Genomic DNA, 57,671 nt, shown 5'->3' with positions numbered 1-57,671 from the left:
AACAGTCATGAAGCCACAACTCCCCCTCCCCTCCCCTGACGCACAAGCCTCTTCAGCACACCTGACTAAGCTCATCAAAAACGAAATTGAACAACATCAAAACTGGATACCTTTCTCCCAATTTATGGAGCTTGCCCTTTACACACCCCAATACGGCTATTACAGCGGAGGCAGCCATAAAATCGGCACGGATGGCGACTTCATTACTGCCCCTACCCTCTCCCCCCTATTCGGACAAACCCTTGCCAAACAACTTGCCGAATTACTGCCGCAAACAGCAGGCAATATCTACGAATTTGGCGCAGGCACAGGTCATCTCGCTGCCACACTCTTACAAAATCTTTCAGACGGCCTGAATCATTACTACATTATCGAGCTGTCAGCAGAGCTTGCAGAAAGACAACGTCAACATATTCTTGAGCACACATCTCCCGAAGCAGCCGCAAAAGTCATCCACCTCACCGCATTACCCGAACACTTTGACGGCATCATCATCGGCAACGAAGTATTGGATGCCATGCCGGTGGAACGCTTGATTTATCAAGATGAAGGGTTTCAACAAATCGGCGTCAGCTTAGAGAATGACAAGCTAATCGAAGCCATCAAACCATTGGCCCAAGCCGAACTAATACAAACAGCCGCCTTGTATTTCCCTCCCCTCCCTTCATACACAAGCGAGCTGCATCCAGCACAATATGCCTTTATCCAAACCCTGGCTGCCAAATTGCAACGCGGTGGCATGATATTTATCGATTACGGCTTCGATGCCGCCCAGTATTACCATCCGCAACGCAAAGAAGGCACATTTATCGGCCACTATCGCCACCACACCATCCACGACCCATTTTTCAACATCGGCCTGACCGATCTGACTGCACATGTCAATTTCACCGATATTGCACGCGCCGGCACGGAATCAGGTTTGGATTTAATCGGCTACCTGCCCCAATCTTATTTCCTGCTCAATCTCGGCATCACCGATCTGCTAGCACAAATCGGCAGCCCGGATTCGGTTGAATATATCCAAGCCGCCGCCGCAGTACAAAAACTGATACATCAGCACGAAATGGGCGAACTTTTTAAAGTCATCGCTTTTGGCAAAGACATTGATATCGATTGGACAGGCTTCAGCCACGGCGATATTTGCCATAAGCTGTAGCCTGACAACTTACTTTTTATTTTTTAAAAACAATAAGAAATAAAAAAAAGCAAAATTAGCGCTTGCCAAATATTTAAAAAAAACTATAATAGCGACTTCACGAAACGGCGAATTAGCTCAGTCGGTTAGAGCAGAGGAATCATAATCCTTGTGTCCGGGGTTCGAGTCCCTGATTCGCCACCAAATTTCGGGGGTATAGCTCAGTTGGTAGAGCGCTTGCATGGCATGCAAGAGGTCAGCGGTTCGATCCCGCTTACCTCCACCACTAAACAAAAAAGCTCTTGTTGAACGCAAGAGCTTTTTTGTTTGGCTTGATAATAACTGATTGCTCATTAATTTTTCCATTTCAATACCTAATTAATAAAGGCCGTCTGAAACATTTCAGACGGCCTTTTATCTTTTAATTACTTCACAAGCTTCAATACTTTTTTCGGTTTTTCTTCCGCAGATTCAGCTTTTTTATCTTCAGCTACCGCAACCTCGGCAGAAGCAGGCTGATATGGTTCCACCTCAAACCCCATACCCTCTCCACTTTCGCGGCCAAATATACTGACAATATGACCGACCGGAATCCAAATCTCGTGCGCTACGCCGGAAAAACGTGCAGAGAAATTGACCCATTCGTTGTCGATATTCAAGTTATGGCTGGCGGTAGGACCAATATTTAAAACAATTTCATTGTCACGCACATACTGCATCGGCACACGGGTATGTTCATTTACCCAAGCCACGATGTGCGGTGTTTGGTTATTATCCAAGCACCATTCATACAAAGCACGCAACAAATACGGTTTGGTTGAAGTTGCCATAGTTACGCCCCTTAACGACGCATGGCTTTTTCAGCCGGCGTTAATGCTTCAATAAAGGCTTCGCGTTGGAAAATACGCTCGGCGTACTTCAGCAAAGGCGCAGCAGATTTACCCAGTTTGATGTCGTAATAGTCCAAACGCCACAACAGCGGAGACAAGGCAACATCAATCATGGAGAAGTCATCGCCCAAGATGTATTTGTTTTTAGTAAAAGACGGTGCCAACAGTGTCAAACCATTGCCAATGGCTTCACGCGCTTTAGCTTGTTCTTTATTGGTAGATTCAGGGTTTTCCAGCACTTGCACCAAGCTGAACAATTCTTTTTCCATACGGTACAGTACCAAACGGCCGCGACCGCGCATAACAGGATCACCCGGCATCAACTGAGGATGAGGGAAACGCTCGTCAATGTACTCGTTGATAATGTTTGATTCGTGCAAAATCAAATCACGCTCAACCAGAACCGGTACTTGGTTATACGGATTCATCAAAGCCAAGTCTTCAGGTTTATTGAACACGTCCACATCTTTGATTTCAAAATCCATGCCTTTTTCGTACAGCACAAAACGGCAACGTTGGCTGAATGGACAGGTAATACCTGAATACAATGTCATCATAATCTTTTACTCCTGATCAATCTTTTCAGATGGCCTTAAACCTTATAAAAATTCAGACAGAATTATACATAATTTCAAACACTTAATCCAGAAATTTCACATATCACATTGTTTATATTAAGTAATTTTAAAATTTACATTATTTCTGCATAAACCAATTTCACAAATAAAAAAGGCAAACCCGAAACAGGTTTGCCTTTTTTATTCAAAAGAATTAGTGAACGTCTTTCCAGAATTCTTTTTTCAGGAAGTAAGCCAATGGCAGCATTACCGCAAACAGGAATGCCAGAACCATGTAGCCGATGCGGTGGCGTTGCAACTGAGCAGGCTCACCCATGTACACCAAGTAGTTCACCAAGTCGCGTACATAAGTATCGTACTCTTTTTGGATCACTTTACCGTTAGGCAAGCGACGGCTGTGTAAACCGGTAGATTCCCAATACAGCTTAGGAATCAGGTTGCCATGCTCGTCTTTAATCATAACAGGCTGACCTTTAGCATCCAACTCAACGGCTTGAACACCTTGTTGCTCCCACAATGGGTGAGGCATACTCGCGCCGGCCAAAACGGTATTATTCCAACCGGTCGGACGAGTTGGGTCTTTATAGAAGCCGCGCATATAAGCGTACAGGTAGTCTGCACCTTTAGAACGAGCAATCAGGGTCAAATCCGGAGGAGGCGCACCCAACCATTTGGAGGCATCTTTCGGATCCATTGCCGCTACCATTACGTCACCAACGTTGTCTGTTGTGAACATCAGGTTTTTCTTGATTTCATCTTCAGTCAAACCGATGTCTTTCAGACGGTTGAAGCGCATACCGCTTGCAGAGTGGCAAGACAAACAGTAGTTTGTAAAGATTTGCGCACCGTGCTGCAGGCTGACTTGGTCACGCAGGTCGATATCGACTTTTTCGTAGTGTCCGCCGCCGCTGGCGACGGCTGCACTCATAGGTACTGCCAGCAATAAGGCAGCAAACCAGTTTTTCAGAGTTTGTTTCATTTTCGCTGCCCTCATCAGATATTGGTTGCAAACAAGTAAGCACCGACAACGGTAATACCGATGTAAACAAAGAACATAATTTTTTGTTTAGTAGTGCTCATGGTTACGCGTTCAGGCGTAGCTTTTTCGCTATTAAACGCATTCAGGAATGGAATAGCTGCAAAGAAAACAGTGTAAGCCAAAACGAACGCCTTAACGATGTAATTTGGCAAGACTGCAACTAAATACAGGTTATAAATAATTAAAGCTGCATAAACAAACAGACTAATTAAATATTTAATACCACCAGCTTTTTCAGCCAACCATTTAGGATTTGTATGCAAAGGCATACCGATGAAGAACAAGAAATAGAATGAACTGAATGCACGAGCAAAAGCTGTACGAGTATCATCTGCTACCAATGCACCCAAAATTCCCAAGCCGATAAAAGATACAACAAACAACGCCAACATTACTTTGAAAGAGTTGTTGCGGTAACGAACAGATTTTACAGGTGACTTATCCAGCCAAGGCAACAAGGCAATCAACACAACTGCTGCACCCATGCCGATTACACCCCATACCTGAGTACCTGCCATCGAAGGAATCGCACGCAAAATTGCGTAGAACGGAGTGAAGTACCATACCGGCGCAATGTGCGGAGGTGTTTTCAACGCATTTGCTGCATCGAAGTTTGGCGCTTCCAAGAAGTAGCCGCCGCCTTCAGGTGCAAAGAACAACACAGAACAGAAGACAATCAGGAATACAACAACGCCCAAGATGTCTTTAACGGTATAGTAAGGATGGAATGGGATACCATCGCGTGGAATACCGTTTTCGTCTTTGTTTTTCTTGATTTCAACGCCATCAGGGTTGTTAGAACCCACTTCGTGCAGGGCGATGATGTGAGCCACAACCAAGCCGAGCAATACCAAAGGTACAGCGATAACGTGCAGGGCGAAGAAGCGGTTCAAAGTAACGTCGGAAACGTTGAAGTCACCGCGGATCCAGGTGGACAAATCAGGACCGATAACAGGGATGGCGGAGAACAGGTTAATAATTACCTGCGCACCCCAGAAGGACATTTGACCCCAAGGCAACAGGTAACCCATAAAGGCTTCTGCCATCAATGCCAAGAAAATCAGGGAACCGAAAATCCACACCAATTCACGAGGTTTTTTGTATGAACCGTAAATCAGACCACGGAACATGTGCAGATAAACGACAATGAAGAAGAAAGATGCGCCGGTGGAGTGCATGTAGCGGATAATCCAGCCGCCGGACACGTCGCGCATGATGTACTCTACTGCGGTAAAGGCAGCAGGCAGATGGTAGGCGTTAAGGTTGCCGTCCGGTTTGTAGTTCATGGTCAGGAAAATACCGCTGACGATTTGAATTACCAGGACAAGCAGAGCCAAAGAGCCGAAGTAATACCAGAAGTTGAAGTTCTTCGGCGCATAGTATTGAGCCAAATGCTCATTCCACATTTTAGACAGAGGGAAGCGATCGTCCATCCAGCCTAACAATGCTTTTGCTTTGCTATTGGTTTGGTTTGCCATAATTATCGTTCCTTATTTTTAGTCTTCGCCCACCAAAACAGTCGTATCGCTCAGATATTTGTAAGGCGGTACAACCAAGTTGGTCGGTGCAGGAACACCTTTGTATACTCGGCCTGCAATGTCAAATTTCGAACCGTGGCAAGGGCAGAAGAAACCGCCTTTCCAGTCTGCACCCAAGTCGGCGGGAGCAATATCGGGACGGTAAGTCGGAGAGCAACCCAGGTGGGTACAGATACCGATAGCGACGAGGAGGTTCGGCTTGATCGAACGGGTCTCGTTTTTAGCATATTCCGGTTGCTGATCCACTTCGGAATTGGGATCGACAACTGCACCATCCAAACTTTTCAAGTCTTTGAGCTGTTGATCTGTGCGGTTGACCAGCCAAATCGGTTTGCCCTGCCATTCGGCAGTCAGCATTTGGCCTGCTTCGATTTTGCTGACATCTACTTCGACAGCAGCACCGGCAGCCTTAGCTTTCTCCGATGGGAAGAAGCTGGCCACGAAAGGCGTAGCTACGCCCAGAGCCGCCACACCGCCTGCACCGCATGTAGCCAGTGTCAGAAAACGGCGGCGACCGTTGTTGATTTCTTGATTATCCATTATTCAGTCGTCCTAAAATTTTGGGAATACCGAGCCATTAAACAGCGTAATTCTACCTAGTTTGTTGTAATACTCAAAGCATTATTTAAAATAAGGTAAAGTTTTATGATATTGCTCAATACTCAAGCAGGATTGTTTTCATCAAAGTGAACCACTTCGATACCGAATTTTTCTGCCACGGCATCGCCTAAGGCGCGTACGCCGTAACGTTCTGTCGCATGGTGGCCGGCACTGATAAATGCCACACCCGTTTCATTGGCAAGATGATATTGCGCTTCGGAAATTTCACCGGTCAGATACGCATCGACACCTTCGTCTGCGGCCGTCTGAAAAAATCCCTGCGCACCGCCGCTACACCAGGCAATGCGTTTGATTTCGCGTTCAAGATCGCCGATAACGGTCGGCTTGCGGTCAAATACCGCCTCGATGCGTTCAGACAACTGCGCCAATGTTTGCGTGGTTTTCAGACGGCCTGTATTCAACAGGTTTTGCTCGCCGAATTGTTTTTCGAGTACCCAATCGAGTTTCTCGGCCAACTGTGCGTTATTGCCCAGTTGCGGGTGCGCATCCAGTGGCAGGTGGTAGCCCGCCATATTGATTTGGTGTTGCAGCAAGGTTTCAATGCGTGCTTTCTTCCAACCGGTAATCGTGACAGGCTCGCTTTTCCAAAACATGCCGTGGTGGACCAAAAGCATATCTGCCCCCTGCCCTACGGCAAAATCGATTGCTGCTTTGCTGGCGGTAACCGAAGTGGTGATTTTGGCAATTTCTTCTTTGCCTTCGACCTGCAAACCGTTGGGCGCATAGTCCTTAAACAGCCCGATCTGTAAAGTCTCATCACACCAAGCCAGAATTTCGCGGCGTAAAGCCATATTCCGCTCCTTATATCTATCTTCAAAAACAGCTTCGCATTCTAACCGCAAAATCTGTTTATGCCTCAAATTCTTACATTCCGATTTCAGCAATCATTCCCAACATTAATCATTTGCACATCATCATGAATTATTTTAATATACCCCACCTTACCCACAGGCCGTCTGAAAACACATGGACTCTATTATCGAATTGCGTCATCTCAAAACCTTGCTGGCTTTAGAAGAAACCGGCAGCGTTTCCCTTGCCGCCAAACGGGTTTTCCTGACCCAATCCGCCCTATCGCACCAAATCCGCGCCTTGGAAAATTATTACGAAACGCCGTTGTTTGAACGTAAATCCACACCTTTGCGCTTCACACCGGCCGGTATGCGCCTATTGCAACTGGCGCGCGAACTGTTGCCGCAGGTTGCCGCTGCCGAGCGCGAACTAGTGAGGATTATCGAAGGCGAAGCCGGCGAACTCAGGCTTGCCGTCGAATGCCACACCTGCTTCGACTGGCTGATGCCTGCCATGGGCGAGTTCCGCCCGTTATGGCCGCAAGTTGAATTGGACATCGTTTCCGGTTTCCAAGCCGATCCGGTCGGGTTGCTGCTGCAACACCGCGCCGACCTTGCCATCGTTTCCGAAGCCGAGCCGCTCAACGGCATCAGCTACCGCCCCCTGTTTGCCTATGAAATGGTCGGTATCTGCGCAGAAGACCACCCGCTTGCCGACAAAGACGTTTGGGAAGCGGAAGATTTTATCGACGAAACCTTGATTACTTATCCCGTCCCCGACGAAATGCTGGATTTGCCCAAAAAAGTGCTGCTGCCCAAAGGCATTAATCCGCCGCGCCGCCACAGCGAGCTGACCATTGCCATTATTCAATTGGTTGCCAGCAAACGCGGCATCGCCGCCCTGCCCTATTGGACAGTCATGCCGTATTTAGAAAAAGGCTACGTCGTCCACCGCAAAATCACTTCAGACGGCCTACAAAGCAAACTTTATGCCGCCATTCGTACGGAAGATGCCAACAAAGGCTATCTGGACAACTTCTGCCAAATCACGCATGACCGCTGTTTTGCCGACTTGCCGGGCTTGAGCGAATTGGAAATGTAAACTTGAAACAATCAAAAGGCCGTCTGAACAATTTTCAGACGGCCTTTTGAATACACAAAAATTTCACTGTTTCTCTTCGGATTCATCCGAACCCAAACACACCGACAAATCGATTTCAGACGGCCATGTTTTATCGGGAGCAACCCGAATATCGAAATGCTCGCCGCGATAGTCGAAAACCAAACGCCAAGCGTGCAGAAACAGATGTTCCGCCTCATCGCCGCCATACAGCGTATCGCCCAAAATCGGACTGCCTATGCTTTTCATGGCCACGCGCAGCTGATGGGTTTTGCCGGTAAACGGTTGCAACACAAACAGGCGCAAACCGGGCTTCAGGCTTTGGCTGCTGAAACGGGTAACGGCAAAATTATCCTCATCACGCGTCAGCTTCCATGTACCGCGCCGCGAACGCGCCATACCGCCTTTCACCCAGCCCTGCTTTTTCGCCGGCTTGTGCGTACCGAGTACCAAATAAGTTTTACGCATGGTTTTCTCAGCAAACTGCGCCGATAAAGCCGTCGCGCTGTCGCGGTTAAGCGCAAACAGCAACAGGCCGCTGGTGGCTTTGTCCAATCGGTGAACCAGCCACACGCGTTCAACACTGAGCTGCTGCGCCAGCGATGCGGTCAGACAAACATCCCCTTCCGATTCGCTGTGCACCGATACGCCGCAAGGCTTATTGATGACCACAAAGTCTTTGTGTTCAAAAACAATGTCCCACATTTCAGACGGCCTTCAACACGATACCGTCGCCAAGCAGGGTCAAAATACCCAACAGGCAGAACAAGATACACGCGGCAATGCGCACTGCTTTGGCCGGAATTTTGCGCATCAGCATTTCGCCCAAATACACGGCAGGCACAGAAGCAATCATCAAACCGGCAATACTGCCGACCACAACCAGCAGGATAGATTGGTATTTTGCTGCCAAAAGAACCGTCGCAATTTGCGTTTTATCGCCGATTTCTGCCAAGAAAAATAGGACGACCGTCGCCGTAAATGCGCCGTATTTCAGCCATTTGCTGTCAGGATCTTCGTCTTTGTCCGGCAACAGCAGCCATAAGCCGACCGCAATAAAGCTGCCGCCGACCACCCATTTCATGACTTCGGGCGAAATAGCGGATGCCAGCCAGACACCGAGTGCAGCTGAAACAAGATGGTTCAACAGGGTTGCAACAAAGATACCGGCAACAATCGCGTTTTTGTGGGCAAAACGTGCTGCCAAAAAGAGCGCGAGCAATTGCGTTTTATCGCCGATTTCGGCAATGGCAACGCCCAGCGTCGAAGAGAAAAAAGCTTCCATGATTTAAGATACTCAACCGAAAAGCGGGCAAACAAAAAGCGCTGTGCATACCGCCCGCAAGGGTATGGACAACGCTTACGTCTTGCCTGTCTTCCGATAAAGCAGAGAAGATACCGCTGCCACGGCCGCACAAGCCGATTATGTTGACAACGGTTTCGGCATTGCGCCGAATGGCTACTCCCGTAAGAGTGAAGCGCGCATTGTAAGGCAAACCATGGCTTGAAGCAACAAAAAGAAAAACAAAAGGCCGTCTGAAACCTCATTCAATCAGGTTTCAGACGGCCTTTTTCACAGCGATTAATTATCGGAGAACAAATCGCCTACTTTTTCGCCTACTTTTTCCCAAAACGATTTCTTGCGCGGGGTTTGGCTGAGATTGAGACCGGAGGAGATTTTTTCAAATTCTTCCAGCAACTCTTTCTGACGGTCGGTCAGGTTAACCGGAGTTTCAACCAAAATGTGGCAGTACAAATCGCCGGTCGAGCTGGAACGCAGGGACTTAATGCCTTTGCCTTTCACGCGCATGCGGCGGCCGGTTTGCGTTTCTTTCGGAATGTGCAGTTTGACTTTGCCGTCCAAAGTTGGCACTTCGACTTCGCCACCCAATGCGGCAATGGCAAAGCTGATCGGCAGTTCGCAATGCAAGTCCAAGCCGTTGCGCTCAAAAATTTTGTGCTGTCTCACGCGGACATTGACGTACAAATCGCCTGCCGGCGCGCCGTGTTGACCCGGCTCGCCCTCGCCGCTCAAGCGGATGCGTTGACCGTCGTCGATGCCTGCCGGAATGTTGACTTCAACCGTTTTGCTGGTTTTGGTGCGGCCTTCGCCACGGCATTTGACGCAAGGATCTTTGATTTCTTTGCCTGTACCGTGACAAGTCGGACAAGTCTGCTGCATTTGGAAAATGGCTTGGCGGACGTGTACCGTGCCCGAGCCGTGACAGGTCGAACAAGTCGATGCGGATGTACCCGGTTTGGCACCTGAGCCGTGGCAGACATCACATTCTTCGTAAGTCGGAATATTGATGCGTTTTTTCACGCCTTTGGCGGCTTCTTCAAGCGAAATCTCTATGCCGACCTGCAAGTCCGCGCCGCTGTAATCCGGCTGGCGGCCGCCGGCACCGCCGCCGAACATTTGACTGAAAATATCGGAAAAATCGAAGCCTTGCGCACCGCCGAACCCGCCAAAACCGCCGAATCCGCCCGCGCCGCCGCCCATGCCCTGCTCAAACGCGGCATGGCCGTATTGGTCGTACATGGTACGTTTTTCCTTGTCTGACAAGGTATCGTAAGCTTTTTGGACTTCTTTAAATTTTTCTTCCGCTTCTTTGTTGTCAGGGTTGCGGTCGGGATGGTATTTCATTGCCAGCTTGCGGTAGGCTTTTTTGATTTCATCGTCGCTAGCGCTGCGGGCAACACCAAGGGTTTCGTAATAATCTTTATTGCTCATAATTTTGATAGTGTTAAGAATGAATTCAAACTGGGTGGGATATGTGGGCGAGTATCAAAAACTCAAGTCAGTATTTTCAAGGCCGTCTGAAATTGTGCTTTTCCGACATCCAAACATTCAGACGGCCTTTGTCAAACCGACAGGCCCGACAACCTGCTATAATCCCATCTTTATTTTTTCCAACGTTTTCAAGCGAAAAACAGAATGACCATGCAAGAACATTACCAACCCGCCGCCATCGAGCCTGCGGCGCAGAAAAAATGGGACGACGAGCGTATTTTCAACGTCTCCGAAGACGCTTCCAAACCCAAATACTACTGCCTCTCCATGTTCCCCTACCCCAGCGGCAAGCTGCACATGGGGCATGTGCGCAACTACACTATCGGCGACGTATTGAGCCGCTTCAAACTCTTAAACGGCTTCAACGTCATGCAGCCTATGGGTTGGGACGCGTTTGGTATGCCTGCGGAAAATGCGGCGATGAAAAACAACGTCGCCCCCGCCGCTTGGACGTACGACAACATCGAATACATGAAAACCCAGCTCAAAAGCCTAGGTTTTGCGATTGACTGGGAGCGCGAAGTCGCTACCTGCAAACCCGAATACTACCGCTGGGAACAATGGCTGTTTACCAAGCTGTTTGAAAAAGGCATCGTCTATCGTAAAAACGGCACGGTAAACTGGGATCCGGTCGACCAAACCGTCCTTGCCAACGAGCAAGTCATCGACGGACGCGGCTGGCGTTCCGGCGCGTTGATCGAAAAACGCGAAATCCCGATGTATTACTTCAAAATCACGGATTACGCCGAAGAGCTGCTCAACGATTTGGACAAGCTGGAACACTGGCCGGAACAGGTCAAAACCATGCAGCGCAACTGGATCGGCAAATCTCGCGGCATGACCGTGCGCTTCGCCGTTTCAGACGACAGCAAACAAGGCTTGGAAGGCGATTACGCGAAGTTCCTGCAAGTTTATACCACCCGTCCTGACACGCTGATGGGCGCGACTTATGTTGCCGTTGCCGCCGAGCATCCGCTGGCAACCGCCGCAGCCGCCGACAAACCCGAATTGCAGGCATTTATCGCCGAATGTAAAGCCGGCTCGGTTGCCGAAGCCGATATGGCGACGATGGAGAAAAAAGGCGTGCCGACCGGCCGCTACGTCGTCAATCCACTCAACGGCGACAAGCTGGAAGTGTGGATTGCCAACTATGTATTGTGGGGCTACGGCGACGGCGCAGTGATGGCTGTTCCGGCGCATGACGAACGCGATTTTGAGTTCGCTACCAAATACAATCTGCCGAAAAAACAAGTCATTGCCGTCGGCGACAACACATTCGACGCAAACCAATGGCAAGAATGGTACGGCGACAAAGAAAACGGCGTATTGGTCAACAGCGGCGACTTGGACGGCATGAATTTTCAGACGGCCTTCGACGCCATCTCCGCCAAGCTGCAAAGTCAAGACGCAGGTGAACCGAAAACCCAATACCGCCTGCGCGACTGGGGCATTTCGCGCCAACGCTACTGGGGCTGCCCGATTCCCATCGTCCATTGCGAAAAATGCGGCGACGTACCCGTCCCTGCCGACCAACTGCCGGTCGTCCTGCCTGAAAACGTCGTACCCGACGGCATGGGTTCGCCGCTGGCAAAAATGCCCGAGTTTTACGAAACCACCTGCCCATGCTGCGGCGGCGTGGCGAAACGCGAAACCGACACCATGGACACCTTCATGGAGTCAAGCTGGTATTTCTTCCGCTATATGTCGCCCAAGTTCGCAGAAGGCATGGTATCGACTAAAGCCGCAAAATACTGGGGCGCGGTCGACCAATACATCGGCGGCATCGAACACGCGATTCTGCACCTCTTGTACGCGCGTTTCTTCACCAAACTGATGCGCGACGAAGGCTTGGTCAATGTTGACGAACCGTTTGAACGCCTGCTGACGCAAGGCATGGTCGTTTGCGAAACCTACTACCGCGAAAACGACAAAGGCGGCAAAGACTGGATCAACCCTGCCGATGTCGAGCTGACTTTTGACGACAAAGGCCGCCCTGTTTCCGCCGTTCTGAAAGCAGACGGACTGCCAGTCGTCATCAGCGGCACGGAAAAAATGTCCAAGTCCAAAAACAACGGCGTCGATCCGCAAGAACTGATTAACGCCTACGGCGCAGACACCGCCCGCCTGTTCATGATGTTCGCCGCACCGCCCGAACAGTCCCTCGAATGGAGCGACAGCGGCGTCGAAGGCGCACACCGCTTCCTGCGCCGTCTGTGGCGTACCGTTTACGAATACTTGAAGCAAGGCGAAACAGTCAAAGCGTTCGCAGGCAACCAAGATGGTTTGTCTAAAGAACTCAAAGACCTGCGCCACAAACTGCATTCCACTATCACCAAAGTCAGCGACGACTACGGCCGCCGTCAGCAGTTCAACACCGCCATCGCCGCCGTAATGGAACTGCTCAACCAATACGATAAAACCGACACCGGCAGCGAACAAGGCCGCGCCGTCGCTCAAGAAGTATTGGAAGCCGCCGTACGCTTGCTGTGGCCGATTGTGCCACACATCTGCGAAACCCTGTGGAGCGAATTGAACAGCGCGAAACTGTGGGAAGCAGGCTGGCCGACAGTCGATGAAGCCGCTTTGGTCAAATCCGAAATCGAAGTGATGGTTCAAGTCAACGGTAAACTGCGCGGCAAAATCACCGTCGCCGCCGACGCATCCAAAGCCGACCTCGAAGCCGCCGCCCTTGCCAACGAAGGCGCAGTGAAATTCATGGAAGGCAAGCCTGCGAAGAAAATCATCGTCGTTCCGGGCAGACTGGTGAACATCGTGGTGTAAAGCTGATTCGACATTAATTGCTGTAATTAGGAAAGGTCGTCTGAAAACTTGGAAACAGGGTTTTCAGACGACCTTTTTAAGGTAGATTGAGCTGTCTACATTACAGACCTCAAATAACTTAAATCTCAAAATCCTAAAAAAGTTCCCTTAGCCTGCACAACAAGATAATTTCGAAATATCTTTATCGAACGTAAGTGCAACTAATTTTAGCCCTTCAGCCATTGTTAAATATGGTGCTAGGGTTTCTGTTAAATCTTCTATCGTTAAGCCAAATTTAACAGCTAATGATGCTGCATAGATGACATCTCCTGCATTTTCAGATACAATATGAACCCCTAATACTTTTAGTGTTTCTGCATCTGCTACTAGTTTAAATACACCGGTTGTTTCACGGTTTACAATTGCTCTTGGAACAGCATCTAAAGGTAATACAGATGTCTTCACATCATACCCTTTCTCTTTTGCTTGTTCTTCTGTTAAACCAACCGTTGCAACCGTCGGATTCGTAAACGTAACAGCAGGAACTACCGATAAATCTATTTTTTTGTTTAATCCACCAATAGCATTATCAGTAATAATTCCACCTTCATAGGCTGCTACATATACAAATTGTGGTCCTAAAGTCACATCTCCTGCTGCATAAATCTTTTCATTACTTGTTTGACCAAAATCATTGATCAGGATTTCATTATTTTTTCCAGTTTCAACACCTGCTGCACTTAAATTTAAAGAATCCGTATTTGGTTTTCTTCCAGTGGCAACAAGTAACTGATCTGATTCAATGACTTCTCTACTGCCATTTACTGTTACGTAAACCCTTTTTATCTCTCCACTTTGTTCAACACGCTCAAAAGTTGCCCCTTTGACAAGGTTTATACCCTGTTCAATTAACGCTTTTTCAACTGACTCTGAAATCTCAGGATCATACTCCTTTAAAAGTCGCTCACTTCTTTGCATAAGCGTTATTTCTGAACCTAAATGATGAAATAGTTGTCCAAGCTCCATTCCAATGTATCCTGAACCAATTACAGTTAATCGTTTTGGTATTTTCTTTAACTCAAGAAGTGTTGTACTAGTTAAATAGTCCATTTTTTCAAGTCCTGAAATTTGGGGCAACGAAGGCGATGCACCTGTTGCAATTAAAAAGCGTTTTGCAGATAACTTTGCCCCATTGACCTCAACCGTACTAGCATCAACGAATTTTGCTTCACCTTTAATTAAATCAAAATTATATTCATCAATTAAATCCATATATTTTTGATTCCGAAGTTCGCTCACCAATTTATCCTTTTGCGTGATTAAACTAGCTAAATCCACTTCTCCAGCGGATGTTTGTAAACCTATAAACGGATTGTCTTTTGATAAATGATTGATTTCCCCTGCCCTAAGAAGAGTTTTTGACGGAACACAGCCAATATTCACACAGGTTCCCCCAACCGTTCCACGCTCAATCATTCCAACTTTTGCACCGTATTCTATAGCTTTAATTGCCGAAGAAAAGGCAGCAGCACCAGAACCAATAATAAGAAGGTCATAATTGTCTTCATTAATTAACGCCACGTTTTCTAGTGATGATACTTCTTCAATTTCTCCGGCTTGGTAATTTGCTTCATCAATCGCCTTTATTGCACTTTCAACCTCAATATCATCGGGCAGTTCAAATACTGCTTCACCACGACGATAACTAGACTCAATATTTTTAGCACCTATCTTTTCAAGTGCTGATTCTACGTGTTTTTCACAACCCGTACATGTCATTCCTGAAATGTTTACCTTAAATTTATTCATAAAAAAGCTCCTTTCGTTAATTAATCTCTCATGTTAATGTTTCTATTATTGGACACGAATGTAATTGCTTTTCATCTGGACATCGTTGTTTTAAGTCGTCTAACATAGTTTCAATTCGTTTTAAATCCTCTATTTGTTTTTGCACTTCCTTTTGTTTTTTAGAAACAAATTCGAACATATCTTGACAACGAACTTCATCTTTATCTACAACACCAAGTAATTTATAAATCTCGCTTAAAGAGAAACCAAGTTCCTGTATTCGTTTAATAAACCCAACACGCTTAACGTCATCATATGAATATATCCGATAACCAGCTTCCGTTCGGTGAGGTTCTTGTAATAAATTTTTTCGCTCGTAATATCTGATCGTTTCTTTATTAACTCCACATTTATCTGCAAACTCACTAATGCGATAAATCATCTTATTTCACCCCCTGAATATTATAAACCATGTACCATAGTACACGGTCAAGTAAATTTTTTTCCCAAAGTATCACTCGTATGTGATTGATACTTTTATATAATACTATTGATTATCCTAACATCCCACCAGAAAATCCGATTTAAACACCAGTTGTTTTTAAACTATTAAGAAAGTAATTCCACTATATATTCCGAAGACCCAAAAAACCATACGAATCAGTTAGATTCATTATCACAGTTCCCGTCATTAACATAGTCCTTAAAAGTTAAAAGTTCAGGCAAAGAAATATCTAATGCGCTAGCCAAACGAATAAGATTTAATAGGGCGGGGTTACGCTCTCCACGTTCTATCATTCCGATATAAGTCCGGTGCATATTCGCTTTTTCAGCCAATGTTTCCTGACTTAAAGCCTGGAGTTGTCTTAAATGACGAACATGTTTACCAAATTGTTTTAAAATTTCTGATTTCATGATGACTATTCTTAATGTTTGCAAATTAAATTCCACATACAATAAGTATCAACTTTAGTTCTAATACGAAAGGCCGTCTGAAACCCTATAGTCAGGTTTCAGACGACCTTTTTAACTGCCCGATTTTATTCGCCGTAGTAGGCTTTGGTCAGGATTTCTTCCATATCGGCCACCATCGCGAGGCGTGGGTTGGCCGGGGTACATTGGTCTTCAAAAGACATCATGGCCAGCTCTTTTCTGCCGTCGAGGAAGGTTTTCTCATCGATGCCCTGCTCTTTCAACGACATTTTGATGCCAACATTGACCGCCAGTTCATGACAAGCGCGGGCGAAGGATTCGACGCCTTCTGCCGGTGTGCTGCATGGCAGGCCTAAAGTACGGGCGATTTCCTGATATTTCAGGTCGGCTTTGTAGTAGTTGTACTTCGGCCAAGTGGCGGTTTTCTGCGGACGCGTGCCGTTGTAGCGGATGACGTGCGGCAGCAGGATGGCGTTGGCACGACCGTGCGGAACGTGATATTTGCCGCCGATTTTGTGTGCCATCGAGTGGTTGATGCCTAAGAACGCATTGGCAAACGCCATGCCTGCGATGGTTGAGGCATTGTGCATATGCTCGCGCGCTTCAGGATCGGCCGCACCGTGTTTGTAGGAGCGTTCGAGGTATTGGAACACGAGCTTGATGGCTTGCAGAGCGAGGCCATCTGTAAAGTCGTTCGCCAGTACGGAAACGTATGCTTCTACGGCGTGGGTCAGTACGTCCAAACCGGTATCGGCGGTTACGCCTGCCGGTACGGTCATGGTAAACGCAGGATCGACAATCGAAATGGTCGGTGTCAGCGAGTAGTCGGCAATCGGATATTTTTTGTCGCCGTCGCTGATGACGGTAAACGGCGTGACTTCGGAGCCGGTACCCGACGTGGTGGGGATGCCGATAAATTTGGCTTTGCGGCCCAACTCAGGGAAGCGGAAGGCGCGTTTGCGGATGTCCATGAATTTTTGGACGAGGTCTTCAAAATCGACTTGGGGCTGTTCGTAGAAGAGCCACATGGCTTTGGCTGCGTCCATCGGCGAGCCGCCACCCAGCGCGATGATGGTGTCCGGCTGGAAGCTGCGCATCAAATCCGTGCCTTTATAGACGGTTTGGACGCTCGGATCGGCTTCGACGTCGGTAAACAGCTGGATGGTCACTTTGTTTTTGCGTTGATGCAGTTGGTGGGTGATTTTATCGACAAAGCCCAGATCAACCATCGAACGGTCGGTCACAATCATGACTTTTTCGCAGTCTTTCATGTCTTGCAGATATTGGATGGAATCGCGTTCAAAATAGATTTTGGCGGGCACTTTGAACCATTGCATGTTGTTTCTCCGACGGCCTACTTTTTTGATATTTAACAGATTGACTGCGCTGACGTTGCCGCCGACGGCGTTTTTACCGTAAGAGCCGCAACCGAGGGTCAGAGAAGGCAGGAAGGCGTTGTACACGTCGCCAATGCCGCCGAAGGTGGAAGGCGAATTCCAAATCACACGCAGCGCTTTGACGCGGGAGCCGAACGTTTTGACCAATTCTTCATCGGCAGTATGGATGGCGGCGGAGTGTCCCAAGCCGTCAAAGGCGACCATTTCTTCGGCGAACTTCAAACCTTGTTCGGTCGAATCCACCTTAATCATGGCCAAAACAGGCGAAAGTTTTTCGCGGGTCAGTGGCTCGTTCGGACCGACTTCGCGGCATTCGGCGATGATGATGTTGGTTTTTTCAGGTACTTTAAACCCGGCCTGCTCGGCAATCCATGCCGCCGGTTTGCCCACTACCGCAGAATTGAGTTTCGCTCCGCCGCAGCTGGCGCAATTCGCCGTTACGCCGAAGATAAACTCTTCGAGCATGGCTTTTTCTTTTTTGTTGGCAAAGTACACGCCGTAAGATTTGAATTCTTCGGCCAACTCTTTGTAAATCTCTTTATCGGCAATCACCGCTTGCTCGCTGGCGCACACCATGCCGTTGTCGAAAGATTTCGACATCACAATATCGTGTGCCACCTGTTTGATGTCCGCCGTTTTTTCAACATAAGCAGGTACGTTGCCCGCCCCGACGCCGAGCGCAGGTTTGCCGCAGGAATACGCGGCTTCCACCATCGCATTGCCGCCGGTCGCCAAAATCGTTGCCACGCCCGGATGCTTCATCAGCGCGGAAGTGCCTTCCATAGACGGCTTTTCAATCCACTGGATACAGTTTTCCGGCGCACCGGCCGCAATCGCCGCATCGCGCACGATACGCGCTGCATGGGCGGAACACTGCTGGGCGGACGGGTGGAACGAGAAAATAATCGGGTTGCGGGTTTTCAGCGCAATGAGAGATTTGAAAATGGTGGTGGAGGTCGGATTGGTTGTCGGCACGATACCGCAAACCACGCCGACCGGATCGGCAATTTCAGTAATACCGGTTACATCGTTTTCGCTGATGACGCCTACGGTTTTCAAATCGCGCAGGCGGCGCACGACGTTTTCGCAAGCAAACAGGTTTTTCGTCGCCTTATCCTCAAACACGCCGCGTCCAGTTTCTTCCACCGCGTGCATGGCGAGCACACCATGTTTGTCCAGCGCAGCAATGGAGGCTTTGGCCACAATAAAGTCAATCTGCTCCTGATCGAGCTTAAGAAACTCGTCCAATGCCCGTAAACCCTTGTCAACCAGGCTGTTTACCTCGGCTACGGCTGGGCTGACGACGTTGTCGGCTGATGCGTTCATAGTGTATCTCCTTAATAAAAGGTGGCAATAAGATCAATAAATTTTCACTACGATAACTATAGGTAATTTAGTTACATTTTGCTTTGACCTACATCACAAACCATGATTGAACTTTTCAGACGGCCATTTTATCGTTTATTCATTTTAATTCTTTGAAGTATAATATTTTTATCTACGCAAAAACAAAGACGGTTATTCTTCGTCGCTTTCCTCGATAATTAAGATAAAAACAGAAAATCGATGTATTAAAATTACAAACTCAAATAAACAAAGGCCGTCTGAAAATCTTTTTCAGACGGCCTTTTCATGTCTATCTTTTATTGGCTGATGTCTTCCAGCGTACGGCCTTTGGTTTCTTCACCCAATACCAAGATTACCGCCACAATCAGCAGCATAACCAGCGCAAACATCATAAAGATATTGCCGAAGCCGCCGCTGTTGCCAACCATCGCCGCCACCACCATGGGCGCGAGTATGCCGCCGACGCGGCCGATGGCGCCTGCCCAGCCGGATGCGAAGGCACGGAAGCGCAAAGGGTAGAGTTCGGGGGTGTAGGTGTACAAAACGCCCCATGCGCCCAAGTTGAAGAAGGACATCAGGCTGCCCCAAATCATGACTTCGGCCGCAGTTGTGCTTTGCCCGAAAAACCATGCGCACACGGCACACGCGGCCAGAAAGCCTGCCAGCGTTACTTTGCGGCCGATTCTTTCCACCAAAGCCGCGGCGGCAATATAGCCAGGCAGTTGCGCAACAATCATCACCAGCACATATTCAAAGGTTTTAACCACAGTATTGCCCTGTTCGACCAGCAGTTTGGGCAACCAAGTGAAAATGCCGTAATACGAAAACACGATGCCGAACCAAACCAGCCACAGCATCAGCGTGCGCCGTGCAAACGGATGTTGCCAAAGTTGGAAGAAGCGGATGCGTTCGCGCGGGGCGGCCGGTGCGGCAACGGCTTCTGTCGGCGGCGTTATGCCCGATTGAATTTCCAACGCGGATACCAAACGGTGCGCTTCGTTGGTTTTGCCGCGGGAAAGCAGGTAAGGCACGGATTCAGGAACGAATTTCAACACCAACGGTACATAAAACAAGGGCAAGGCGCCGAATAAAAACGCGCTGTGCCAGCCGGTTTGCGGAATAAAGAAATAAGACACCAGCGCGGCCGAGAGCCAGCCCAAGCCCCAAAAGCTTTCCAGCAACACAATAAAACGGCCGCGTACTTTCGGCGGTGCATATTCGCTGACCAACGACACGGCGACGGGCAGCTGGCCGCCCAAACCGACACCGACAAAAAAGCGGCACACCAGCAAAACCGTCAAATCAGGCGCAAGCGCGCATAAACCTGTGGCAATGCTGTACACCACCATCGTGCCGGCAAAAACGGTTTTCCGTCCGAACCTGTCCGCCAGCCAGCCGCTGAATACCGCGCCCAAAGCCATGCCGACAAAGGCAATGCTGACAATCCAACCCAACTGCGCCGGAGCCAACGCCCAATCTTTGCCCAAAGCCGGCAATACAAACGACACCAAGCCTGTATCCATGGCATCAAACAGCCAACCTATGCCGACCAAAACCAGAAGTTTGTAATGAAAGCGGGAGGGCGGCAGATTGTGCAGCCGCGTCAGAATATCCATCACTTCTTTCCTTTGTTTGTGTATGATTGAATTGGGTTTTAGAAATAAATGCTTTAATTTCAGTGACAAACCCGAAACCGAGACATTGTGTCGATTTTAACATTGGTACCCTATGCAAAGAATAGGAAGCGCGTGTTTTTTGGCTATTTTTATCGCCAGAACCGCACGCCATATTAAAACGCTGAATAAGGGTTCACGGCAGGCCGTCTGAAACCGATGCTCCGTTTTTCAGACGGCCTGCCGTTTTTTGCAAAGGCTTCATGCTTGGGTTATGATGTTTATTTGTAATATGTAAACAGACGATTGCCTGTTTTTACATAACAGGCCGTCTGAAACAACGGAGAACGATATGAATGCGGTTGTAATTGCGGTCATCATCATGCTTGTGCTGTCTTTATCGCGCGTGCATGTGGTGCTCAGCTTGGCTGTCGGCGCGTTTATCGGCGGCTTGGTGGCCGGTATGCCTTTGGAGAATGTAACCAACGCGGCCGGAGATGTGGTGCAGCAAGGGATTATTCCTGTTTTTAACGAAGGCCTGAAAGGCGGGGCGCAAATCGCGCTGTCTTATGCCATGCTCGGCGCGTTTGCCATGGCCATCACGCATTCCGGCCTGCCGCAACAGCTCGCCGGCGTGATTATCCGCAAACTCAACAGCGGCGAAGGCAATGCGAAAGGCGAAGGCGCGGTCAAATGGCTGCTGCTGACGATTATTTTGTGCATGGGCGTGATGAGCCAAAACGTTGTGCCGATTCATATTGCGTTTATCCCGATGATTATTCCGCCGCTGCTGTTGGTGTTTAACCGTTTGAAACTCGACCGCCGCTTGGTGGCCTGCGTGATTACGTTTGGCTTGGTAACGACTTATATGTTCCTGCCTTACGGTTTCGGTGCCATCTTCTTGAAGGACATCATGTTGGGCAATATCCGCTCGGCAGGCATGGACACCAGCGGCATCAATGTGATGCATGCAATGGCGATTCCGGCTTTGGGCATGGTGTCCGGCTTGCTGCTGGCCTTTTGGCACTACCGCAAACCGCGTATTTATCAAAACAATACTACTGACACGGAAGACAACCGTGCAGCAGTGCAACAACAAGAGCCGTCAACCTATCGCAGCTTGGTGGCGGCCGTGGCGATTGCCGTGTGTTTTGCCATTCAGCTTTTGTACGATGGTTCGCTGGTATTGGGCGCTATGTTGGGCTTTGCCGTGTTTATGATGTTGGGCGTGATGAACCGCTCCGCCGCCAGCGATGTGTTCGGCGAAGGCATCAAAATGATGGCGATGGTCGGCTTTATTATGATTGCGGCGCAAGGTTTCGCCGCTGTAATGAACGCGACCGGCGACATTCAGCCTTTGGTCGAGCGCAGCATGGCTTTGTTCGGCGGCAATAAAGGCATGGCCGCATTGACCATGTTGTGCGTCGGCTTGCTGGTGACCATGGGCATCGGCTCGTCTTTCTCGACTTTGCCGATTATTTCCGCGATTTATGTGCCTTTATGCATTAGCTTGGGCTTCTCGCCTATGGCGACCGTCGCCATCGTCGGCACCGCCGGTGCGCTGGGCGATGCAGGCTCCCCTGCTTCCGACTCGACGCTCGGCCCGACCATGGGTCTGAACGCCGACGGTCAGCACGACCACATCCGCGATTCGGTTATCCCAACCTTTATCCACTACAATATCCCGCTGATGGTTGCAGGCTGGATTGCCGCGATGGTGCTGTAATATGAGCAATATTCAGGAATTGGAACACCGCGTCACCGAGCTGGAAATTCAGACGGCCTTGCAGGAAGATTTAATCGGCAGCCTGAACGACACCATCGCCAAGATGCAGCAGGCTTTGGATTTGCAACAAGGCCAGTTGCGGCTGCTGTATCAACGGATGCAGGACAAAGGCGCAAACGGCGAACGCGAACCGTACAGCCTGCGCGATGAGATTCCGCCGCATTATTGATAACCTAAAAAAGGGTATGTTTGATACATGCCCTTTTCTTTCATAACAAAGGCCGTCTGAAAGTCAATCAAGCTTTCAGACGGCCTTTTAAACAATCAAATCTTACAAACAAGCCAATTCGTTGGCCATTTGCTGCTCAACGGTTTCACGTTGGCGGATAAGTTTGTATCCGCTGCCGTCAACCAATACTTCCGCCGCACGATTGCGCGTGTTGTAGTTGCTCGCCATGCTTGAACCATACGCACCGGCGCTGCGGATAAGCAGCAAATCCCCTTCTTCGCAGGCGATGGTGCGGTCTTTGCCGAGGAAGTCGCCGGTTTCGCAAATCGGGCCGACGATATTGGCTGTCAGAGGCTTAATGTCTTTGGTTTCGACCGCTTCGATGTGATGATAGGCATCATAAAGCGCCGGACGCATCAAATCGTTCATTGCCGCATCGACCATCACAAAGTTTTTCTCTTCGCCATGTTTGACAAACTCGACGCGCGTCAACAACGCACCTGCATTGCCAACCAAACTGCGGCCTGGCTCGAGAACCAGTTTCAGACGGCGTGTACCGATCAGTTTTTGAACGGCTTGGGCATACGCGCCCAAATCAGGCACATTTTCATCTTGGTAAACAATGCCAACACCGCCGCCCAAGTCCAAGTGTTCCAACACAATGCCTTCGTCTGCCAGTTGGTCGACCAAGGCCAAGATACGTTCGCAGGCTTCGACAAGCGGGCTGAGATCGGTCAGTTGGGAGCCGATATGGCAGTCGATGCCGACAATTTTCAAATGGCTTTGTCGGGAAGCATGACGATAGGCCTCAAGCGCATCGACATAGGCAATACCGAATTTATTGGCTTTCAGGCCGGTGGAGATATAAGGGTGGGTTTTAGCATCGACGTCAGGGTTGACGCGCAGGGAAACCGGAGCGACTTTACCCAAACGCGCGGCAATTTTCTGAATGCGGTCGATTTCGGGAATGCTCTCCATATTGAAGCATTTCACGCCTGCATTCAGCGCAAACTCAATTTCTGCTTCACTCTTACCCACACCGGAAAAAATCGTTTTCGCCGCATCGCCGCCTGCCGCCAAAACACGCGCCAACTCGCCGCCGGACACAATGTCAAAACCGCTCCCCAAAGAAGCAAAGTGCTTGATGATGCTCAGATTGCCATTCGCTTTCACTGCGTAGCAGACAAGCGGATTTAAAGCGGCAAACGCAGTTTGGTAGTTTTCAAATGCCTCGGTCAGCGCAGATTTGCTGTACACATAAAGCGGCGTACCAAACTCTTCGGCAAGGTGTGTATAAGGGAGTTGTTCGCAGAATAAGGTCATGTTTCTGAAGTCTTTTTTAATCGTTGATTTGAGTGGTTGGTTCTTTGGCCGTATCGAATTTCAAGCCGGTTTGAATCACGCCGAAGCGCGCCTTGTCGCCTTCTTTGGGCAGGTAGAGGTCGCCTTTGTAGCCGCAGGCAGAAAGCAGCAGAGCCGTTGCCGCTGCAAAAAATACGCCGTATTTCATCAGTAAAACTTTCTTCATCATTACGAATGTGGCAAGATTCGGTATCTTAAACAAAAACCACACAAAAAGCCATGATGACCGAAAGCGAATTCATCCGCATGAGCGAAGAATTGTTCGAACACATCGAAGACCAAATCGACGAAAACGGCTGGGATTTCGACTGCCAGTTTACCGGAAACGTGCTGACGATCGAAGCCGAAGACGGCACGCAAATCATCGTCAACCGCCACACGCCCAACCAAGAATTGTGGATTGCCGCCAAAAGCGGCGGCTACCATTTCGCCGAGCAAAACGGCAAATGGCTGGCAACACGCGACGGACGGGATTTCTACGATGTTTTGAACGAAGCACTGAGTGCGGCTTCGGGCGAAGCAGTCAATATTGCCAAATTGTGATTGAATCTTTAAATCCGACCCGCTAAAAATCTATTTACCCCAAAGGATACCCAAATGCCCCTACTAGACAGTTTCAAAGTCGACCACACCCGTATGCACGCCCCTGCCGTACGCGTGGCCAAAACCATGACCACACCCAAAGGCGACACCATTACCGTATTTGACCTGCGTTTCTGCATTCCCAACAAAGAAATCCTGCCCGAAAAAGGCATTCACACGCTGGAGCATTTGTTCGCCGGCTTTATGCGCGACCACTTAAACGGCAACGGCGTCGAAATTATCGACATTTCCCCGATGGGCTGCCGTACCGGTTTCTACATGAGCCTCATCGGTACTCCCGATGAGCAAAAAGTGGCCGACGCATGGCTCGCTTCAATGCAGGATGTTTTGACCGTTCAAGACCAAAGCAAAATCCCCGAGTTGAACGAATACCAATGCGGTACTTATCTGATGCACTCGCTTGCCGAAGCGCACGAAATCGCGCAAAACGTTTTGGCACGCAAAGTAGCCGTCAATAAAAACGAAGAGCTGACATTGGACGAAAGCCTGTTGAACGCTTAATACGCGATGACAACAAAGGCCGCCTGAAACTTTAGAGAAAGAAAATTTCAGACGGCCTAAGACCTTTTATTTCGATTTTCAACCTTTCAGCCGCAGTTTTACACCGCCTAAAAATAAGTTGGCGGTTGCTGACAATGTACATAGTATAATTGCACTTTGAAAAAACAACCTGATTCTATTGCCTTTATGAAACCGTTTTTCTGCAAAACCGCCATTGCCCTCAGCCTGACCCTCCCCGCCGCCGCCAACGCTGCCGAGTATGTCTGCAATGTTGAAGGCATCACTGTTTATACCTCACACCAGATCAACAATACCTGCCGCGTTACCGATTCGTACAGCCCAGTAGAAACAAATGTATTTCAAACAAACGCTGAGCAGCTAAATTTGAATTCGACTCTTACAGAACAACAAACAGATCCGAAATTGGTTGGAACACAGAACATTTTCGATAAAACAGGAGTAACAAACCAAAAAACTACTAGATCAACGGCTGATTACTATGTTCCTGTTATAGAAACACAAACGGCAATAGCTCCTGTTGAAACCAAGCAATATCCCGTTAATACTTTCGCCATATTCAATACCACACCTGTTGTTCAAGTATACCCCTCTGCACCTATCGCTCAGGCACAAACTACCCCTCAGGAAAGTCATAGATCGGATAGCTTTTTCTCTCCTCATACTGAGCAGACATCTACCCAAACTCTCGCCGCCCCGAACGTGCACACTGACCAAGCTACCACCACCCAATTCCTGAATCATTCTCTAGATTTGGAGCGATTGGACAATAAGACAGCAAAAAGTACAACAGCCGAAGAACCGGCCAAAACTGAAGTTACATACACAGAAAAAACTATTTCCAAAACATCGATAAACCGCAAAACCAATATTAAAAAAACAGTAACCAAACCACTTAACGCTGAAAACTCTTCTGCATCGTCCGACAAAACCAATATATTAACAGGATCTACAACCGAGATTTTCGCACTGACAGACTCGGTCAAGCCGACCGAACCCATACCAGCGGCAGCAGCAATTCCAACGAAGCCTACCAAGACCCCATTGCCCAAAGCATATGGACCATCCACTGATGCACTCTTCAGCGATAAAGATGTCGATAACGACATCAAAATTCTGCTAAATGGTCCGATCGGTGGCGTTACCAATACTGCCGAAGCTGCTAATCCACGTCTGAATATCCTCCTACGCAACAGCATACAGAAACGCCAGGCCAAGCAAAATAGCCAGCAAGACATCCGCCGCAAAGCACCGATTCGTACCATTCCTGCAACCATTGCTGTACCACAACCTAAACCTAAAGAAACACGTAAACAGGTATTACAAGGGGAAATTCGCAACGAACAGACCGCTATTATCCGCCTTCAAACACAGCTGAATGCGGCCAAACAAAAAGGCGATCAGATTAGAATCCAACAGCTGACCCGTACCATCAACGACCGCAAAGCAAATATCCGTGCTATTCAAGGCGAGATGTCTCGTTGATTGGTTTTTGATACAAAAAGGCCGTCTGAAAATATTTCAGACGGCCTTTTTAATGGTGCAAACCTTATTTATCCAAAAGACAAATACTTTCTCTAAAACCATTTGTCGATCACGCCAAAGTACATTTCTTCACATCCCTACCCTCGTGCTCCATTACTGCTTCTATCCAATCGGCGACACCTTGCCAATAATATCGCGGCTTTTCAGACGGCCTATCAGCCTGCATCACTTCATCATTCAACACGGCTGGAACGCCCTGCTCTTCACCGGCTTCAAGCAACATCCAAATACTGCCTTCATGGGTATCAGCACGAGCTGCTTGATGCTCATATGTCCAACCAACCGCAGCTTGACCGCCATTTTGCACAGATTGCATCGCCAGCAACAATGGATGAAAGCAAGTATCTACATTGTTGTCGACAGCCACAACCAAAGTTGCACCATGCGTGCCTAACGCTTGCGCGGCATGAAAAACAGGGGAGTTGTGCAGGTTGGCAATAAAGTCAAACGGCATCGCGGCGTGATGGTTCAGCACATTGTCTGCCATTTTTTCAAACACGGATGGCGAAGAAAACGGCGTACCGAGAAAAACGGCGCAATCAGGGCGGATTTCGCTTTGTTCCTTCAGTTGCCCTGCACCAAGCGCTGCAATCAAACTTAAGCGGCTGAGGCGGCGGGTATCTATACCGCTTTGTTGCTTTAAGGTTTGTTTGAGGATTTTACCGCCGGTGCCGGCGTCAGTATCAAAACGCACGGCGGCAGTAATACGGATATTAGGATTTACGGTTGCCATTGCCATACCAAAGATGTGTTGCTGCCGCCAAAACCAAATTGATTGGCCAAACAGAAAAAACCGCCTTTTTGTGAAGCCGCACACTCAGAAAAACGAATTTCCCGCCCCTGATAATCGCTGCTTCCGCCTTGTTTTAAAGCGGATAAAAGCAGGGCTGTTTCAAGGGCTGCCGTTGCGCCAAGCGTGTGTCCGATCTGCGGCTTGAACGCCATCAAAGGCGGCAGTATACCGAATATATTTTCCAGTGCGGCCAATTCGGCGGCATCGCTGTCAGACGTGCCGATGCCGTGTGTTTTAACGGCCGTAATGTTTTCAGGAGCAATGCCTGCAACACCCAAAGCACGGCGCATCACCTGTTCTTGCGCTTGGCCATCGCTTTGAATCAGGTCATTACCCGTATTGGCGGCGTGTCCGATAAGTTTCAGACGGCCTGAAGATTCAGGAGCAGCGGAAGATAAGGCAAGCGCGGCAATACCTTCGCCTAAAATCAAACCGTTTCCGCCAAAAGGCTGATACTGTTCGGCCAGCAAACCCAAGCTGTGAAAATGCAGCAAAGTCAGCCGGTTGAGGTTTTCAATACCAAGCACAAAGGCGCGCTCCGCCCCTCCGCGCACACAATTATCCGCCTGAATCAGCGCATGGGCGGATGAAGTGCAGGCAGTAGCGAAACTGAAAATCTGCCGATTGCCGCTGCGCCGGCGCAAATCTTCGGCAAGATAAAGCAGATTGTGTTCTTCTGCCGCCCTATTGCCTGAAAGATGGCGGTTTTCATATTCGGAGATGGCATAGGAGCTGGAACCGATAAACACCGGCGCATCGTGCCAACTTTCAGACGGCCAGCCTGCATTTTCGGCGGCTCGGCGCAAATGTTGTTCGGCAATATCCGCAAATTCCTTCCGCCCTAAACTGTCGTCGGCGAATGCACGAAAATAAGCAGCCTGCTGCGGTTGGTTTAAAAACGTATAAGACACCGCATCAGGCCGTCTGAAATCCGCTTGCGGATTTAAGGCAGAAGTGGCCGCCGTACCGCAAACCCAACTCACGCGCCATGCTCCGTACGGATAAACGCCGCCAAATCGCGTACGCACATCATATGTTTGCGCACCATACGGTCGCCCTGCAGGCGCACTTGGAAATACTGTTGCAAGGCAACGCTGATCTGCAGCGCATCAAGCGAATCCAAACCAACCGGACTGTCATCACCAAACAAAAGTGCATCGTCGGTGAAATCATCCATATCCACATCGTCGGCCTTATCGGCCTCTTGCACGATTAACTTTTTCAATTCCGCTTCCAGCTCGTGCTCGGCCAGTGTAAAGGTGTAAGACATTTTTTAAACTCCCATTTTTATCTCATGAAGCAACAGCTTGTTTTAACAAAACTCGCTACGCTCGTTTTCAGACGGCCTGAACTTTATGCAAAATCGCCCCAAAGCGTCTGCATGGCGGCGATGGCCGCAAGTGAGGCGGTTTCGGTACGCAACACCCGTTTGCCGAGCGTAACGGATTGAAAACCGGCATCAAATGCCTGCTGCTCTTCCTTCTCCGTCCAGCCGCCTTCCGGGCCGACCATAAACACGACCTTACCGGATTGCGGCCGAACATCGCTCAGTTTTTGTGCGCGGTTCAAGCTCATTAACAGTTTGCTCGTTTCCTGAGGCAACTGCTGCAGAGCCTGTGCATAAGTCGTCAGCGGCAAAACCTTCGGCACAATATTGCGGCCGCTTTGTTCACACGCCGAAACGACGATTTCCTGCCAACGCGCCACCCGCTTTTCAGCGCGTTCGCCGCTCAAGCGGACGACACAGCGTTCGCTGATGACCGGACGAATTTCTGCCACGCCCAATTCCACGCTTTTCTGCAAAGTGAAATCCATGCGCTCGGCGGCGGATACCGCCTGTACCAACGTAATGTTCAGCGGCGATTCGTTGTCCGTTGCCTCTTCACGCAAAATCCGCACGCTGGCGCGGCGTTTTTCCAAAACTTCGGGCAAAGCCGGATATGCCTTGCCATTGCCGTTAAACAACACGATTTCTTCCGTGTTTTTCACGCGCAATACATTCAGATGGCGCACCACATTATCGGGCAATTCGACCACGCTGTCGGGGCTTAAGGCAAAATCAACATAAAATCGGGGCATGGTTTCCTGCTTTATTCATGTATATAATTTAAATTTAAAATTTCATGAATGAAGTTGAAACACGGCGACATACTCCTGCCTGCTTTCGCTTTCATCCACTATAATTTGAAACTTCCCGAATTTTAATCCACTGTCGCGCAAAACTGCAAAAAACAAGGATACGCCGTGCTATACCGTTTACAGAAAGTCGTCCGCCACATCGCCCAAACCGAAGTCATGCCGCGTTTTCTGAACACGCCGTCACGACGCAAGGAAGACGGCTCGGTTTTGAGTGAAGCAGATTTGGCCGCACAAACCGCTTTTGCCGCCGCCCTGCCCTTATTGGAGGATTGTCCGATGCTGGGCGAGGAGATGAGCGTTCAGGAGCAAACCCGTTTGTGGAACGAACATTCAGACGGCCTGTGGATTGTCGACCCCATCGACGGCACAAACAACTTCGTCAACGGTTTGCCGCATTTTGCCGTATCCGTCGCACTGGTTAAAAACGGCCACGCCGAATTGGGCGTGATTTATAATCCGGTCAGCGGCGAATGTTTCTATGCCGAACGCGGCAAAGGCGCATTTCTCAACGGCACGCCGCTGCCGCTGCGTTCCGAAAACAAAAAACTCAACGAATCCATTGCCGGCGTAGAAATCAAATACCTGCGTTCGGGCAAACTCGCCAGCCGCATGAATACCCTTGCCCCATTCGGCACAATCCGCAGCATGGGCAGCAGCACGCTCGATTGGTGCTACCTTGCCAGCGGCCGCTACGATATTTACATCCACGGTGGACAAAAGCTGTGGGACTACGCTGCCGGCGCATTGATTTTTGAAGAAGCCGGCGGCTGCCTGACCACTTTGGAAGGCGACGATTTTTGGAGCGGCGAACATGTATTCAAGCGTTCCGTCATCGCCGCATTGCAACCCGAGCTGTTTCAACAATGGGTGAAATGGATTCGAGAAAATCAGTAAAAATACCGTTTATCTTCAAAAAATCACGATTATCTTGCAACTTATTGAAATTATTTCACTTCTTAACAGCATTTAATACTAAAAACGGTAGAATATTAATCGCTGACACAACACCGCTCTTTCATCCCTTTTGGGCGGTGCAGCAAGTAAGACGTTTTCCCGCAATGTATTGGCCATTCATACTTCTCCCTTAGTATGAATGGTTTTTTTTATCTGAAAAAACAGCTCAGGCCGTCTGAACATTCAGACGGCCTGTTTACACTACTATTTGAAAAACTGTCCACAACACGCCTTAAACTTTTTGCCCGAATCGCACAAACAAGGCTGTTTCATCGTCGGCAAAGCAACGGTCGGATCAATAAAGTACCAACGCCCGTCTATTTTCACGAACGCCGACAATTCATGATGGCACTCGGTTTGCCCATTCTCTTCAAAATACGCCTCAAACTCGACCAAAGCATGCAGCTTACCAAACGGCACATGACGGATAACCTTCAATCCCGACCACTGCGTCTGCTTACTCCATGCCGCCAAATCCTGCTTGTCCAACAAATTCTGCTGCGCAGGGACAGTCGTATCCACGATATAGTCGATTTCCTGCAAAACATACGCGCTGTAACGCGAACGCATCAACTCTTCCGCCGTCGAGGCCGCCGCCTCACGCGCATGAAACGGTGCGCAACATTCCGTATAAACGCGCCCCGACTGACAGGGGCAAAGTGTAGCCGTCATTCCTAATTACCCGAATAAATCCATTTCAAAATTATAACGCAAACCCGACTTAGGCCGTCTGAAAACAAGCGTAGCGGGTTTCGCTAAAATAAGCAAAGCGGGCTTCGCCAAAATAAACGCAACAATCTGATATAATGCACCTTTTCGATTTTGACTATCCATGATGACCATTCCCATCCAAAGCATCAGCCGCCTGTTGCCGCAAACCCAATGTCGTGAGTGCGGCTATGAAGGCTGCTTACCCTATGCGCGCGCCCTGTCGGCAGGGGAAGCGCCGGTCAACCTGTGCGCGCCGGGTGGGGAAACCGTCATGAAAGACATTGCCGACCTGTTGGGCAAGCCATACCTCGCGCCTGCAAAAACACAAATCAAAGCCGTAGCCCTGATTGACGAAGCCGTCTGCATCGGCTGTACCGCCTGCATCCGCGCCTGCCCTGTCGATGCCATCATGGGCGCGTCCAAACTGATGCACACCGTCATCAGCGACGAATGCACCGGCTGCGGCTTGTGCGTTACCCCATGTCCCGTCGACTGCATCGACATGGTTCCCGTATCGCAGCCCTTCCTGCCGTCCGCACGCCGTTTCAGCATCTCTGCCGAACCGCGCTTTGCCGCCGCCGAACACGCACAAAGCCGTTTTGAACACCATACCGCGCGCAAACAGCGCGACGATGCCGAACGCAAAGCCTTGCTGGCGCAACGCGAAGCCGCCGTCAAAGCCAAACAGGCCGCACAGGCACAAACCCAAACAGCCGCACCAAGCGCCGCATTCAACCCCATGGATTTGATTGCCAAAGCCATGGCCAAAGCGCAATCGCAACAGGACAAACTCGTCTCCTCCGACAACCGCGAAGACTTCAAAGCGCGCCAAATCGAAGAAGCCAAAGAACGCGCCGAACTGCGCCGCGCCCAACGTGATGCCAAATACGGCAACGAAGCCGAAAAAGCCGCCGCCATCGAATTTCTGCGCCGCTACAAAGCCGAGCAGGAAGCGTCCAAAGAAGCGCGCTGATTTCCAAAACAACAAACCCATTCCGACCGCATCAGGCCGTCTGAAAACATTGCACGAAAACCAATAATTTTATGACCACACAAGAATTTCCACACCAGCATACCGCCCATTGCGAAAGCGGTGTGATGTCCACCCTGCTCAAATACCATGGCCACAATTTAGACGAAGCCATGATTTTCGGCATTGCCCACGCGCTGACGTTTGTCTGGATGCCGCTGATCAAATTAAACGGCATGCCGCTGGTTTCTTACCGTACCGCTCCGCGCAGCATCATCAAAAACACCTGCAAAGCATTGGGGCTGAAATTATCCGTGCGCAAATTTTCCGACGCACAAAGCGGACAAGCCGCATTGGATGCCGCGCTATCCTCAGGCAAACTGGCCGGTTTGCAAACCTCCGTCTTCTGGCTGCCCTACTTCCCGCCGCAAATGCGCTTCCATTTCAACGCACACAATCTTTTGGTGTACGGAAAAGACGGCAATGACTACCTCATCAGCGACCCCGTATTTGAAACCGTACAACGCTGCGCCGCCGAAGATTTGCAACGGGCGCGCTTTGCCAAAGGCGTATTGGCGGCAAAAGGCATGATGTACACCTTGGAAGACAACAGGCCGTCTGAAAAAATCATGGCAGACTTGCCCGCCATTATCCGCAAGGCCATACGCAAAAACGCCAAACATATGCTCGCGCCAGTCTTTTTCATCGGCGTAAAAGGCATCCGTACGCTGGCCAAAAAAATCGAATCCCTGCCTGCCAAACAAAACGACAAATACCAAAAACTGTTTCTCGGCCATTTGGTGCGGATGCAGGAAGAAATCGGTACCGGCGGCGCAGGTTTCCGCTATATCTACGCCTACTTCCTCGAACAAGCCGCCCATATCTGCAACGAACCTGCGTTTCAGACGGCCTCAGAACAAATGACCGCCATCGGCGACCAATGGCGTCAATTCGCAGCAATGTGCGTGAAGCAGTGCAAAAAGCCGTCTGAAAACGGCTGCCGTAACATCGCTGAATTTCTGCGCAAAATTGCGGATGATGAAGAAGCTTTGTGGCGCGGATTATTGAAATAATGGGGTTATGCGGTAGCAAGAAATTTTCTGTGAATGTTTGTACGCAGATGACCTGATGCCGCCTTTGTCAATGATTTCACTATGCTCCATCCATACTAAGGCCGTCTGAAACCATGATTCAAATCCAATCCCTCTCCCACCGTTATCCCAAAGCCGAAACTGCCGCGCTGGACAATGTGTCGTTCGACATTGCCGACGGCGAATGTTTGGGGCTGCTCGGTCACAACGGTGCGGGGAAAACGACGCTGATGTCGCTTTTGGCCGGCTTGCAGGAAGTGCGGCAGGGCGAAATTTTGTTTGACGGCAAACCTTTGCGCCTGCTGAGCCGCAGCGAGCGGCAGAAAATCGGTTTGGTGCCGCAGGATTTCGCGTTTTATCCGCAGCTTTCGGTGTGGGACAACCTGCTGTTTTTCGCCTCGCTTTACAAAGTGCGCGACAAAGGCCGTCTGAACGCGCTGTTGGAACAGACCGACCTGACCGCCCACAAAAACAAAGCAGCAAAGCATCTTTCGGGCGGGCTTAAACGTCGTCTGAATTTTGCCATCGGCCTGATTAACACGCCGCAATTGGTGTTTCTCGACGAAATCACAGTCGGCATCGACCCGCAGTCGCGCCGCTTTATCCTCGACAGCGTGGCGGATTTGACACGGCAGGGGGTAACGGTGGTTTACACCTCGCACTATCTGTCGGAAATCGAGCAGCTTTGCGGCAAAATCGCGCTGCTGCAACACGGCAAGCTGGTGTACCACGGCGGTTTGGACGAGCTTCTAAGCACGCAAACCGGTGTCGTGCGCTTTACCGTCGAACCGCCGCTGCCGCCTCAAACGCTAGCTGCTTTGGGTGCAAAGCAAGTGGACAGCCGCGGCATGATGGAAACGGCGCACGATGCCGCCGCCGTTTACGCCGCCCTGCAACAAAGCGGCGCGCAAATCCGCTACTTCCAGCAGGGACACGGTTCGCTGGAAACGTTTTACCTTGATTTCCTGCGCAAAGACGAGCCAGCAACAGATAAGCAAAATCCACAATGACGACTTCCTCCCTCCTCAAAGAACTCAAACTGCTCTGCCGCGACCTGCACGGTTTGGCCGTGTTGTTTGTGATGCCCATCGCCTTCATGCTGATTATGTCGTTGGCGCTGAGCCGTGACCAAGACCCGCACACCGACAGCCGCATTGCGTTGGTCGGCGCGACAGACGACAGCGTCAATACCGCGCTGGCCGCCGCGCTGGAAAAAGAGCAGATTCATGTTACGCTGATGCTGTCTGAAAAACTGACCGATGCGCAAAACGGCCTGCACGACAAGCGTTTCCAACTGGTACTGCACAACCCGAACCCCGCTTCCGGCAAAATCGCCGACAACAAAGCCCTGCAAATCTATGTACCGCCCGATACCGAGCCTTCATGGCTGGCGGCGGTTAAAGGCGTTTTGCAGCAGCACTACACCGAAAAGCGGCTGGACGCTTATTTCGACAACAACGACGGCATCAAAATCGACAATAAAAAACTGCCCCGTTCCATCCGCAAAGACATCCAGAAAAAAGTCGATGAAAAAAACGACAAACAATTCGCCGCCGTGCGCAGCTTTTTAGATAAAAAAATGCTGGAAGAACACTATCTGAGCGCAGGCAGCGGCACGGTGGAAAAACCCAACGCCGTACAGCACAGCGTACCCGCATGGCTGATTTTCGGTATGTTTTTCATCATGATACCGCTGTCGAACGTCATGGCGCTGGAACGCCAGACCAACACCATCACCCGCCTGCGCCTCGCCCGCGCCTCCGCGTCCGGCCTGATTGCCGCCAAACTTGTTCCCTACTTCCTGATTAACCAGCTTCAATTTGTCGGAATGCTGCTGCTCGGCCGCTACCTGCTGCCCGAAATCGGCGTGCCCGCCCTCATACTCAACGGCAGCCTTGTTCCCTACGCGCTGCTGTCCGCCGCCGTCAGCGCCGCCGCACTCGGCTACGCGCTTTTGGTCAGCGTCTGCGCCAAATCCACCGAACACGCCGTCGTCCTCGGCGGCGGCGGCATCATCCTGATGGCGGCAATCGGTGGCATTATGGTGCCTGCACACGTCATGCCAGAAACCATGCAGCAACTCACTTGGATTTCCCCGATGGCATGGGGCTTAAAGGCTTTTCAAGAACTGCTGCTCAACCGCAGCGGACTGGATGGAATCGGCCGCTACCTCATCCTGCTGTCAGCGTTCTCTTTTGCCACGCTGACTGCTGCCGTATTGGTTTATCGTAGGCAGTTGCAAACGCAGGTTAGGTTTTAAACGTTTGTCCGCCCTAATTAGACAAACTTATTTCTCAAAACCATTCCATAAAACTTCAGGCCGTCTGAAAATATCTTTCAGACGGCCTGATGCTTGATGTGCTATGGATTGTTTCAATAACAAAATATGCTCAACAAAATCCTAAAATCCAAACGCAAAAAAACCTGCTTTTTTCAAAGCAGGTTTTTTATATTTGGTGGGTCGTGAGCGATTCGAACGCTCGACCAACGGATTAAAAGTCCAAATAATAAAATATAACTAATTGTTTCTAAACAGAGTTGAAGCCAGCACCTTCAGTCTGATACAGTTTAATTTTGCCTTATCTCGGCACAAACCGGACACATACCACAGAACGAAAATCCAAGCATTTTTACTCAATTTGCTTTGATTTTCGTTTTTTCTTTTCAGAATAAATAAAGGAAGGGATGTGAAAAAAACATGAAGAGAATATTGATACTGACAACATCACTCTTTGCTTTTTACCAAACATCAGCGATTGCCGACGCTCCATACCCTCAATACGCTGCATTAGTTGAAAAGCATGCAGCATTACAGCGTTTGGACAAAAACATTGTATGGGCGGTTATGGGGCGTGAGAGCTCAGGAAACCGTTATGCTCTGTCCAATAAGAATGCACGGGGTTTGTTACAGGTCATACCTCCCACTGCTGCAAGAATGGGGGTGAATCCTAAAAACCTCTACAACCCGGAACAAAACATCATCGCAGGTACACGCTACCTGCGTTTTTTATGTAACCACTTTCCTGATAAATCCAGCCCACATGGTTGCAATATTGATTTGGTACTGGCTGGGTATAACGCCGGTGAGGGAGCTGTCAGGAAATATGGTGGCATTCCGCCTTATCGGGAAACGCAGCACTACGTCCGCAACGTGAAAGAACGTTACGCACGATTGAGCGGCAATCGTACAGTTTTGGCTTCACACCCTGTTCAGCCTTTTAAACCGAAGCCTATACCTGCTGTTGTCCGATCTGACAGCTCGTCTGAAAACATAGTAAAAGTAGCAGCCCAAACACCCGTCAAACGATACGCGGAATGGGATGTATTTAAAGAGTTTTAACTGCCTTCGGGCAATTCTTATCACCGCTAAATGCGGTTTTTTTTTGTCTTTTAAAAAGGAAATAATGATGAACAACATCAAAAAAATTGTAGCCAATCCCCAAACTATCGCTGCGGTTGCTTTATTGACAATTGCACAAATGACGTTGGCAGACGGGTTTAATGATGTCAATAATATTGCGGTGAAAGTCCGCCAAGGCATCTATGTTCTTGTCGGCACGATTTGCGGTATAACCATGCTTTGGTTTTTTCTACAAGCAAAAAGTGGTCGAAAAACATGGGGTGATTTTTTAGAACTCAGTTTGTATGTGGTTGGTGCAGGTGCATCTATTGCCTTTGCTACTTATCTGTTTACCAAAGGCGGTTCGGTTTCATTCTGAGGAACACAGATGGAAAAGGAAAATATCCACACCGAACAGCATACCTTTAACGGACTGAACCGTCGGGCAATGATGTTCGGCATTCCCCTTGAGGCTGTTGCCACCAGTATTTTTATTAGTATGGGGGTAACTTTGCCGATGATGTATTTCCTCGGCTGGCGGGCTTTATTGTTTTTACTCTTGCCCGTGCCGTTTTTGGCCTTTTTACGGACAATTTGTGCCAATGACGACCAAGCCTTAAACATCTACCGCTTGGAAACAAAATACTTCCTGCGCCGCCGTAATACCAGGCTGTTCAACGGCACGAACACCATTCTCGCCACTAAATTTGGGAGACAACAAAGTGATTATCAGCGATTTTTTGAGCAATGCTCTGAAAGCGCAACCGGCACAGTCGGATTTTCTACCGAAAATCTGCCAACACGTTACAAACAACATCGTTAATTACAAAACTGGACATCTCGCCTTCGTTATCCGCATGGAAGGCCTGCCGTTTGACGGTGTGGACGACAAGCACCTGTTCACGCAGTTTGTATCGTTACGCAACCTGCTCGCCGGTATGGGCAAAACCTTGGGCAACCGTTTGGCGGTGTGGGGAACGCTGCAACGCCAAAAGATTGTCTTTGACCGTGAGTACAAGTTTCAGACGGCTTTCTGTCAGCAGTTTGCTGACAAGTATCTGAAACGCTTTCAGGAAGCGGATTATTTTGAAAACGTATTCCATCTGACAGTTTTGATTAAGAACGACTATTTGGAAGCAGGTATTAAAGAAGCAGAGGAGCAAATTCAGATTCTGATGCGTTCACTCGAACCATACGATCCGTATCTTTTGACTGCCTATAAGAATGAAAACGGTGTTGCCTTCTCGGAGGTGTACTCGTTTTTTGGTAGCCTAATTAATGGAACACGGGAAGAGATTCCTTTGTCTTTCGTTGATGCTTATCAGACTATTCCAGGAGCTAATCTGCATTTTGGCTCGGATTTGTGCGAAATTCGTTCCCAAAACGGGACTCGTAAGTTTGCACAAATGTTCGATCTGAAAGACTTTGGGATTAGTAAACCTAAAATCTTGACATCAATCTTGCGCTTGCCTTGTGAGTTTACATTCACTCAAAGCCTTGTGTTCATCAATCCGTATGATATGCAGGGCGAAATTAAGAAACAGTTGAACAATCTGACATCGGTCAACGACAAGGCAACGGAGCAGCAGAAAGAGTTGGAACAAGGTCAGGGTTTACTCGTTTCGGGCGAATTGATGTTCGGCGACTATCATGCGGCGTTGGTCGTGTACGGTAAGACGGCGGAAGAGGCGGCGGCAAACGGTGCGCGTGCTTATTCCACATTCCTGAATGCGGGTGGCTACCGCTTTACCAAGGCTGGGCTGTCCGCTCCGGCGACGTTTTTCAGCCAAGTGCCGGGCAGCAAGGAAAAGCCCCGCTCTTACCCGAAAACGACAACAAACTTTGCGACAACCTTCGGCATACACAACTACTCGCACGGTAAAAAACAGGGTAATCCGATTGGCGATGGTTCGGCAATTATGCCGCTGCAAACCACGTCCAAAACGATTTACGACTTCAACTTCCATTTTTCAAATCTGAAGGAGGACAACCTTGGTGAGAAAATCGCCGGACACACACTGATGTTGGGTGCAACCGGTACGGGTAAAACCACTTTGCAAACATCTATGATGGCGTTCACAGAACGCTTCAACCCTTATATGTTCGTGATGGACTTAGACCGGGGCATGGAGATATTCATCCGTGCCATTGGCGGCTCGTATTTTGCGTTGGAAGCGGGGGTTTCGACCGGGTTAAACCCTTTTCAACTGCCCGATACGCCGGCAAACCGTGAATTCCTGTACAGCTTGGTTGGTATGTGCGGCGCAGACGAAAACGGCAAACTGACGGCTACGGAAGAAAAAGAGATTCAGGCCGCTGTCGATACGATGTTTAGCATGGATTACGAACACCGTCGTTTCAGCCATCTGTTACAAAGTATTCCTGTCGTTCCAGATCCCAACTCACTGCGTATGCGCCTGTCCAAATGGTGCGAAAGTGAAGGCGGACGGTTCGCATGGTGCTTGGACAACCCAACGAACCTGTTTGATGCCGAACAGTTCTTCCGTGTCGGCTTTGACCTTACCGATATTCTGAAGGACGACTATCCGCCGACCGCTCCGGTTTTAGCGTATATGTTCCACCTGAGAAATATCATGATGGACAAAGTTGCTAAAGAAGACGGCATTCTCGCTTCCATCATTGAAGAATTTTGGTATGCGGCACGTTTTGAGGCATTGCAGGACATCATGCTCAAAATTCTGAAAACCGACCGTAAACGCGGCGGCTGGTTGATTTTGGTGTCGCAATCACCGGAAGATGCGATTTCTTGTCCTATTTTCCCGGCGATTGTGCAACAAACGCCAACTAAAATCTTTCTGCCGAATCCTGATGCCGAATTTGAAAACAGCTATGAACGTTGTGGCCTGACGCTAAAAGAGTTTGAGGAACTTTCCAAACTCTCGCTGGAAAGTCGCACATTCTTGGTTAAGCAGTCGAAACAGTCGGCATTTGCCATGCTGGATTTGTACGGTTTTCATGATGAAATGCCTTTTCTGTCAGGTTCATCTGATAACGTTGAGTTGTTGCATCAAATTATGGAAGATGTTGGCAGTGAAAATCCGGATGTTTGGTATCGCCCATTTCTTGAAACCCTGCGAGAACGCCGTGCAGAGAAGAAAAATGCGCGAGCCGCATAATATTCTTTTAATTTAACGAAGGCTGTTTGAATTTCAAACGGCCTTTTTTTTTGCCGCTTGATGCGGCTTTCAACAAGGAACTTATGATGAAATTGAATCTGAAGAAATTATCCGCTATGGCTCTTCTTGTTACGAGTTTAGCAGCTATGCCTTTGGCAGTTACAGCTAGTGGTATTCCGGTAGTTGATGGTGCAGCAGCAGCTCAACGCGCCCAAAATTTCATTCAGCAGATGATGGAGATGGCTAAGCAACTCGCACAAATGAAACAGCAGTACGAACAACAGGTTAAACAGTTTAAAGCGATGACAGGTTCGCGCAATATGGGCAATCTTTTGAAGGATACGCTCAAAGACCAAATTCCGTCCGAGTGGAGCGAGATTTATAAAGGCGCAAAAAATATCGACTATAAGTCTGTAATTAATAGTAAGGCTTATAACCCTGAAACGGCGCAACGAATGGCTGTGCATAACATGAAGGAGATGGAAAAAGTCTTTAACTCGATGGAGACACAACTTAAATCTCTGTCGCGCTTGATGGACGAAGTCAACAATACACAAGACATCAAAGCCGCTACTGACCTGCAAAACCGTATTTCTGTGGAACAGGCAAAAATCGCCAACAATCAAACCAAGCTGGATATGCTCGATCGGTTGTATAAACGACAACAAGAAATCGAACAGCGCCAGTATGCTTCCCGTGAAGAATGTATGGCACGTCATATCCGTGATCGCAACTATGCGGTCTGCAATCAGTAGTAGCTTTATCGTGCTGCATTCGGGAGTAAGCGAATGCAGCACTAAAAAAAATAGGGCAAATTATGGAAACAACTTCTTATTTTTCCGAACTCGCCAACTTTCTACTAAACGGTATGGGAACTAATCTGTTCCAAAAATCAAACAACATGATCAGCGGTATTGCTCCGGTTTTTCAAATCGGCTTTGGGATTTATATCCTGTTGATCGCGTTTGACTATTACAAACGGGGGTTTGATGAAAATGTCGTGGATTTGGGTAAGCGCATGATCGGCTGGTTGCTGATTATCGCTTTTGCGTTCAATTCCAGTCAGTATCAGAAACTCGCCAATATCATGTGGATGTTGCCTGAAAATCTGAGTGGATTGTTGGGGACTTCAACCTATACTGCAAGCGCGTTGGATACCCAAAGCAACAATATCTTAAAGATGATGGAGAATATTTTTGCGTATGCCTCTTCTTTGGATATGCTACAAGTATCAGATAAGCTGATGCTTTATATTGGTGGTACGGTTGCTGTTATATTGGCTTATTTGTTCTTTCTCATTACATTTGCTTATTACCTAATTGCCAAACTATCATTGGCGATGGTAATCGTCATCGGACCTATGTTTATAGGTTCAATGTTGTTTCCTGCAACACGGCAGTGGGGCATGAATTGGATAGGACAAATCCTTAATTACTCAGTTACAGTAGTGTTTTACGTTATTCTAGGTGCATTGCAGAATGATTTTTTCAAGAACCAATTAGAAAGAGCAGTAGTTGGAGAGATCGGATCAGTTGCTCAGGTAGTCGGCTTGATTCCGCTCTTTTTCCTATCAACAACAATTTTTATTTTGGTTGCCTGGAGTATTCCTTCGATTTCTTCCGCTTTAACGGGTGGGGCATCTGTAAACGGTTTCAGTCGAACCGTTATGTCTGTGGCAAGATGGGCAAAAGGTGTGAAACTTCCCGGTGGCGGGAAAGTCAAACCGAAATAATCCAATTTTAGGAGAATATGATCATGACCTTCGTAACTAAAATGCTTTGGTGGATGTTGTTGCTTTCTGTGGGTACATTGATGTTTATCGGTATGTTCGGCAACTTGATGGAAAGTTCTTTGGCCAGATTAGCCGGGCTATGTATCGGTTTATCGATTTTTGGATTATTTTTTAAACTGCTTGACCGACCAGTACCGGTTCGTTTTGATGATTAATACTCTAAGGGTTTAAATATGGATTATCGCAAGATTACTAAATTTGCTGCTATAACAGCCCTGAGTTTGGGCTTGAGTGCCTGTGCTGAACTGACTGACGGCCTCAGCGCCATCAACGGTACTTTGGCGGGCATTAATTCAGGTATGGCCGGTTCGGGAGCAGGGCAAGCTAAAGACACTTTGTCTTTAGGCAGTAAATCGACAGCTCAATACGAATTAAAAAACTTGAAAATGCTTGTTGTCCAAAGAGGTGGCAGTTATAAGGGGGCGATTCCACAGGCAGATATAACCTTTACTGGTGAGGCTTTAAACAAAACCAATCGTCTGATTGTGGTTAATGTATCCGTTCCTATTTATGACAAACAGGGATATTATGTGTCGGCAGTATCAACCGACATCCACATACCTCCTAAAGAGAAAGTCAAAATTGACAACTTTCGTACAACTCTTTCTCTAACCGATGATAATCGTTTCAATATTCAAAAAACGCAATATCACGCAACAACCTATTAATCTATCTGAGAAGAACACCCCAATCGGGGTGTTTTTTTTTGGGCTTATCGATTCATAAATCAAGGAAATCCCCGTGAAAACCATCCTTCTTCTCTCCCTTTCTATCGCACTTTGTGCATGTTCCGGAAAAAAGCCTCCTCAACCTCACGGTACGCCTTTTCCGATTAATTCAACTATTCAAGCAAGAGGATAAATGATGCCTGACAATTCACAAAAAGCCAGCAATAACAAAATGGCTATTGAGTTTATTAATGCTGCAAAAGGTTTTGAAAGCGCAGAAATTGTGCGTGTTCATAAATCAGCAAAAATTGCATGGCGCATCAGTGGTGCGTGTCTCTTGATCACAGGCTTGGCAGTTGGAGCAGTAGCAGGTCTGACACCTTTAAAAGAGACACGGCCTTATGTAATCAAGGTCGATAACAACACCGGGCAAACGGAAATCGTAACGATGATGAAAAATCAGGAACAATCCTACGGCGAAGTTATGGATAAACACTGGTTGACACGTTACGTCCAACTTCGTGAAAGCTATGACTGGGTAACAATTCAGGATAACTACGATGCGGTTATGTTGATGAGTTCCCCTGAGATTCAGGCAGCATTTTCAAAAATCTATAACGACAATCCGCAAGCTCCGCATAAGGTATTAAAAAACCAATACAAGGTAGTCGCCAAAGTAAAAGCCGTGACTTTTATTGGTAGTACAGCGCAAGTCCGTTTTGAAAAACGTATGGTACCGATTTCGGGAGATTTAAATCAGGAAATTCCTGTTCAAAACATGATCGCAACTATCGGCTACGAATATGCGAACCAGCCTATGAGTGAGGAAGCCCGCCGTATCAATCCATTGGGCTTTATTGTCAAAAGTTATCGCGTCGATCCGGAAACTGCGCCATAACAGAAAGGGTTAACGATGAATGTAAAAATGAAACTGACAGCATTACTGCTGATGGGACTTTTACCTGCTGTATCCGGAGCGGTATCTGTTCCCAAAGGGTCGGCTAAAGACGGCCGCATCCAAACCGTTGTGTACAATCCCGATGATGTTATTCATGTTCATGCTCGTATTGGAGAAGCTGTTTTAATCCAACTTGAAGATGGTGAATTGCTGACTGGTGATACAAGCGGCTTGGGTATGGGTGATACAGAAGCCTGGAATTTGGCAGTTCGAGGTAACAATCTCTATATGAAGCCGGTTGCTTCCGCTCCAGCCACAAATATGTTGATTACAACTAACAAAAAACGAACATATGCCTTCGATTTGTCGCTGACCGGCAAGAAAAATGGCAAATATGTTCAAAAGCCGACTTATTTACTTCGATTTGTCTATCCTGATACTGCGGAATATAAAGCGCGTGCCGAAGCTCAGAAACAGGCTAAGGCTTTGGAAAAAATCAAAGGAACAAGGCATCGATCCAGTGTTCAGTACAATTACAACTATTGGGGTAAGGGCAATAAAGCACTAGCACCGACAGCGGCCTACGATAATGGCCGCTTTACTTATTTCAGCTTTGATAACGGTCGAGAACTGCCACTGATTTACAAAGTTATGGCTGACGGTACAGAAATGTTGCTTAACAGCCATGTGGAGGGCGATACCGTGGTAATCCATGAAACTGCAAAACATTTTGTTTTGCGCCTCGGAAAATCTGTGCTTGGTTTGGAAAATCGTAGCTTCGATGAACAAGGCACGTTTAATCGAACCGGCACCGGCAATCATGATTTTGTCCGTATTAGTAGAGAGAAGGAAGGCAGATGAAATTCTTCGACAAATTCAAACGAAAAACTAAGCCTAATACCGTAGAAAACGGTGATTTTACAAAGCCTGAAGCCCTATCCCAATCTGTTCAGAACGATAAAATCGAACCCGGCATACCACTGAATCTAAATACTGCTACACCTAATAATATGCGTAAGGTCGCTTTAGCAGGAGTAGGCATTCTTGCGGTAGGTGTCATCGTATCGGGACTGATCGGGATGACGGGTGGGGATGAAGAAGCGGAAGATTCTCAACCAAAGATTGCTTCTGCTCCTGAAGTAACAGGGAGTAAAAACTTTGCCCAGGATAAAGCGGAAATTGCTCTGATGGATCAACAAGCCGCTTCAGATCCCGCTCCGGATGAGGGTGCTTCCGAGCCTCAACCGGAAGTGGCTTCACAAGTCCAAACGGGTGCAGTTCAACCCACTGTTCAACCGGTGGAGCAAGTACCCTACGATAGCACTGTTCAAGCCACACCATCTGAAACTACGCCTTCTCAAACCCCTAAAGACCGCAAAATGAGTGGTAATGTTTTAGTTAAGTTCGATAGTAGTATCTCTGACTTGGGCAGCACTTCATCTGAAAGTAGCGCACAACTGAATACAGGTAGCTCTCCAAGTTTCTTTGGGGGTGAGGATGGAGGTGGTGCTACACAGGGAGGTGGGGGCAGTTTTGGTTCACGACTGAATGCGACTGTAACGGCTTCAGCCCAAGCACAACAACGTGGAGATTTAACATATCTGCTGGCCAAAGGAACGAATATCCCTTGCGGATTGGATACCAAGATCGTAACAACCCAGCCTGGATTTACCCGGTGTATCGTATCGAAAGATGTATATTCCGCTAATGGACAAACCCTTCTGATCGAACGTGGCAGTAAAATCATCGGTGAACAAACTTCCGCCTTGTTGCAAGGACAAGCACGAGTCTTCGTGTTATGGAATGAGCTGGAAACGCCGACTGGCGTAAAAGTGCCACTAGCGAGTCCAGGTGCAGGGGCTTTGGGTGAAAGTGGTCATGCTGCTTATGTTAAATACCATTTTTGGAAACGTTTCGGCGGTTCTATTATGATTAGCTTGATTGGTGATATTGGTGATGCTGTTGGTAATCGCCAAAATCGAACTTCGGGCAATAATAATCACATCTCGTATGAAAATACGAGCGAGGCCGCGCAACAGATGGCAACCGAAGCCTTGAAAAACAGTATCAATATTCCGCCAACCGGAACGATTAATCAGGGCTCACTGATTAACATCATGGTTGCCCGGGATGTTGATTTCAGCAAAGTATATGAGTTGGTTAATCCTTACGGATACTGATTCAGACGGCCTGCCCCTCCGGGGGCAGGTTTTTTTATGAAAGCCTAATTCCAAATGACACAAAACCCGACAACTTTTCACGGGCAGGCATCTATCCATTCAGATGCGGTTGTCCGCAACTTGATGGCCAAAACAGGTTTGGACGATTATCTCAACCGAGAAGGCGTAACCGAAGTACTGATTAACCGGGAACGCGAAGTTTTTTTGGAAACCTCGGCCGGTTTTGAGCGGATTGAAGACGACCGGCTGACACTGCCGATTTTGACTCAGCTTGCTACCGCGTTATGTACCTATAACAGCAAACACATCAGTATGGAGCAACCTATCCACTCCGTTACTCTGCCTGACGGTGAACGCGGCCACATCATGATACCGCCGTCCTGTGAAGACAAAACTATCGTCTATGCTTTCCGCAAACCGTCGCAGACACGTTTTACATTGGATGATTACATATAGACGGATCGTGTTTCCCGTTTTCAAGATGTATCTGCCTTTGGAGCTTCAGCCGACCTTAATCTTGGCGAAATGGAAATAGACAACAAATATTTTCGGGATATTTCTGACAAGATGAAGTTACCACATGACGTACAACTTGCACCTTGGCAATATGAGATGTTGGATCACAAGGCAAACCGTAATATGAACGCCTTTTTTGCTTTGGCCATTAAACACAAACTCAATATCTGTATGGTCGGTGGTACCGGCTCCGGTAAGACGACGTTCACTAAAGCCCTGTCCGATTTGGTACCGTCAGAAACCCGTATTATTACGCTGGAAGACACGCATGAGCTTGACTTGCCCATGCACCTTAATCATGCCCATCTCTTTTACAAAGGCCATATCACGGCAAAAATGTTGATTGCTGCCTGTATGCGTTTAAAACCCGACCGGGTTTTCCTGACTGAGCTGCGTGGCGACGAGGCTTGGGATTATATCTCGCTCTTAAATACAGGCCACCCGGGCGGCCTAATGTCCGTCCATGCCAATGATGCACGGAGTGTTCATTATCGTATCGCCCAATTGGCGAAAGAATCGGCAACCGGCCGGACAATGGATTACGACTATATCCTCAACTCGGTTAAATCCAGTATTGATGTTGTTGCCTATTTTGAAAAGACTCATATGACCGAACTGTATTTTGACCCGGTTGAAAAATTTTATGCCATGCGTGGCCGAGTTTAAGGAAGAAATATGCCATACCTAAACCGTATTGAAGTAATGGGTAATTTGGGAAAAGACCCAGAATTGCGTTATCTGCCCAATCAAACGCCTGTAAGCAGTATTTCACTCGCTTATACAGAAAAATGGCGTGATAAAGCCAGTAACGAGCAACGTGAACGAATCGAATGGTTTAATGTTGTGTTGTACGGCAAACAGGCAGAAACAGTTTGTCGCTACATGAAGAAAGGTGATTGTTTGTGGGTTGCAGGTAAGTTGCAATCACGCCGTTACGAACATCACGGTGTTGAGAAGACTGTGTATGAGATTATGGCTGGAGAAATACAGATTATTCATACAAAAAACCAAAACGAAACTGTGTCCGGTTTGGAATATCTGTAAGTTTTTGAGTTCAAGCTGTAATCGTATGCCCGCTTTAAGCGGGCTATATTTTTTTATGGGGCATTAGAGAATGAAAAACAAGTTAATTGGGCTTTTGGCCATGCTGGGCATTTTTGTTCCAATAAGTTTTGCTGGTGGCATGTACCTAGGTAGTATCGTAATGACGGCACGGTTGAATTTAAAAAGCGAGCCATCCGTTAGCATGTTGTACCACTATTGGAAATACTACGACCGGTTGAGACCTGGCGCTCAGACGGCCTTTGAAGTATCAGTCTTTATTGCTCTTCTGATTCCAATTGTAGTTGCCGTGATAATTTGTGCAGCAATGCTGATGAAACCAAAACGTGAACTGCATGGATCGGCGCGCTTTGCCAATCGTATGGAAATCACAAAGCATGGTCTTTTGAAAAAGAAATTTACGGGAGATGAGGAACCGGATTTACTGATTGGGAAATATGGTAACGATTATTTGCGTTGGTCAGGTAACGAATTTTTATATTTGGCTGCGCGGACCCGTTCCGGTAAAGGTGTCGGCATGGTCATTCCGAACTGCCTGCATTACCGTGACAGCATGGTCGTATTTGATCCGAAACTGGAAAACTTCCTGATTACCGGCGGCTACCGTGCAGCACATGGGCAGGAAGTATTTTTGTTTAACCCGGGCGGACGTATGCCGGAACACGAACGCAATCCGAACGCGCCTTTGGTTTCACACCGTTGGAATCCTTGTACCTATATCCGCAGAAATCCCGCCTATACCTACAAAGATGTGAAAAACATTGCTTCCATCATGTACCCAAAGCCGTCTAAAGATAACGGCAGTGCGACCTTTTTCCAGGAATCAGCACAAAACCTGTTTGCCGGTCTATTGCTCTACATGGTTGAGACGGAATCGGAGCGTGACCTATCTTTACCTGAAAACAAAACCACGTTGGCCAACCTGTTCCGTTTGACGACACCATCGGATGGTAGGACGTTGGCAGAGTGGATTAAAGATGAAATGACATTGCGCGAACAACAGCCACATACTCAGTTGAGCCAAAACTGCCGTAGTTTGTTGATGGGCTTTGCCAATGGTAACGCCAAAACAGGCGCGGACATTTTGGCGACACTGATTGCGCCTTTGGGCATTTTCATTGACCCGGTAGTCGAAGCGGCAACAAGTGGCGACGATTTTTACTTGGATGAAGTACGCAAAAAACGGATGACGGTTTATATCGGTGTTGTTCCGACTGAAACAGCCGTATTTTCCCGGCTGACGAACCTGTTTTTCAGCCAACTGATTACAGTAAACGTCGAGCAGGGTTTGCCGTCCAACAATTCCGATGTGCTGAAATACCAATGTTGCCTATTGATGGACGAATTTACCGCCTTGGGTGTAATTCCAGCCATTCAGCACGGTGTCTCGTATATCGCCGGTTACGGTCTGCGTCTTCTGCTGATTATACAAACTCCATCTCAGGTAACTAATCTATATGGACGTGATGCAACACGCACATTTTTCACCAATTTTGGGTGCCAAATTGTTTATCCACCGCGTGAACAGAATGATGCCGAGGAATACAGCAAACTTATCGGTTACGAGACTTACAAAGCCAAATCCACATCACGCTCAATAGGGAAAGGAGGAAGTCGAAGCACAAGTACCAGTGATCAACGCCGAGCAGTGATGAATCCGGACGAGTTAAAGATGATGCCGAAAAGCGACTGTATCATCAGCTTGGGTAACAGCCGTCCGATCTATGCCAAGAAAATCGTATACTACACCGACCCCGTATTCGCCAAACGGGCAAATTGGGCATTGCCGGAGATCCCAGTTTTGGATATTCATACCGACGTTAGATCACCCATCACTGTGTCTAAAGCAACATTCGTGTCTCCTGATGAGATGGACAGTTTTCATTGGAAGGATGCTTCAAACTCAGAAGAAATCGCCGGTGCAATCCTAGCCTCGATTATTCCGCCGGATAGCCCGCCGGGATATATCAATGAACTGATGCCTGTACTTTTGGAAAATTGGGGTGAAGACTCACTGCCATTTATCAAGCAGTTCATAGGTGATAACGTCCAAGCCGGAGCATAAGAGAAGCGGTCTGTGAAATGCAGACCGCCTTATTTTTTATTTTTTCTATAAGGAAGTGGAAATATGAGCGACATTGACGACATCCGCAGTGCCTTGAGTTATATCGACTCACATGATCGCGATACTTGGTGGCAGGTTGGCGCGGCCGTTAAAGACGAGCTGGGCGAAAACGGTTACGACCTTTGGGACGAATGGTCACAACGCGCTGACAACTATGACAACCGTGCCGCCAAATCAACGTGGAAAAGCCTTAAACCGGGCAGCTTCAGTATCGGAACGGTGTGGAAGCTGGCGCGGCAGAACGGTTGGCAGCCTGCCAAGCCCTACACGCCACCAAGCGTGGAAGAACAGGCGCGGCGCAAAGCGGAATTTGAGGCAAGGCGGCAGGCGGCGGAACAGGAGCGGCAGCAGACGCAACAGAGGGTGAAAGGCACGGCACAAAAGATTTGGAATAGTAGCCGCCCCGCTTCGTTGAGCCATCCCTATCTTGCTGCCAAAGGTATTACCAACCCGGATGCCATCGCCGGTCTGCGTCAAAACGAATATAAGGACAACGACAATCTGATTATCCCCGTTCTGTACGAAAATGAAATCGTCAATCTGCAATCCATCAACCAAGATGGTGGCAAACGCTTCTTGGCAGGCGGTCAGGTTCAGGGAGCATATGCCTTTATCGGTAAGTCTGAGGATGTGGAAAAAGTCGGTGTCGTCATGGCGGAAGGTTATGCTACGGCGGCAAGCATCTACGAAGCCACGGGCAAGCCCGTCATCATTGCTTTTGATGCAGGCAACATGGTTACCGTTGCCGAACGTTTGGCACAAAAACTGCCTCAAAACGTCCCTGTTGTGATTGCGGTCGATAACGATGCTTCGCAAACCGGTATCAAAAAAGCACGGCAGGCAGCCGCCTTGTTAGGCGACCGCGCCATGGCAATCCAACCAGAGTTTTCTATGACACTGATACAGCAATATCAGAAAGGCAAAGGCGTTGATGAAAAAGGGCGTCCCCCTTTACCGAGCGACTTCAACGACCTACACAAACTGGCTGGACTCGAAGCCGTTCGCCAGTCCTTTGCAGAAGGTGTCAATCTCGTCTTGAACCCCGACAACAGCCAAGAACAGGCAATCGCCGACGAATTGGAAGAATGGAGCGAAAGGGCTGAGAAAGCCAACAATAGCCGTACTGAACCTGAAAACTTGGAGAACCCCATGAATCCTGAAAACAAAGACAACATTCAGACGACCTCTTCTAATACAACCAACAGTATTGAATACGAGGGTCGAACCCAAACAGTCAATGAAACGGTTTACCGTGAGTCTGACTTTAAACATTACGAGTTGCATGATGCAACAACCGACATCATGTATCTACGCAAAACACCCGAAGAAATTCAACAAGACTTGGATAAAGAAGGTACGCTTAAATTCTATGAAGGTATAACACATGATGGACAACGCGTAACGTTTTATAAAATGGAGCAAGGATGGGAAGCACCCCTAAAAGATGAGTTTATTCAGGAAAAGAACAAAAAAGGACAGACTTCTACCCGCTCCGAATCGGAATTTACCGCCCCAAAGTGCGATAGGCCGTCTGAAACTGAACCAAACGCCCGCAAGGTCGTTTTAGACTTGCAATATCGTATCCCTGACAACATCAAAACGCGTTACCACAGCGTAGGCGGCAAATTCTATTCCGTTTCAGACCACAAAACAGTGCTGTTTGAAGATCAAGGCAAGCAGTTAAAAACAGCCCTTTCTGATCCGCAAACAGTCAAGGATATGTTGGAAGTTGTCAAAGCCAAAGGTTGGGACAGCATCAAGTTGTCGGGCAGTAAAGATTTCCGTCAGGCAATGTTTATTGAAGCCGCCGCCCAGGGTATCCGTACCAGTGGCTATAATCCGACTGCCGCTGATTTGCAGCGAGTGGAAGCGTTGCGGGAACGTTACGCGCAAAACGGCATTACACCGGAGATGGTGCGTGAGCCGGAGATGGTGCGTGAGCAGGAAAGACGACACCCGGAAGTAGAGAAGGAACAGCCAAGACAAGAGCCTCATAAACGAACAGAACAGAGTAACTCTCAAAGCGAAACGGGGAAGCCTACACAGGAGCAGGAACAGCTTAAACCCGAGGGTGAACGTGAAGAGCGCATTCATACCCAGCCTGATGCTGCCATGCTGTCTGCCGCTGATCGACTGAAAGCGCAAAGCACACTGCCTTCCGACAGAACAATCAATGCTTCTCCTCGAGCTGATACCGATATTGACGTACCGGTTCATTCCATTGGTCGGGAAGAAGTTCCCGCCGAAGTCGTGCATCAGACTGATGATATGAAGGCGGCTGCGTTGAATACAGGCTTTGTTGCGGCGAAAGATCATTATATGCAAAAAGCACAAAAGTTGAGTAAGCCCAATCAAAAGAAACTGGCAATGTATGAACGCGGTGTGATGGATTCAATACGCGGGCTGGAAGGTGATGTACGCACAAAAGCCTTGAGAAACTACTACGAGCATACCGCCCAAAATATGCACGGAACGAAGCTGAAATTGCCCGATCCGATTCAGATTCCAAGTCCGACACAAGAGCAACAGCAGACGGCAAAAGGCCGGGAACAATACAGTCCTGAAAGAGGGCAGGATCCGGAAATTACAAGATAAGGAGGAAAGATGGAAGAGTATGCCGATATTTTGCAGGAAGATTGGAATACCCTACTCACTTCTGAAGAGCAAGAGGTATTTTTCAATCTAAGTCATGAAGAACAGGAGGCTTATCTGACCGCCTGCCAGTCTTATGAAGCCATGAAAGCTTATTTGGATAACCCGGAGTCTCCACCGGAGGCCAAACGGCTTTTAGATTTAAGTATTTGGAAATAAACAGTAAGCCCTGCCGGAAATGGCAGGGCTTTTTTCTGTTTGGAGGAGAAAAAGAATGACTGAGCGCAAAAAAAGCCATCAAGAAGAATATGCAGAAAAAATCGCCAAAGAACTGATCGAGCGACTTAAGCAGGGTACAGCTCCATTTCAATTGCCCTGGCAGCCTGATATGGGTAGAGATTTTCCTTTCAACCCCGTATCAGGTACTGAATATAGCGGTATGAACCGTCTAAATTTGATGATTCAAGGTTACAGTGATCCGCGCTGGATGACTTACAAACAGGCTCAGAGTGTGAACGCACAAGTCCGAAAAGGGGAGCGTGGAACTGGGTTAGTAAGGCTGATTACCCATACCGAGAAGATCCAAAAAGATGAAAAAGGAAAAATTATTCGAGACGAAAATGGAGAACCCGTTAAAGAAAGAATCCAGTTGGAGAACCCTTATTTCAAAAGTTTTACCGTTTTTAATGCCGAACAGATAGATGGTTTACCGGCATGGGAAAAGGCACCGCCTGTATGGATTGACCACGACCGTGCAGAAAAACTTCTCAAGGCTTCGGGCGCGGTTATCCATCATCGAGGCAATGATGCGTATTACAACCGAACCCGGGATTTTATAGTACTGCCCCCTAAAGAACGTTTTTTTGGGCAGGGAGAATATTACGCTGTTGCTCTGCATGAACTTGGGCATTGGACAGGGCATGCCGACCGGCTTAATCGAGATATGGGCGGTCGCTTCGGTGATTCATCTTATGCCCGGGAAGAACTTCGTGCCGAAATTTCTTCGATGATGATGAGTCGTGAGCTGGGATTACCGCATAATCCTGACAGACACGCCGGATATGTTGGCGATTGGGTAAAGGTATTGACGGAAGAACCTATGGAAATTCTGAAAGCCTCTCAAGACGCGGCAAAAATCAAAGAATTTATTTTTTCTTTTGAAAAGCAGATAGAAATAGATCGGGAGCAGAATCAATCCATTGACCAGGCTACAAATACAACAAGGCCGTCTGAAAATGAGAAATTTGTAGAACCAGGCAATCAGACTTTGGAAAAACGCGTACAGGCGGCAAAAGAACGTTACGAAGACAGATTTTCGGAAATTAGTGCCAATGATCAGAAAAAATATCGCCACTTAGAAGAAGGCATAGAAAAGTTAATTAAAGGCTTACCGGAGCATACACAGGCGCAAGTACGTTTTCATTTTTACCAAAGTCAGTATGAGCATATGAGCGTCAAAAACGAACTTGAACAATCCCCCGCACAACAGGAAATGTTTTATGGGAGATAGCTGCATAAAGAACATTTGAAAACCCGACAGGTTTGTACCTGTCGGGTTTTTCTTTTTATAAAGGATGGATGAGTGAATAAAACTACCGACAATGACAAACGTCAAGTCCTCCGTGTCTTTGGATTAGACGAATCCGAACTGGAAGCATTGCGTAAGTTGGCTGAAAAAGAATACGGTAAAGCAAGTGTTTCCTTGTTGGCCAAAAAACTTTTGAAAGCCAGGTTGGAGGTACCGGAAGAACCTGCCCTGGTCAGTCTTCCTCCACCGAAAGGCAGTAAACGTATTACCGTTCGCCTGCCGGAAAAAGACCGGGCTTACCTTGAAGCAGCCGCTGAACAGCATAAATGCAGTGTCAACGATATTGTGCGCGATATAGTCCAATCACATGTTCGTAAACATCCCATGCTCTCAACGACCGAAGTCGAAATCTTGCATCAATCTAATTATCAGCTTGTCAGTATCGGTCGCAATCTGAACCAAATTGCCCGACAGCTCAATATGGGCGAAGGTGTTTCGCTTACATCCGAACAGATAAATGCCCTATCACAATTCATCAGGCAACATACCCAAAGGGTAAGTGACGTATTACGAACCAACCGCAAACGCCTGTCCGAATAGGAGTAAAGCTATGTCCCTGTACCGTAAAATAGACGATTGGTTTTTGGGTTTCAAAACCCGCTCCGTCCGTGCAAAAGATTCCAGCATCCCCATCTCAAAATCCAATCACCGGGCAAAATCCAGAGTACCTCTCAAATCAGGTAGCGGATTGGCCAACCTGACGGCGGCGGCTAAAAAACACCCCGAAGTCATGGTTAAAATCCCTAAAAGGCTAAGTCGAAACTCCAATGGTATGCAGGGCATACGCAACCATTTGGACTACATTTCACGCAACGGTAAAATTACTGTCGAAAATCACTCCGGTGAAAAATTAAACGGTAAAAAAGCCGTCAAATCGCAACTAGAAGATTGGCAGAAACTCAATATCCCCGAAAGAGGCAAACACCGGGAAGCACTCAATATCGTTCTATCCATGCCTGCCGGAACACCTCCGCAGGCAGTATTGAATGCTGCCCGAAATTTTGCCGCCGAACAGTTTGCCGACCATCAATATCTCTTCGCTTTACACCACGAATTCGAAAAAGAAGGCGAACCCGAGCATCCCCATGTACATTTGTGTGTATTGATGAGGGATACCTACGGGCAGCGGCTTAATCCGCGTAAAAATGATCTTTTTGAATGGCGCGTCCGTTTTGCTGAAAAACTCCGGGAGGAAGGTGTAGAGTGTGCGGCTACTAAACGGCAACACCGGGGAAAAATCCTCAAAGCTGAAAATGGCATAGTGCGAGCCATGAAAGAACGTGGTGCAACCCCTCGTATCGAAAAGCAACGGCTGGAAGAATTAAACCAAGCAATAAAAAACTTGGAACGTCCGACACATCCCTACATTCAGAAGGTCATGCAGACACGCGGTTACATATTGGCCGAATACGGTCTTATAGCCAAAGAACTGTATAAGATGGGACACAAAAATGAAGCCAGGCTTATCAGTAGATTGGCTAAGGATATGATTGGACAACCTCTAAGCACTAAAGCTCAACGGGAATACGATCAAAAAGTCAGCCCGCAAGTACAACAAGAACCGCATATCTCCAAACAAACAGGTATAGAACAAGATAACGAACCTACTCGTTAAACAAGCAATGCAAAAGCCCGGCGGCCGTACAGATATCTGTACGGCCGCCGGGCTTTTGCGTTTAGATTGCTAGACGATAGAATTATCTAATAATTAATCGTAGTGTGTATCTGTACACAAAAAAACTTTACAAATGCCCTATTTCTTGTGTATTATTACACACAATCAGGCGTGTGTTGATTGCATCGTTATCAGGCATGATTGGTGGCTGGTTCAATTTTTAATTTAATGTAGTAAGGAACAAAACATGACAAGTTGTCAAGTCATTGAGTTGCTTCTATCCCATGGATGGTATTTTGTTCGGCAGCGAGGAAGCCATAGGCAATATAAGCATCCCGCAATATCCGGCAGGGTTACTGTTCCTCATCCTGAAAAGGATCTGCCAATAAAGACTGTTAGTAGTATCTTTAAGCAAGCGGGATTGAAGTAGCAGATTGCAGCGGATATTTTCCGCTGCAATCTATAATTTTATTCTTTACTACTTTAACTTACCGGATAATCTCACGTATCCGGAATTATTCTAACTAAATTACATTGTATAAAACTTATTTTAAAGGCTTCAGTTATGTTTATCCCAGTAGCTATCCATAAAGATGAAGGGTCAGTATTTGGTGTATCCGTACCTGACGTACCCGGATGCTTCTCATATGGTAATACTTTTGAAGAAGCATTAATCAATACTCAAGAGGCATTGCAATTTCATATTGAAGGGCTATTAGAAGATGGTAACTTTGAATCCTTAAATCCCAGTAAAATTGAAGATTTGCGCACTTCTGAAGACTATACAGATGCTTTATGGGCCTTGGTTGATATTGACTTGAACAAAATCAGTCTGAAACAAGTTCGTTTCAATGTAAGTTGGCCTGAATATTTACTTCAACGAGTTGATGCATATGTTGAAGCTCATCATGAAACACGTTCAGGTTTTCTGGCTAAAGCAGTTCAGATGGTATTAAACAGATAAATGATATTAGGGTTTTCTTTTTTTAGAAAAGAGTTTTTAAAACCCCTTTAATAGTCTAAAGACATGGTTGTAAATTTTTCAAATAAAGCAAGTTTGAGAAATTTGAGACTTGCTGATACTTTATTTAGCATAGGTTCTTTAATATAAGCATTTTACATAAGTTATATCTATACTAACGAACCTATTAGTTAAACTAGTAAAACAAAAGCCTGGCTGCCGTGCAGATGTCTGTACGGTAGCCAGGCTTTTGTTTTTATATTTTGTCAGGCTGTGTAAATCAGTTTGCCTACTAGACAAATAGAATAGATAATTTGGTTATGGATAATTTAAGTCCTGATTATTTTAAATTAGCCAAACTCAAAAGCATTTATTTCATAGATAATTAGAGCATACCCAAATTAACCACCTTTGTTCGTATAAGGAGCAACAGTGTTTCCAGATAAATATAATCTCAGCCTGAAAGAAAATATCTTTTTGGCCAAAAAGGTATTGGTTGCCCAAATCCACAATCTAAGCCGGTTTGAAAACTGTCAGACAACTTTGTTGCAGACAGAACAGATTATCAATGGGCAAAATGTTGCTTCGGCATCATTGGGTGATATTCAGACTATCTTAAATCTGAAACGTGCTTACCAATATGTAATGCGCCATATTTCAGACGGCCTTCCCGTTGATATACCACTACTAAAAAAAATCAACAGTATTGTTGCCCAGGAAGACTCATTGGCTCCCGGAGATTTCCGTACTGGTACAGTCGGCGTTACCCTGGTTGATGGGTCTCGACACACACCGCCCGCAATGTCGGAAGTTGACGTACAGAACCTGTTGGGACAAATTGAAAACAGAAGTAATTCAACCACTGAAACGGCTATCCGCTCCATGTTGGCCTTTATGCGTCAGCAAATCTTTTGGGACGGTAACAAACGAACGGCCACGCTGTTTGCCAATGCAATGTTGATCGAAAAAGGCTGTGGTATTTTGGAAATTTCTGAACTGCAAATGCCCGAGTTCAACACAAAACTTTCAGATTTCTACAGTTCCGGAGATAATACTGACGTTGCTACTTATTTATACCAAAATTGTATTTTTGGTATCGACTATTGAGGCTGAACATGAAAGCAGCAAGAATCTACCAACGTGTCAGCACTGAAGAACAAAATCTTGAGCGGCAAAACGCCTTAATTGAGAAAGCTAAGGCAGAAGGTTACTACATTGCGGGGGTTTATAAGGAAAAGGCTTCGGGCGTTCGTGCCGACCGACCTGTATTGAATAAATTGATTGCCGATTTGCAAGAAGGCGACGTGATTATCGCCGAGCATATTGACCGTATCACTCGTCTGCCACTGGCTGAAGCAGAAAAGCTGGTAAACCGTATCCGTGAAAAAGGAGCATTTCTCTCTATTCCCGGCATTATCGACCTGAGTCAAATACAGACTGACTCCGATATTGCCAAAATCGTCTTAGATAGCATACAAACCATGCTGCTTAAAATTGCCCTACAAATGGCTAGAGATGACTACGAACAACGTAAGAAACGCCAAGCAGCCGGAATTGCTGAAGCAAAAAAACAAGGGCGATTCAAAGGTCGTCAGGCAGATACTCAAAAACATAAATTGATTATCAGCCTGCGCTCACATCATACCCTTCAAGAAACAGCCAAGTTGGCCGGGTGTAGCGTATCCCTAGTGAAACTGGTAATGCGACAACATAAACAATCCCTAATTTCAGAAAAGGAATAAAAATGGCTACTTTAATGCAGAAAGACGCTTTGATTGAACGTGTAGCTTCAGTTTTGGCCATGATTGCGCGAAAAACACCACGAAGCGAAGGCCGTACACCTGAACAAAGTCGTTTGGTCGCCTTACGCCGGGAACTGTATGCTTCAGAACCTGAAGATATTGATTTTGACAAAGTAGTGAGTGAGTGCAATCAGATTTATCAAAAGTATTCTGTCTAGTCAGATAAGGAAGGTAGTTATCTATTAGCTGAACAGTACTGCTTTAATATTGTAAATAGGGGAGTGGTCTCGGAAGTAACAGGTTCATTGACGATTCATGTACTGCAAGCTCGGTTGCTAATTTATTACCTGAGACCTTTGCAAAATTCCTCTTCCCCCAACAGCCGAAACCTAAATAAAGATTTTCGGCTGTTTTTGTTTCAAATATCCACTGATTCTACCCAAATACCCCCTTAATCCTCCCCGGA

At 47.7% G+C, this 57,671-nt stretch carries 59 protein-coding genes and 2 tRNA genes; 40 read left to right on the top strand and 21 right to left on the bottom strand.

Annotated features, from left to right (window positions below; translation table 11 throughout):
- Positions 1-7 precede the first annotated feature (7 nt).
- The 3 genes from HMPREF2675_RS08510 to HMPREF2675_RS08500 all read left to right on the top strand — a co-directional run bounded on the left by HMPREF2675_RS08510 (position 8) and on the right by HMPREF2675_RS08500 (position 1,424).
- The gene (locus tag HMPREF2675_RS08510; RefSeq protein ID WP_070814718.1) at positions 8-1,159 is read left to right on the top strand and encodes a class I SAM-dependent methyltransferase; all 1,152 of its coding nucleotides are present in this window, start codon (positions 8-10) and stop codon (positions 1,157-1,159) included.
- 106 nt (positions 1,160-1,265) lie between these two features.
- Positions 1,266-1,342, top strand: a tRNA-Met gene (locus HMPREF2675_RS08505).
- Between the two features lie 6 nt (positions 1,343-1,348).
- Positions 1,349-1,424 (top strand) — tRNA-Ala (locus tag HMPREF2675_RS08500).
- A 139-nt stretch (positions 1,425-1,563) separates the two neighbouring features.
- Here the strand turns inward: HMPREF2675_RS08500 and HMPREF2675_RS08495 are convergent.
- The 6 genes from HMPREF2675_RS08495 to HMPREF2675_RS08470 all read right to left on the bottom strand — a co-directional run bounded on the left by HMPREF2675_RS08495 (position 1,564) and on the right by HMPREF2675_RS08470 (position 6,595).
- Entirely contained in the window at positions 1,564-1,968 is a 405-nt protein-coding gene (locus HMPREF2675_RS08495; RefSeq protein WP_070585198.1) for a ClpXP protease specificity-enhancing factor, read from the bottom strand.
- 11 nt (positions 1,969-1,979) lie between these two features.
- Entirely contained in the window at positions 1,980-2,585 is a 606-nt protein-coding gene (locus HMPREF2675_RS08490) for a glutathione S-transferase N-terminal domain-containing protein (protein WP_039861850.1), read from the bottom strand.
- Positions 2,586-2,799: 214 nt separating this feature from the next.
- Complete coding sequence (locus tag HMPREF2675_RS08485; RefSeq protein ID WP_070814717.1) at positions 2,800-3,585, bottom strand: cytochrome c1; 786 nt, start codon at positions 3,583-3,585, stop codon at positions 2,800-2,802.
- A gap of 14 nt (positions 3,586-3,599) precedes the next feature.
- Entirely contained in the window at positions 3,600-5,123 is a 1,524-nt protein-coding gene (locus tag HMPREF2675_RS08480; protein WP_168167158.1) for a cytochrome b, read from the bottom strand.
- 18 nt (positions 5,124-5,141) lie between these two features.
- Entirely contained in the window at positions 5,142-5,723 is a 582-nt protein-coding gene (petA, locus tag HMPREF2675_RS08475; RefSeq protein ID WP_070459589.1) for a ubiquinol-cytochrome c reductase iron-sulfur subunit, read from the bottom strand.
- 122 nt (positions 5,724-5,845) lie between these two features.
- Positions 5,846-6,595: a Nif3-like dinuclear metal center hexameric protein gene (locus tag HMPREF2675_RS08470; protein WP_070814716.1), complete on the bottom strand. Its 750-nt coding sequence runs from the start codon at positions 6,593-6,595 to the stop codon at positions 5,846-5,848.
- Between the two features lie 175 nt (positions 6,596-6,770).
- Between HMPREF2675_RS08470 and HMPREF2675_RS08465 the strand changes: the two genes are divergently transcribed.
- On the top strand, positions 6,771-7,697 hold the full coding sequence (locus HMPREF2675_RS08465) for a LysR family transcriptional regulator (protein WP_070814715.1): 927 nt from the start codon (positions 6,771-6,773) through the stop codon (positions 7,695-7,697).
- A 63-nt stretch (positions 7,698-7,760) separates the two neighbouring features.
- On the opposite strand, the gene HMPREF2675_RS08460 is transcribed toward HMPREF2675_RS08465, so the two are convergent.
- The 3 genes from HMPREF2675_RS08460 to dnaJ form a co-directional block, all read right to left on the bottom strand.
- Entirely contained in the window at positions 7,761-8,420 is a 660-nt protein-coding gene (locus tag HMPREF2675_RS08460; RefSeq protein ID WP_070814714.1) for a TIGR01621 family pseudouridine synthase, read from the bottom strand.
- 1 nt (position 8,421) lies between these two features.
- Positions 8,422-9,000 (bottom strand): TMEM165/GDT1 family protein, encoded by a 579-nt coding sequence (locus HMPREF2675_RS08455; protein ID WP_049348566.1) that lies wholly within the window; start codon positions 8,998-9,000, stop codon positions 8,422-8,424.
- A 297-nt stretch (positions 9,001-9,297) separates the two neighbouring features.
- Complete coding sequence (dnaJ, locus tag HMPREF2675_RS08450; protein ID WP_070814713.1) at positions 9,298-10,449, bottom strand: molecular chaperone DnaJ; 1,152 nt, start codon at positions 10,447-10,449, stop codon at positions 9,298-9,300.
- A gap of 210 nt (positions 10,450-10,659) precedes the next feature.
- Between dnaJ and leuS the strand changes: the two genes are divergently transcribed.
- A complete protein-coding gene (gene leuS, locus HMPREF2675_RS08445) occupies positions 10,660-13,290 on the top strand; it encodes a leucine--tRNA ligase (RefSeq protein WP_070814712.1) in 2,631 nt (876 codons plus the stop codon).
- A gap of 147 nt (positions 13,291-13,437) precedes the next feature.
- Here leuS and merA read toward each other — a convergent pair whose 3' ends face one another.
- The 5 genes from merA to HMPREF2675_RS08420 form a co-directional block, all read right to left on the bottom strand.
- Entirely contained in the window at positions 13,438-15,078 is a 1,641-nt protein-coding gene (gene merA / locus HMPREF2675_RS08440) for a mercury(II) reductase (RefSeq protein ID WP_001031935.1), read from the bottom strand.
- 28 nt (positions 15,079-15,106) lie between these two features.
- Complete coding sequence (gene merR / locus HMPREF2675_RS08435) at positions 15,107-15,499, bottom strand: Hg(II)-responsive transcriptional regulator (RefSeq protein ID WP_001863748.1); 393 nt, start codon at positions 15,497-15,499, stop codon at positions 15,107-15,109.
- A 218-nt stretch (positions 15,500-15,717) separates the two neighbouring features.
- Positions 15,718-15,972, bottom strand: coding sequence for a helix-turn-helix domain-containing protein (locus HMPREF2675_RS08430; RefSeq protein WP_070814711.1), 255 nt, complete (start codon positions 15,970-15,972; stop codon positions 15,718-15,720).
- Between the two features lie 125 nt (positions 15,973-16,097).
- A complete protein-coding gene (gene adhE, locus HMPREF2675_RS08425; protein WP_070814710.1) occupies positions 16,098-18,713 on the bottom strand; it encodes a bifunctional acetaldehyde-CoA/alcohol dehydrogenase in 2,616 nt (871 codons plus the stop codon).
- Between the two features lie 317 nt (positions 18,714-19,030).
- Positions 19,031-20,350 carry an MFS transporter gene (locus HMPREF2675_RS08420; RefSeq protein ID WP_070814709.1) on the bottom strand — a complete coding sequence of 440 codons (1,320 nt, stop codon included), beginning with the start codon at positions 20,348-20,350 and terminating at the stop codon, positions 19,031-19,033.
- A gap of 349 nt (positions 20,351-20,699) precedes the next feature.
- Here HMPREF2675_RS08420 and HMPREF2675_RS08415 point away from each other — a divergent pair, with 349 nt between their 5' ends.
- Together HMPREF2675_RS08415 and HMPREF2675_RS08410 are read left to right on the top strand one after the other, a co-directional pair.
- Positions 20,700-22,073 (top strand): Na+/H+ antiporter family protein, encoded by a 1,374-nt coding sequence (locus tag HMPREF2675_RS08415; protein ID WP_070814708.1) that lies wholly within the window; start codon positions 20,700-20,702, stop codon positions 22,071-22,073.
- Position 22,074: 1 nt separating this feature from the next.
- On the top strand, positions 22,075-22,302 hold the full coding sequence (locus tag HMPREF2675_RS08410; RefSeq protein ID WP_070814707.1) for a SlyX family protein: 228 nt from the start codon (positions 22,075-22,077) through the stop codon (positions 22,300-22,302).
- Between the two features lie 102 nt (positions 22,303-22,404).
- Here the strand turns inward: HMPREF2675_RS08410 and lysA are convergent, their stop codons facing one another.
- Both lysA and HMPREF2675_RS08400 read right to left on the bottom strand, forming a co-directional pair.
- Positions 22,405-23,625, bottom strand: coding sequence for a diaminopimelate decarboxylase (lysA, locus tag HMPREF2675_RS08405; protein WP_070814706.1), 1,221 nt, complete (start codon positions 23,623-23,625; stop codon positions 22,405-22,407).
- A 16-nt stretch (positions 23,626-23,641) separates the two neighbouring features.
- Positions 23,642-23,812 (bottom strand): LPS translocon maturation chaperone LptM, encoded by a 171-nt coding sequence (locus tag HMPREF2675_RS08400; RefSeq protein ID WP_070814705.1) that lies wholly within the window; start codon positions 23,810-23,812, stop codon positions 23,642-23,644.
- A gap of 71 nt (positions 23,813-23,883) precedes the next feature.
- On the opposite strand from HMPREF2675_RS08400, the gene cyaY reads away from it, so the two are divergent.
- From cyaY to HMPREF2675_RS08385, 3 genes are all read left to right on the top strand, one after another.
- The gene (gene cyaY / locus HMPREF2675_RS08395) at positions 23,884-24,207 is read left to right on the top strand and encodes an iron donor protein CyaY (protein ID WP_070814704.1); all 324 of its coding nucleotides are present in this window, start codon (positions 23,884-23,886) and stop codon (positions 24,205-24,207) included.
- 54 nt (positions 24,208-24,261) lie between these two features.
- Positions 24,262-24,768 carry an S-ribosylhomocysteine lyase gene (gene luxS, locus HMPREF2675_RS08390; protein WP_004518928.1) on the top strand — a complete coding sequence of 169 codons (507 nt, stop codon included), beginning with the start codon at positions 24,262-24,264 and terminating at the stop codon, positions 24,766-24,768.
- Positions 24,769-24,924: 156 nt separating this feature from the next.
- On the top strand, positions 24,925-26,271 hold the full coding sequence (locus tag HMPREF2675_RS08385) for a hypothetical protein (protein ID WP_283127817.1): 1,347 nt from the start codon (positions 24,925-24,927) through the stop codon (positions 26,269-26,271).
- 109 nt (positions 26,272-26,380) lie between these two features.
- On the opposite strand, the gene HMPREF2675_RS08380 is transcribed toward HMPREF2675_RS08385, so the two are convergent.
- The 4 genes from HMPREF2675_RS08380 to HMPREF2675_RS08365 form a co-directional block, all read right to left on the bottom strand.
- Positions 26,381-27,070 (bottom strand): hypothetical protein, encoded by a 690-nt coding sequence (locus HMPREF2675_RS08380; RefSeq protein WP_070814702.1) that lies wholly within the window; start codon positions 27,068-27,070, stop codon positions 26,381-26,383.
- Positions 27,052-28,107, bottom strand: a complete 1,056-nt coding sequence (locus HMPREF2675_RS08375) for a beta-ketoacyl synthase N-terminal-like domain-containing protein (protein WP_070814701.1) — start codon at positions 28,105-28,107, stop codon at positions 27,052-27,054. Before HMPREF2675_RS08375 ends, HMPREF2675_RS08380 begins: the two co-directional genes overlap by 19 nt.
- On the bottom strand, positions 28,104-28,394 hold the full coding sequence (locus tag HMPREF2675_RS08370) for a phosphopantetheine-binding protein (protein ID WP_070585227.1): 291 nt from the start codon (positions 28,392-28,394) through the stop codon (positions 28,104-28,106). The genes HMPREF2675_RS08375 and HMPREF2675_RS08370 overlap by 4 nt, the downstream gene beginning before the upstream one ends.
- A gap of 83 nt (positions 28,395-28,477) precedes the next feature.
- Positions 28,478-29,203: a 16S rRNA (uracil(1498)-N(3))-methyltransferase gene (locus tag HMPREF2675_RS08365; RefSeq protein WP_070814700.1), complete on the bottom strand. Its 726-nt coding sequence runs from the start codon at positions 29,201-29,203 to the stop codon at positions 28,478-28,480.
- Between the two features lie 165 nt (positions 29,204-29,368).
- Here HMPREF2675_RS08365 and HMPREF2675_RS08360 point away from each other — a divergent pair, with 165 nt between their 5' ends.
- On the top strand, positions 29,369-30,157 hold the full coding sequence (locus HMPREF2675_RS08360) for an inositol monophosphatase family protein (protein WP_003684681.1): 789 nt from the start codon (positions 29,369-29,371) through the stop codon (positions 30,155-30,157).
- Between the two features lie 264 nt (positions 30,158-30,421).
- On the opposite strand, the gene HMPREF2675_RS08355 is transcribed toward HMPREF2675_RS08360, so the two are convergent.
- On the bottom strand, positions 30,422-30,889 hold the full coding sequence (locus HMPREF2675_RS08355; RefSeq protein WP_070814699.1) for a YchJ family protein: 468 nt from the start codon (positions 30,887-30,889) through the stop codon (positions 30,422-30,424).
- A 163-nt stretch (positions 30,890-31,052) separates the two neighbouring features.
- Here HMPREF2675_RS08355 and HMPREF2675_RS08345 point away from each other — a divergent pair, with 163 nt between their 5' ends.
- The 29 genes from HMPREF2675_RS08345 (at position 31,053) to HMPREF2675_RS08215 (ending at position 57,423) form a co-directional block, all read left to right on the top strand.
- Positions 31,053-31,901, top strand: a complete 849-nt coding sequence (locus HMPREF2675_RS08345) for an RnfABCDGE type electron transport complex subunit B (RefSeq protein ID WP_070814697.1) — start codon at positions 31,053-31,055, stop codon at positions 31,899-31,901.
- Between the two features lie 71 nt (positions 31,902-31,972).
- On the top strand, positions 31,973-32,971 hold the full coding sequence (locus tag HMPREF2675_RS08340; RefSeq protein WP_070814696.1) for a BtrH-related acyltransferase DarH: 999 nt from the start codon (positions 31,973-31,975) through the stop codon (positions 32,969-32,971).
- Between the two features lie 113 nt (positions 32,972-33,084).
- The gene (locus HMPREF2675_RS08335) at positions 33,085-33,999 is read left to right on the top strand and encodes an ABC transporter ATP-binding protein (protein WP_009174199.1); all 915 of its coding nucleotides are present in this window, start codon (positions 33,085-33,087) and stop codon (positions 33,997-33,999) included.
- Positions 33,996-35,249: an ABC transporter permease gene (locus HMPREF2675_RS08330; RefSeq protein WP_070814695.1), complete on the top strand. Its 1,254-nt coding sequence runs from the start codon at positions 33,996-33,998 to the stop codon at positions 35,247-35,249. Before HMPREF2675_RS08335 ends, HMPREF2675_RS08330 begins: the two co-directional genes overlap by 4 nt.
- Positions 35,250-35,687: 438 nt before the next feature.
- A complete protein-coding gene (locus tag HMPREF2675_RS08325; protein WP_070814694.1) occupies positions 35,688-36,329 on the top strand; it encodes a lytic transglycosylase domain-containing protein in 642 nt (213 codons plus the stop codon).
- Between the two features lie 67 nt (positions 36,330-36,396).
- Positions 36,397-36,708, top strand: coding sequence for a hypothetical protein (locus HMPREF2675_RS08320; protein ID WP_083323907.1), 312 nt, complete (start codon positions 36,397-36,399; stop codon positions 36,706-36,708).
- Positions 36,709-36,717: 9 nt separating this feature from the next.
- A complete protein-coding gene (locus HMPREF2675_RS08315) occupies positions 36,718-37,152 on the top strand; it encodes a VirB3 family type IV secretion system protein (RefSeq protein WP_070814692.1) in 435 nt (144 codons plus the stop codon).
- Entirely contained in the window at positions 37,052-39,466 is a 2,415-nt protein-coding gene (locus HMPREF2675_RS08310; RefSeq protein ID WP_070814691.1) for a VirB4 family type IV secretion/conjugal transfer ATPase, read from the top strand. The genes HMPREF2675_RS08315 and HMPREF2675_RS08310 overlap by 101 nt, the downstream gene beginning before the upstream one ends.
- A gap of 86 nt (positions 39,467-39,552) precedes the next feature.
- Positions 39,553-40,221, top strand: a complete 669-nt coding sequence (locus tag HMPREF2675_RS08305; protein ID WP_065425729.1) for a TrbJ/VirB5 family protein — start codon at positions 39,553-39,555, stop codon at positions 40,219-40,221.
- Positions 40,222-40,283: 62 nt separating this feature from the next.
- Positions 40,284-41,198, top strand: coding sequence for a TrbL/VirB6 family protein (locus HMPREF2675_RS08300; RefSeq protein WP_049323728.1), 915 nt, complete (start codon positions 40,284-40,286; stop codon positions 41,196-41,198).
- Between the two features lie 23 nt (positions 41,199-41,221).
- Positions 41,222-41,413, top strand: a complete 192-nt coding sequence (locus HMPREF2675_RS08295; protein WP_128582986.1) for a hypothetical protein — start codon at positions 41,222-41,224, stop codon at positions 41,411-41,413.
- 18 nt (positions 41,414-41,431) lie between these two features.
- The gene (locus tag HMPREF2675_RS08290) at positions 41,432-41,926 is read left to right on the top strand and encodes a hypothetical protein (protein ID WP_049323729.1); all 495 of its coding nucleotides are present in this window, start codon (positions 41,432-41,434) and stop codon (positions 41,924-41,926) included.
- Between the two features lie 193 nt (positions 41,927-42,119).
- A complete protein-coding gene (locus tag HMPREF2675_RS08285; RefSeq protein WP_114139676.1) occupies positions 42,120-42,824 on the top strand; it encodes a VirB8 family type IV secretion system protein in 705 nt (234 codons plus the stop codon).
- Positions 42,825-42,851: 27 nt separating this feature from the next.
- On the top strand, positions 42,852-43,685 hold the full coding sequence (virB9, locus tag HMPREF2675_RS08280) for a P-type conjugative transfer protein VirB9 (RefSeq protein WP_065423771.1): 834 nt from the start codon (positions 42,852-42,854) through the stop codon (positions 43,683-43,685).
- Complete coding sequence (gene virB10, locus HMPREF2675_RS08275) at positions 43,682-45,004, top strand: type IV secretion system protein VirB10 (RefSeq protein ID WP_070814690.1); 1,323 nt, start codon at positions 43,682-43,684, stop codon at positions 45,002-45,004. The genes virB9 and virB10 overlap by 4 nt, the downstream gene beginning before the upstream one ends.
- 54 nt (positions 45,005-45,058) lie before the next feature.
- On the top strand, positions 45,059-45,460 hold the full coding sequence (locus HMPREF2675_RS11625) for a P-loop NTPase family protein (protein ID WP_283127816.1): 402 nt from the start codon (positions 45,059-45,061) through the stop codon (positions 45,458-45,460).
- 183 nt (positions 45,461-45,643) lie between these two features.
- The gene (locus HMPREF2675_RS11620; RefSeq protein ID WP_283127815.1) at positions 45,644-46,186 is read left to right on the top strand and encodes an ATPase, T2SS/T4P/T4SS family; all 543 of its coding nucleotides are present in this window, start codon (positions 45,644-45,646) and stop codon (positions 46,184-46,186) included.
- A gap of 9 nt (positions 46,187-46,195) precedes the next feature.
- Positions 46,196-46,564: a single-stranded DNA-binding protein gene (gene ssb, locus HMPREF2675_RS08265; protein WP_049323733.1), complete on the top strand. Its 369-nt coding sequence runs from the start codon at positions 46,196-46,198 to the stop codon at positions 46,562-46,564.
- Between the two features lie 70 nt (positions 46,565-46,634).
- The gene (locus HMPREF2675_RS08260) at positions 46,635-48,647 is read left to right on the top strand and encodes a type IV secretory system conjugative DNA transfer family protein (RefSeq protein ID WP_070814689.1); all 2,013 of its coding nucleotides are present in this window, start codon (positions 46,635-46,637) and stop codon (positions 48,645-48,647) included.
- A 63-nt stretch (positions 48,648-48,710) separates the two neighbouring features.
- Positions 48,711-51,302, top strand: coding sequence for an LPD7 domain-containing protein (locus HMPREF2675_RS08255; RefSeq protein WP_070814688.1), 2,592 nt, complete (start codon positions 48,711-48,713; stop codon positions 51,300-51,302).
- 9 nt (positions 51,303-51,311) lie between these two features.
- Positions 51,312-51,518: a hypothetical protein gene (locus tag HMPREF2675_RS08250; RefSeq protein WP_070814687.1), complete on the top strand. Its 207-nt coding sequence runs from the start codon at positions 51,312-51,314 to the stop codon at positions 51,516-51,518.
- Between the two features lie 55 nt (positions 51,519-51,573).
- The gene (locus HMPREF2675_RS08245; protein WP_070814686.1) at positions 51,574-52,809 is read left to right on the top strand and encodes an ArdC family protein; all 1,236 of its coding nucleotides are present in this window, start codon (positions 51,574-51,576) and stop codon (positions 52,807-52,809) included.
- 72 nt (positions 52,810-52,881) lie between these two features.
- Positions 52,882-53,427, top strand: coding sequence for a plasmid mobilization protein (gene mobC, locus HMPREF2675_RS08240; RefSeq protein WP_225905455.1), 546 nt, complete (start codon positions 52,882-52,884; stop codon positions 53,425-53,427).
- Between the two features lie 10 nt (positions 53,428-53,437).
- Complete coding sequence (locus HMPREF2675_RS08235) at positions 53,438-54,502, top strand: relaxase/mobilization nuclease domain-containing protein (RefSeq protein WP_070814685.1); 1,065 nt, start codon at positions 53,438-53,440, stop codon at positions 54,500-54,502.
- 247 nt (positions 54,503-54,749) lie between these two features.
- Positions 54,750-54,932, top strand: coding sequence for a type II toxin-antitoxin system HicA family toxin (locus HMPREF2675_RS11120; RefSeq protein WP_083323905.1), 183 nt, complete (start codon positions 54,750-54,752; stop codon positions 54,930-54,932).
- A 135-nt stretch (positions 54,933-55,067) separates the two neighbouring features.
- Entirely contained in the window at positions 55,068-55,466 is a 399-nt protein-coding gene (locus HMPREF2675_RS08230; RefSeq protein WP_070814684.1) for a type II toxin-antitoxin system HicB family antitoxin, read from the top strand.
- 429 nt (positions 55,467-55,895) lie between these two features.
- Positions 55,896-56,570: a Fic family protein gene (locus HMPREF2675_RS08225; protein ID WP_070814683.1), complete on the top strand. Its 675-nt coding sequence runs from the start codon at positions 55,896-55,898 to the stop codon at positions 56,568-56,570.
- Positions 56,571-56,578: 8 nt separating this feature from the next.
- A complete protein-coding gene (locus tag HMPREF2675_RS08220; RefSeq protein WP_070814682.1) occupies positions 56,579-57,205 on the top strand; it encodes a recombinase family protein in 627 nt (208 codons plus the stop codon).
- A 2-nt stretch (positions 57,206-57,207) separates the two neighbouring features.
- Entirely contained in the window at positions 57,208-57,423 is a 216-nt protein-coding gene (locus HMPREF2675_RS08215) for a hypothetical protein (protein ID WP_225905456.1), read from the top strand.
- Positions 57,424-57,671 lie beyond the last annotated feature (248 nt).

It is taken from the genome of Neisseria sp. HMSC061H08 (assembly GCF_001836795.1).
Classification (GTDB): domain Bacteria; phylum Pseudomonadota; class Gammaproteobacteria; order Burkholderiales; family Neisseriaceae; genus Neisseria; species Neisseria subflava_A.
The sequence above is the reverse complement of the archived record's forward strand: the minus strand, read 5'-3'. Positions and strand labels throughout refer to the sequence as shown.

Bases quoted from the DNA above. Each gene is read 5' to 3' on its own strand.
- HMPREF2675_RS08510 (WP_070814718.1), top strand. From the start codon at position 8: ATGAAGCCACAACTCCCCCTCCCCTCCCCTGACGCACAAGCCTCTTCA.
- HMPREF2675_RS08495 (WP_070585198.1), bottom strand. From the start codon at position 1,968: ATGGCAACTTCAACCAAACCGTATTTGTTGCGTGCTTTGTATGAATGG.
- HMPREF2675_RS08490 (WP_039861850.1), bottom strand. From the start codon at position 2,585: ATGATGACATTGTATTCAGGTATTACCTGTCCATTCAGCCAACGTTGC.
- HMPREF2675_RS08485 (WP_070814717.1), bottom strand. From the start codon at position 3,585: ATGAAACAAACTCTGAAAAACTGGTTTGCTGCCTTATTGCTGGCAGTA.
- HMPREF2675_RS08480 (WP_168167158.1), bottom strand. From the start codon at position 5,123: ATGGCAAACCAAACCAATAGCAAAGCAAAAGCATTGTTAGGCTGGATG.
- petA (WP_070459589.1), bottom strand. From the start codon at position 5,723: ATGGATAATCAAGAAATCAACAACGGTCGCCGCCGTTTTCTGACACTG.
- HMPREF2675_RS08470 (WP_070814716.1), bottom strand. From the start codon at position 6,595: ATGGCTTTACGCCGCGAAATTCTGGCTTGGTGTGATGAGACTTTACAG.
- HMPREF2675_RS08465 (WP_070814715.1), top strand. From the start codon at position 6,771: ATGGACTCTATTATCGAATTGCGTCATCTCAAAACCTTGCTGGCTTTA.
- HMPREF2675_RS08460 (WP_070814714.1), bottom strand. From the start codon at position 8,420: ATGTGGGACATTGTTTTTGAACACAAAGACTTTGTGGTCATCAATAAG.
- HMPREF2675_RS08455 (WP_049348566.1), bottom strand. From the start codon at position 9,000: ATGGAAGCTTTTTTCTCTTCGACGCTGGGCGTTGCCATTGCCGAAATC.
- dnaJ (WP_070814713.1), bottom strand. From the start codon at position 10,449: ATGAGCAATAAAGATTATTACGAAACCCTTGGTGTTGCCCGCAGCGCT.
- leuS (WP_070814712.1), top strand. From the start codon at position 10,660: ATGCAAGAACATTACCAACCCGCCGCCATCGAGCCTGCGGCGCAGAAA.
- merA (WP_001031935.1), bottom strand. From the start codon at position 15,078: ATGAATAAATTTAAGGTAAACATTTCAGGAATGACATGTACGGGTTGT.
- merR (WP_001863748.1), bottom strand. From the start codon at position 15,499: ATGATTTATCGCATTAGTGAGTTTGCAGATAAATGTGGAGTTAATAAA.
- HMPREF2675_RS08430 (WP_070814711.1), bottom strand. From the start codon at position 15,972: ATGAAATCAGAAATTTTAAAACAATTTGGTAAACATGTTCGTCATTTA.
- adhE (WP_070814710.1), bottom strand. From the start codon at position 18,713: ATGAACGCATCAGCCGACAACGTCGTCAGCCCAGCCGTAGCCGAGGTA.
- HMPREF2675_RS08420 (WP_070814709.1), bottom strand. From the start codon at position 20,350: ATGGATATTCTGACGCGGCTGCACAATCTGCCGCCCTCCCGCTTTCAT.
- HMPREF2675_RS08415 (WP_070814708.1), top strand. From the start codon at position 20,700: ATGAATGCGGTTGTAATTGCGGTCATCATCATGCTTGTGCTGTCTTTA.
- HMPREF2675_RS08410 (WP_070814707.1), top strand. From the start codon at position 22,075: ATGAGCAATATTCAGGAATTGGAACACCGCGTCACCGAGCTGGAAATT.
- lysA (WP_070814706.1), bottom strand. From the start codon at position 23,625: ATGACCTTATTCTGCGAACAACTCCCTTATACACACCTTGCCGAAGAG.
- HMPREF2675_RS08400 (WP_070814705.1), bottom strand. From the start codon at position 23,812: ATGAAATACGGCGTATTTTTTGCAGCGGCAACGGCTCTGCTGCTTTCT.
- cyaY (WP_070814704.1), top strand. From the start codon at position 23,884: ATGATGACCGAAAGCGAATTCATCCGCATGAGCGAAGAATTGTTCGAA.
- luxS (WP_004518928.1), top strand. From the start codon at position 24,262: ATGCCCCTACTAGACAGTTTCAAAGTCGACCACACCCGTATGCACGCC.
- HMPREF2675_RS08380 (WP_070814702.1), bottom strand. From the start codon at position 27,070: ATGGCAATGGCAACCGTAAATCCTAATATCCGTATTACTGCCGCCGTG.
- HMPREF2675_RS08370 (WP_070585227.1), bottom strand. From the start codon at position 28,394: ATGTCTTACACCTTTACACTGGCCGAGCACGAGCTGGAAGCGGAATTG.
- HMPREF2675_RS08365 (WP_070814700.1), bottom strand. From the start codon at position 29,203: ATGCCCCGATTTTATGTTGATTTTGCCTTAAGCCCCGACAGCGTGGTC.
- HMPREF2675_RS08355 (WP_070814699.1), bottom strand. From the start codon at position 30,889: ATGACGGCTACACTTTGCCCCTGTCAGTCGGGGCGCGTTTATACGGAA.
- HMPREF2675_RS08345 (WP_070814697.1), top strand. From the start codon at position 31,053: ATGACCATTCCCATCCAAAGCATCAGCCGCCTGTTGCCGCAAACCCAA.
- HMPREF2675_RS08340 (WP_070814696.1), top strand. From the start codon at position 31,973: ATGACCACACAAGAATTTCCACACCAGCATACCGCCCATTGCGAAAGC.
- HMPREF2675_RS08335 (WP_009174199.1), top strand. From the start codon at position 33,085: ATGATTCAAATCCAATCCCTCTCCCACCGTTATCCCAAAGCCGAAACT.
- HMPREF2675_RS08330 (WP_070814695.1), top strand. From the start codon at position 33,996: ATGACGACTTCCTCCCTCCTCAAAGAACTCAAACTGCTCTGCCGCGAC.
- HMPREF2675_RS08325 (WP_070814694.1), top strand. From the start codon at position 35,688: ATGAAGAGAATATTGATACTGACAACATCACTCTTTGCTTTTTACCAA.
- HMPREF2675_RS08320 (WP_083323907.1), top strand. From the start codon at position 36,397: ATGAACAACATCAAAAAAATTGTAGCCAATCCCCAAACTATCGCTGCG.
- HMPREF2675_RS08315 (WP_070814692.1), top strand. From the start codon at position 36,718: ATGGAAAAGGAAAATATCCACACCGAACAGCATACCTTTAACGGACTG.
- HMPREF2675_RS08305 (WP_065425729.1), top strand. From the start codon at position 39,553: ATGAAATTGAATCTGAAGAAATTATCCGCTATGGCTCTTCTTGTTACG.
- HMPREF2675_RS08300 (WP_049323728.1), top strand. From the start codon at position 40,284: ATGGAAACAACTTCTTATTTTTCCGAACTCGCCAACTTTCTACTAAAC.
- HMPREF2675_RS08295 (WP_128582986.1), top strand. From the start codon at position 41,222: ATGACCTTCGTAACTAAAATGCTTTGGTGGATGTTGTTGCTTTCTGTG.
- HMPREF2675_RS08290 (WP_049323729.1), top strand. From the start codon at position 41,432: ATGGATTATCGCAAGATTACTAAATTTGCTGCTATAACAGCCCTGAGT.
- HMPREF2675_RS08285 (WP_114139676.1), top strand. From the start codon at position 42,120: ATGATGCCTGACAATTCACAAAAAGCCAGCAATAACAAAATGGCTATT.
- virB9 (WP_065423771.1), top strand. From the start codon at position 42,852: ATGAAACTGACAGCATTACTGCTGATGGGACTTTTACCTGCTGTATCC.
- virB10 (WP_070814690.1), top strand. From the start codon at position 43,682: ATGAAATTCTTCGACAAATTCAAACGAAAAACTAAGCCTAATACCGTA.
- HMPREF2675_RS11625 (WP_283127816.1), top strand. From the start codon at position 45,059: ATGACACAAAACCCGACAACTTTTCACGGGCAGGCATCTATCCATTCA.
- HMPREF2675_RS11620 (WP_283127815.1), top strand. From the start codon at position 45,644: ATGAACGCCTTTTTTGCTTTGGCCATTAAACACAAACTCAATATCTGT.
- ssb (WP_049323733.1), top strand. From the start codon at position 46,196: ATGCCATACCTAAACCGTATTGAAGTAATGGGTAATTTGGGAAAAGAC.
- HMPREF2675_RS08260 (WP_070814689.1), top strand. From the start codon at position 46,635: ATGAAAAACAAGTTAATTGGGCTTTTGGCCATGCTGGGCATTTTTGTT.
- HMPREF2675_RS08255 (WP_070814688.1), top strand. From the start codon at position 48,711: ATGAGCGACATTGACGACATCCGCAGTGCCTTGAGTTATATCGACTCA.
- HMPREF2675_RS08250 (WP_070814687.1), top strand. From the start codon at position 51,312: ATGGAAGAGTATGCCGATATTTTGCAGGAAGATTGGAATACCCTACTC.
- HMPREF2675_RS08245 (WP_070814686.1), top strand. From the start codon at position 51,574: ATGACTGAGCGCAAAAAAAGCCATCAAGAAGAATATGCAGAAAAAATC.
- HMPREF2675_RS08235 (WP_070814685.1), top strand. From the start codon at position 53,438: ATGTCCCTGTACCGTAAAATAGACGATTGGTTTTTGGGTTTCAAAACC.
- HMPREF2675_RS11120 (WP_083323905.1), top strand. From the start codon at position 54,750: ATGACAAGTTGTCAAGTCATTGAGTTGCTTCTATCCCATGGATGGTAT.
- HMPREF2675_RS08230 (WP_070814684.1), top strand. From the start codon at position 55,068: ATGTTTATCCCAGTAGCTATCCATAAAGATGAAGGGTCAGTATTTGGT.
- HMPREF2675_RS08220 (WP_070814682.1), top strand. From the start codon at position 56,579: ATGAAAGCAGCAAGAATCTACCAACGTGTCAGCACTGAAGAACAAAAT.
- HMPREF2675_RS08215 (WP_225905456.1), top strand. From the start codon at position 57,208: ATGGCTACTTTAATGCAGAAAGACGCTTTGATTGAACGTGTAGCTTCA.